Raw genomic sequence first — 57,671 nt, 5'->3', positions numbered from 1 at the left:
GAACTCCTGGATGAACTGCTACAAGATCACTTACGCCCGACCCGCTTTCATTCTGGTCGCCTGCCCGCCGGGGACACCGGAGAAGGTCCGCGCCGCAGCCACAGCCGCCGCCGAGATCGCCTGGGCAGACCCGTCCAGCGCCGCTGGCCGGCTCCGCGTCGCCGTGGAGGAACTGCTTACCTGCCACCGCATACCGCGCTCCACGATTAACCGGAACCACAAGCGGGTCCGACTCGACACCCACCAGCGCATCGAGAAGTTCGCCCAGATGAAACCGGACGTCGCCCGGGTCCTGATGGCGGTCAAGTGGATCGGCAACTCCGGCAGCCACGAGGGCGGCCTCGGCATCGACGACGTTCTGGAGGGCGCGCAGATGCTCTCCCACGCCCTCGGCCTGCTCTACGACACCAGCGTGCCCGTGCTGATGCGCCGGGTGAACGAGGTCAACCGCCGCGGCAAGCGCGGCCCGCGGTCTCGGCCCCGAACCGGCCAGTGACCACGCACCCGCCGCGATCGGGGCCACCTCGGGCACCGGGATGTCAGCGCCAGCCGCGCGGGTTCGGTCTGACGTCATCCATCAGCGGTGCCACGTGCGTTCTCTCCCGGTCATGGACTTTCTTGCGGCTGGTCTTTGTCCAGCCAGGTGCCGGTGGCGAGGAGGTCCCAGCCCCGTTGGTGGGGATCCTGGTCGGTGAGCCACGTCGGCGGCGCCAGGTGAGAGTCCGCCTCAGCCAGCCGGAGGGCCAGAGTGATCACGAACTGGAGGCAGAACTCGAAGTCAGCGTTCGTGGGGGCGTAGCCCTTCGGCGCGTAATACTCGCGTCGACCCTCGAACATGTCGTCCACTGCGGGAGTGAGGCTGCGGAAGCGCAGGTAGGCGGCGTAATTGATCCCGAGGCTGGTGATCCGAGTGGCGGCCTGCAGCCGGGTGACGATCTCGGTGAGCGCGGTGATGTGCTCGGCGAGCTCGCTGCGCTCGCCGCTGTATCGGTCGACGCCGCCACGGCCGTCGGCTGAAGGCGTCAACGCCTTCCGAATCTTCGCCGTCCGGGGAGTGTGGTGGATGGTCTCGCCGAACAGCAGCGGCGATCGTTCCTCCACAGGGCGTCGTGGTGACAGCAGCGATTCGACGGCGTCAGCGAGCGACATCATCGCCGACAGGTAGTCGTCGTCCGCGGCGGCGGACTCGGCTAACCGGACCAGCGTGCGTGCTGATCCTTGCGTGATCACGTCGGCCATCGACACCTGGTCGTAGGCGACACCGAACACGAGCGGGGTGTTGGCCGCGAAGAAGGTGGCCGTGTCACCGACGATCTGCGCGATGGCTTCCCGGCCGGGCAGCACTCCGTGGTGTTTCAGCGCCACTCGAACCTTGTTGAGCCGGACCATGCCCTGTTTGACGGTAAGTTCCACCCCGGAGCCTGCGGGCTTGGCCAGAGCGTCCCAGTAGTTCGCGAACTGCGAGGGCGCTGCCACCCCTCGATACTCGGCAGCCAGTAGAAGGAAAGCCTCGACGGCGTCATGCAGTGCGAGGACGGCGGTTGAGGACCTCGGCTCCGGAAGCAGGGACTGCTCGACGCCGAGGTGATGTAGGTAGCGGATGAACGCCAGCCTGCTGGCGACCTCCCGCGGAATCGCCGCGTCCGCCCGAGAGGGAGCGGATGGCTCGCCGGGAGCGGTGTCGTCAGGATCGGTCACAAGCCTTCACGGTTCCTTTGCTGACCAGGGCCACGATCCCATGACCATAGTCAAAATCTCGGGCCCGCTGTCCTCGTACACGCGTGCGATCGTGGCGCGTCTCAGGCCGAGGCAGATGCGGCACCGAACCGTCGCGGCGGTCTCGTTGAGGAACAACAGCGACATGGCCGGCGAACGGCAGTGTTGGTGATGAAGCGCCACACCCCCCCCGGATTACAGGGCAACTGCCTACCGCAGATCCTGCTTGAGATAGACGATCGCCCGGACGAGCCTGCCGTGTCCGGGCGATCGTCGGCGTGGCTGGCTGCGCGAGCAAGGACTCGCCAGACGGTCAATCCTTGAGCAGGTCGGCGTACCGGTCGGCGGTGACACCGAGACCGCGGAGGAGGCGGCGTACCAGCCGGTGAGTGACAGTTCCTGGCCTGTCGCGAAGTTCGGCCGTGACCGCCTCGGTGGACTCCTGGTACTGGTCCGTGGTGAACGGTTGGGTGCCGACCGACCCAAGTGCCTCCATGGCGGCCGTGGAGTAGCGGCCTTGGAGTCCTGTGACGCCCACTGCCAGCAGCCAGCGCCCGCCGTAGCCGAAGGTGAACCCGAGGTTGGCGGCGATATTGACGGCCCCTCGCACATGGTGCGCGATGCCCATGTCGAGAATGAATTGCTGGTCGCCGCCGCGGGGAAAGTCGGTGGCCCGGCCGCAGAAGATCGCGATCCGGCCGTCGTCACCTACTTCAATGTCCACCGTGCCGGCCTCCCGGTTCCGGTCCTGGTGCGGTGAGACGGTGAGTTGCCGGGCAGTCAGACCGTACGAGGAGAAGGCGACGCCTTCCGCGCGGTGTGACTCGTTGCTGGCATGCCGCAGCCCGGGGCTGAACTCATTGGTGATCCCGTTGACAGTGCTGCGCAGAAGGGAACTGACCTCCCGCTCCTCGATCTGTTCGGTCAGCCAGTCCCGCGGCGTGGCCAGTGGCTGAGCCACCACGTAGAGGTGGCCCCGCTCGCGATGGGCCGGGGGTACCGGGTCACGGGCGATCTCGCGGGCGATGATTTGCCCGGCGCCGAGGTGCCGCATCGAGCGTGCCGCTTGGAGCCGTTCGACTTCCGGGTCGGTCAAGGTGCGCTTGGTCGTGTCGCCCCGGCCGTAGTAGCGGCCGTCGACCATGTGCGGGGCCATCGCGCTGGGCGGGATCTCGATCAGCAGGAGCCCGTGGTGAGGGTCGGCGGCGTCGACGGGGATGGGGTGGCAGCGTACGTACAGCGGGCGGTCACAGCGGGACCGGGCGATCTCGTCGATCCGCTCCGGCAGGCCGCGCAGGTCGACCGGCTCGACGGTCATAGTCCCCGCCTGCTTGTCCTCGCGGATTCCGACGAGGATGCCACCGCCGTCGATGGCGAACGAGGCCATGTCGCGCGCGGTCTCCTTGTTGGCACCGCTGCCGGCGCTGATCTCCAACTTCACATCGAGCCAGTGAGTTTCCCGCAGGAGACCGTCGGCGATCGCCCGCTCGACGTCCGTAGCGGTCCGTGGTGTCCAGCGCGGAAGGTCGGGTCCGAGGTGAACCGGCAGTGGGTGTGTCATGACGTTGATTGGACAGCAGAACTCCTGACTCGCGTCACCAGGGATGCCAGTGATGCGACGAGTTCCTCAGCAAGGGCGATGCCGTCGCCGGCATGTCCACAGGTGTGCACAGCCGTTGCGGCCCACGGTTCGTCGACCCAAGCGTGATCCAGAACCATGATCGACAAGGTGATGGCCCTCCGCAATTCGAGATGCGCTGGTGGCAGCGAGGCGGGCACCATAATCGGGTCTGCCGCGCTGTTCGAGATGAGGCCGTTGTGACCCGAAGTGATGCCGCCTTGGACTTCCTTACCCAGGCGGGCCGCTACTGCCGGGAGCAGGCCGACGAACTGCAGGACCTGCTCAGCATCGTGGTGCAGAGGACCGCGCCGCCGGGTGCGCCGGCGACCCAGGACCACCGGGCGCTGCTGGCTTCGGTGCGTAGCGACGACCGGCACAGCCTGGGAAGTCAGGCAGTGGTCGCCGGCCTGAGCCTGGCGGTGTCCGTCGCCGATCAGGTGCGGTGGCTCGGAGTGCTGCTTGCGCGACCTGACGACGCGGTGCCGCTGTACGCGCACGCAAGCCTGGCCCGGTCGGCGCTGGAGGCCGCAGCCCTCGTGGCGCACCTGTTCGCTGACGGGCAGCCCTTCCCCATCCGACTAGGGCGTGGCGTGGCGTTCCTGCTTGCGGACGCCGACGCTGCGGCCAATGGCGCTGCCGGAATTCCGGGTAACCCGTACATGCCGACGCCGGGACCAGGAGTCCAGGCAGAACGGGATCGACTCTTCGCCCTGGTACGCCAGGCGAAGATCGAGATGGTTCCGAACAGGACCGGCAACCGGATCAAGGGCATTCGGGTACGTGCCGACGGCCCTGAGTTTCCACTGGTCACCAGGTCATCGGATCTGGTCGAGGAAGCCTTCCCGGACATGCCCAAGGTGTACGCGATGCTCTCAGCGGTCGTGCACGGGATGCCGTGGGGACTGGCCGACAGCATGCGACTCGGGCACCGCGAGATCACCTGGGAGCCGGATCCGATCAACGTGGCCGGGTCCGTGCTTCCTGCGCTCACCGCCGCAGCAATAACCGGACGGACGGTGGCCAGGTACCGCGGTGCAGGAGACACACCCGCCGTCGCTGGCCTGCTGCGTCGCCAGCAGACGTTTGACAAGGCAATGCAGCAATTCGGGCGCGAGCACGGCGTACTCGCCGGTGCCCGTCCTACCATCGCCAGGTTTTTGACACCGACGTGATCCAGACGGCAGAACCCCGACTCGAACGGGTGTTGGAATGCGCGGCGCGGTGGACCGTCCGGTGCCCGGCCCACTACGGTCGGGCACCGTGACGGTTCCTACTCACCCGGTCGATGTGCTGCTCCTGCTCGCTGATGGCGACCGGGTGCTGCTGGGGCTCCGGGACGGCACGGGGTATGCCGACGGGTGCTGGGTCCTGCCCAGCGGAAAACTGGAAATCGGCGAGGACGTGGTCACGGCGGTCGTCCGTGAGACCGCCGAAGAGGTCGGAATCCGCCTGACCGTCGAAGAGGTCCGACTGGCCGCAACGGTGCATCATCGCAGCGTGGCGGGCCAGGGCCGGATCGGTCTAGTCTTCGCCGTCGAGTACGAGCCCGCACTCCACGGTGAGCCGGTCAATGCCGAGCCGCACAAGTGCGCCCAGATCGCCTGGTTCCCCGCGGATCGACTGCCCGCCAGCACGTATCCGTCCACGGCTGCCGGCGTTGCCGCCTGGCGTGACGGTGAGCCGCTCCGCCTCAGCGGTTGGCAGCAGCATCCTCGTCCGGCATCAGGGCGTGGACCGGAGCCCCTCGTGTAGCGGGGTCGCTGCCGCGATGAGTAGATCCGCCAGACCGTCGGCGTTGCTCGGGCTCGGGGCCTCGATGTGCGAGGGCAGGCCCGCCGTCGTGGCGTGCTCCGCGATGGCTTCCATCAACTTCTCCTGCGTCACTGCGCCGTGGCGAATTTGAGCGGCCAGTCGTCGTAGCAGGAAGTCGGCGAACCGCACCGACCATGCCGGCGCGGTCACCGGTCGCTCGGCGTCGTAGTCCGCGGTGAGATCGTCGACGTCAACGTTGAGCGAGCGGTCACCGTCAGTGGTCACGTACCGAGCGTAACGACGTTCGAGGTCACTATGGGGCCTTTCCCGCTGAGCCGCGCACTTCGAGTCGAGGCAGACGACTGTGAACGGGTGCCCGGGTCGACATAGTCAGGTTCCTGGCTCTGGTGGGTAGGCAGGCCGTATGGGAACGACGGCAAGCCCTGTCGTGTCGGTGCGGTCACTCGATCAGGTGCGAGAGCGAGCCACTGTCCCGGCTCGCCCGTCAGTACGCCAGGGAATCGGTATTGTCCGGGTCGTCAGCTCGTTGAAGCCGACTCGGCTCGCGGAGGGCTGAAGCGCGTTTGGCAAACGGGGACCCGGGGACCTGTCAACGTCACGCCGAGGGTGTAGTGCACCCACTCCGCTCGCAGCACCACCACACCATCAAGTCGCCTGAACAGGAATGTGACCGAACCGCGGCCCCGGACGCCGGAGGATCACGCATGCCCAATTCCGTACAGCACCGCCTGGGTGCACAGCGCGCCGCCATCACCGACGAGCCGGCGAGCGCGAGCCGCGCAGGAATCGGCCGCGACGGACGCCTCGGTTTCGACGATTGTTCGGAGGCTCAACGCCGATTCCGGGCGCTGCTCGCCCTGCACGTGTTCAACACCAGCAACATGCCGGAGCCGTTCGGCTCGGGTAGCGCTGCAGCATTTCTGACCTACACCGTTGCGATGTCGCCGCGCCATGACCAACTCGTTGTGATCAGGCCCAACGCCATCGAGAACCTCACGGGAAGGCTAGTGCCGGACCGCGACGGCGAGTTCGGAGTGGCCGGCTTACGCGTCGCGGCGATCGTCCCGTACCGCACGCATCATCTGGTGCACGTCCCGACCGGCGCCCGGCTGGTGATCACCCACCGGCCGCTCTTCCCGTCAGCGGAAGCCGTGGCTGCCCGCCGCGGGGCGCCCCGCGGGTGGGGGCCAACTCCCGACGTGCCCTTGAGCGCCTCCGAACAGGCAGCCATCGCCATCGCCGACTCGTTCTCAGTGCCGATGCAACGGCTGCTCGCGGGGCTGATGGTCCGGGTCAACGCCAACGACCCGGGCGGCAAGTGGACCCTCTGGCACTGGTCGACGTCGGTCTCCCAGCTCGACGGCACCGGCGATCAGTGCGAGTTGCGGTGGACGCGCAGCCCAGAGCCACACCACATCGCTGCCGCCCTGACCGATCCGGTCGCCGGCATCCCCGGCGCTACATCGATGCTGGGCGGCTACGGCGCGTACACCGACATCATGTTGGACGGGGCCCGGCTGCGGTTGAGGCACAACGGATGACGGTGCAGCGTCGCAGGGCGCACCGGTAGGCCGTTGCGTTCCCGGTTCACTGAGCGTCGCGGTACCGCAGGTTGTTGCGGTACCGCGACGGCGGGTTCGCGTCGTCGCCGGTTCCTCTCGACCCGGCGGCGGCACGGACGGCCTGTCCGGTGGCTTCGTTCGCCAGGTTTCGGCGCCAGATGTTCGCCACTTCGGCACGGACGTGATGAGAGGGAATTCGCTCATAATTGTCGGAGGGTCCGTGCACAATGCCCGCTATGCCTTCTTCGCGTAACCGGGTGCGGCGTCCGTTCCCCGTGCAGCGCTCAGCGCTGCCGTTCGTCTCCGACCGGTCCACCGGCGTGCGGTATGACGAGTTCGTCCGGGCGGTCCGCCGGTACAAGGAGATGGATCTGCTCCGCCTGCTCGCCCAGGCATCGATCAGGCAATGGCGCCGTCACCCGCTTCAGCTCGTCGATGAACGCGACCTGATCAAGCCGTGGGCCATCAGCCTCGTGGCCCGCGAGGCCCTGGCGGGTGGGCTTCACGCACCTGGAGGCGAGCGACCGACGTCCTCGGTACTGCGCCGGCTGGACGAGATGGTCATTAGCCTGCAGGACCCGCTCCTGCTCGGTAGTCAGGAGAGTGTGGGGCATGATGCTCTTGCTGGCTACATGCTGCGCAGCAGCTACCAGCAGTTTCCCTACCAGCAGCCGATCTTCGGCGACACCGCGCGGATGCGCCCGATGCTGAAGCGGCCCTTCCCGCGACCGAAGTACCAAGTCTTGAGCGACGCGGCGATAGAAGAACTCCTCGGCGCCGACATCGACACGTACACCGACCTGGCACCGTTCTTCCTCGCTGCCGTGATGAGCAACAACGGCTCTTTCCACCGATCCTGGTTTGACCAGCCGAACTTCACGAAAATCTGCGAAGGGGTACCCAAGGAGCAGATCCTCAAGGTGTACGACACCCGTCTCAGCGCGCCGCTTGCGGCGGTGCGCCGAGCCGCCCGAAGTGGCCGGCACGCACGACCGGAGCTGCGCCAGCACGACTTCAATCCCCTCATCGACAGCCCGTTCATCATCCTGCCGGACGGCACGGGCCTGGCCCCGCTGCCGACTTTCGTCACCGGCCGGTTCTCCATGGCCGCCCTCTACTACGCCGGCCAGAACCGGTACGGCACCCAGTTCACCATCGAACTCGGATACGTGAACGAGGCGTACACCGTCGAGCAGCTCATGCAGCTCAACGAGGCGGGCGCCGATGTCCACGGCGAGATCATGTACCGCGAGAAGAAGCAAGAGAAGTCCAGCGTGGACGGGTTCGTCGTCTACCCGGACCAGGTCGTCCTCGTCGAGGTAAAAAGCCTTCGCCCGGCAATGGACCAGCGGCTCGACCCGGTCAGCTACGCCGAGCGGCTGCGCCGCGACATCGGCAAGGCCAAGGACCAGCTCGTCAAGACGTACAACCTATGGCACAACAGGCACGCGGCCTTCGCCGCCCTGCCGACAGACGGCCGAGCCGTCCGCGGCCTGATCGTCGTCCCGGAGCCCTTGTACCTGGCCAACCACACCATGTTCGGCCAGGATCTCGGGTCGATGCCGTTCCCGACGGCGGTGGTCTCGCTCACCCAGCTGGAGCAGCTCGTTGCCGTCGCCGCTGCCGAGCGATCCGGACGCATCTTCGAGGACCTCACCGCAGGGTCGCAGTACCTGGTCGCCGATCCCACGGCGGCACTGGCCGCCGCGCGGGAACGCTCTGGCGTGGCAGTCCACCGCAACGACATCCTCGACGCCTCGTTCGATGCCATGCGCTGGCAGAGGTACTGGAACCAGCTCGACCAGTAGCGGTTCTCCGGCCTGCTCCCGTACGGGGGCAGGCGGTACACCAGCGAATCCCGACGGCAACATCCTGATTGAGGACGCCTACCCGTACCTCGCGGGGGCGGTGGTGTCACTTAAGCCCTGGCGGTGACGTCGTCGCACACCGTCGACCCGACGGAGAAGGCGAAGAAGTCATCACCCCGCCGTAAAGCCATCCTCTCCACCCATCACGGCAAGGAAGTTGCAGTGACAACAAACTCCGGACGGCGCATGCGGTGGGACGAACTCCCCGGACGTGTCCGGGTGGGCGTGGAGGACATCCTCGGAGCGCCGGTGGACACCGCGGTCTCCCAGCCCGGCGGTTTTTCCAACGGCACGGCGGACCGGGTACGCACGTCCACGGGAGCAACCGCGTTCATCAAGGCGATCAGCATGTTCCGTGATCCGCTCTGCGGGTCGCAGACCGCAGGGCAGGGGGTCGCCGACCCTACTGCCCTTGCATCGGCTTGGCCACGCTGGCGGGACCGTCATTGTGACCGTGCCGCCTCCGGAACGCTGGACTGTCGGCGACTCCGGAGGCGGCAGCCATGGGACCTAGATCAATCGGAGTGTCGGTTCTGGATGCGCAAGGCGTCGTCGCCGAGTGTGATCGTGAAGTGGCGGTCACCCGGATGGACCGCCACGTCCGGCAGGCCGAAGCGCGGTTCGGTGAGCATGGCGGCGATATCTGCGGCGAACGGGTAACCGCACCATTCCAGCAGCCAGTGACGCCCGCCGGGCATCAGACGCCGGCTCGACCGAAGGCAATCGCATGGCCGCTCCGCGCGTCGGAGCGGATCGTTCCACCAGTTGCCCATCGCCCATCGGTGGTGCGGGTCGCGAGCGCGCATGCGGACCACGAGCGCGTTGACGATCGCGGCGATGCCAGCTGGAGGTGTGACGAGGTCCAGGAGCTGGTCCTGTTCTTCGGCGCTGACGGGGACGTTGCTGGTCCACCATTCGTACCCGGAAGGGCAACGCGTCCCGTTGGAAGCCCTGTTGTCGAAGTGGGTGCGTCGCTGTTGGGTGACGATCATGCGAGCACCGGTCGGCAGGTGGATGAGGTGGTAGTCCGGGCCGTCGGTGTGGCGGGCGCCGGTGACCTGGTCTACCCGGAGCCCCGGGATTGATGACGAGGGGCCGGGACGTCTGGCCTGCCCGATGGGGACGAGGTACCCGACCACGTTGGCGGGGGCGTCGGTGATGACGACCAGGTTGTCGTATCGAGGGGACATCAGCAGCGTGTAGTTCGTGAGCACGTGCACCATCGACGGGTACGGCAGCGCGCTCTTCTCTCCGCCGTTGAACAGGTGCAACCCGAGCAGGGTGCGGAAGCGGTGCTGGGCTGGTGTGCACTCGTCGAGGCCGAGTCCACGTCTGTGGACACCCTGCCGTGCCGTCACCGGGTCCTCCCCGGTCCGGTCGGCGCGGAAACGAGTGACTGATCCACGGTTGACCATGCGTGACCTTTCGGGCCGCCCGGTCGGCGCTGTCACACGAGAACCATCAGATCAGATCAGAGCGTGCGGAAGTGGTGGATAGGTGCGCCACACCTTCACAGCGCCGCCGCTGGTACCGGGCCAGAGGAACGACAAGCAACCGGCCCTCCACCAGACCGACCTGCAGCCCGGAATCTAGCACCCGAATTCCGGTGCGTCGGCAACCCGTCCCGCCTCGGTACGGCACTCACCCCTTCGTGTCGTTGCCGCCCCGGCTACCGGTATATCGCCGGCTGGCGGCGCCGCGGGGCGGGCCCAGGTGATCGCGGCAAGATCTTCGACAGTAGATCGAGTGTCGTGAATCCCGAGCCATCCGGCGCCGCCGGGCCGGCTGGCCAGGCTCTGCATAGGCAGACTGAGCCGCGACGGCGCCGTGCCGACCAGGTGCGTCGAAACGATCAGGCGAACCTGGTCATCGTCGGCCGGGCGGCTGCCGATGCCGCTGCCATGACAACAACGCTCTCGCTCTCCCGCACCGTCCGCAGGGTCAATGGCCTGCGTCATGCTCGACCTGCGGAGGCTGCCGTCCTGATCGCCGCGCTGCTCGATGATCTTGCTCGTATCGTCGCCGACGAACAGGTCGCCGATGACTGCGCTGCGGAACTAGTCATGCGGGCGCATCTGGTTCTTCATCCCCGTATAGCCCGGATCGCCGACCGCCGCGGTGCTTTGGCAGGGCTCCGCGCAGCGGTCGAAGCGGCTGAGGATCCGACGCTGCGAACCCGGGCGTCGCAGCGTGCGTGTCTCTGTGGTTTGCCCGAGTTGCCGCGAGCCCGGTGGCGCTGACCGCTCCCGATCTACGGACGCCAGCACTGCCTGTCGGCGGTTTGGGGTGGTCGGCCTGGACCAGATGGAGAGCCAGCCTGTCGATCGGCCGTTTCACCGCATCCCCGGGGAGCCGGTGGCCTGCCTACGCCAGTGTGCGTCCGACACCGGTCATCAGGTCGACCACGGCGTGCGGCCCGTGCGACATCAGCGCGTGCGCGGCGCTCAGGCGGTATCCGCTGTCCCACGGCTCCGACGTTGGCAACCGAAGAGGCAGGACATCGACACCGGCGGCCTGGAATCCGGCCGGTTCGAGGTACGTCATCCCGCCTCGGCCGCAAAGATAGGTCGTTGCCTGGGTGGCGAGGGCCAGATCGACGAGCCGCTGGGACCGATCGGTTCGGCAGTCGGTGTCGCTGCTGCGGGTCACCGTTCCGGGCCAGCCGAGCATGCGCAGCAGCCCGAGCGTTGACGCCTCGGCGATCACCGAGAGCCGGTCGGTGGTCTGCATGGCCGCGAGCACGGTGTCGATGACCTCCGACAGGCCCGACCAGTGAGGGCTGGCCCGGTAGCGCTCGCGCAGCATCATCGCGACGCGGCGACGGCACTTGACTGGATCGACGACGGCCGCGTCGCTGATGCGGGTGGCGCGGCCGTCGGGTAGGTGCACGGCGAGGGACAGCCATCGCGGCCGGGGCGGGTAGTCGAGCGGTGCGACGCGGGCGCGGTGCTGGTAGTCGCGGCGGGTGAACTGAACGTCGTCGAGGACGACCCAGTGATCGGCGAGGAACAGTTTGGTGAGGGTGCTCAGCCGCGGGAAAAAGTTGGGCTGGTGGATGGCGCAGACCCGTTCACCAAGGTTGAGGTCAGGGGGCGAGAAGCCTCCTGGTGAATCCGTCATCGATGAGCCGGTGGTAGGCATGTTGGACGTCCTCGGGTACGTGCTGGTCGACGGCGAACCCGTGGCGCGGGTACTCGATGACGCGCTGCAGGTCACCGACGAGCATGTCGACGACCATCCGGTCGTCGCCGATGGTCTTGAGGTAGTCGTCGAACTCCAACGGCTGCGAGGCGCAGGTGATCTCGACCTCCGGCCACAGTTTCCGGCAGGTGGCGTAGGCACGGCGCTGCATGTACGGCATCGCGATCACCATGACGGTGCGCGGGTGGATGCCGGCGTCGGCGAGAACCTGGCGCGACAGGGCGAAGTTCGCGCCCGTGTTGGTCGCGTTCGGCTCGGTCAGGATCGCGCTGTCGGGGACGCCGAGTGCCAGGGCTTGTTCACGGAAGTGGACGGCTTCACCGCGGGGGAACCGGTCGGGGTGCGTCGGGTTGACGGCACCGGTGAAGACGACCAGCGGGAACCAGCCTTCGTGGTACAGCTCGGCGGTGTAGACCGGCACGCCCGGATCGTGGCTGCCCAGACCGATCGCGACGTCGCACTGCCGTAGGGGGTGACCGAGTTGGTGGTAGTCCCAGAGCAGGTGCGCGGCACGCCAGTGGTCGTCGCTGAGGGGCTGGTGGTGCTCGCTCACGCGGGTTCTCCCTGCTCGCCTGAGTGCGGTGGACGGTCGGCTGCCGGCGGATCGTTTCGATGCTGCGGGCCTGGTGGTTCATACCGTACGTGGTGGCGGTCGCAGCGGTCTGATCCAAGATGGCAAATCCCTCGTTCCGGGTGGCCGTGTCGCTGAGCAGGATGTGGCCGTAGGCGGTGTCCAGGCGTACGCGTTGCAGCGGTGAGGGGGTGGTGGAACTGGACCGGGCCAGTTCGATGTGCTGCAACGCGACGTCGAGCCGGCCGGCGCCGCGGTGGGCGAGTGCGATCTTCTGCTGGGTGACCGACCAGTCCTCGGGCTCGGTGAGGTCGTCGAAGGTCTGGCCGGCGGCCGTCATGATCCGGCTGGCCTGGTCGTGGTCGCCCTGCTTGTCTAGCGTGGTGCCGACCCATAGCAGCGCCCGGGTGCGGTCGCGGTGGTCCAGGCGCTGGTCGTCGGCGAGGAGTTGATAGCGGCGGACGGCGGTGTCGAGGCGGCCGGACATCTCGTCGATGACCGCGAGCGACAGATCCAGTTGTGCGGCCCGGCGGGTGGCGTGCAGTTGCTGGTAGAGCGACTGGGCCCGGGTGTAGGTGTGGCCGGCGGACAGCGGCCCGGCGATGATGCCCTGATCGCGCAGCAGGTCGCCGCGCAGCGTGGTGCCCCGGGCGTACAGGTGCAGGCCGCGCTGGTCGAGGGTGTGCGGGTCGAAGCGGCCCAGCCAGCGGTCGAGAAGGTGTGCGGCGAACGAGAAGTTCTGGGCGTTGAGCGCGCCGGCGGCCCGGTCGAGGTCGTCACTCCACGACTCGTGGTCGCTGGACCCCGGCACCGGACCGTCTGGCGAGACCGGATCGGGTGCCGGTGGGCAGGTCATCTCGAACCGGAGCCGGGTGGCAGGGTCGCAGCGCTGCAGGGTGGTGTCGAGGACCGCCTGCATGTCCGGCCGCGGTGAGATCCCGGCACCGTGCTGCTCCCACTTGGAGATCGTTCGCACGGCGATGCCGAGATGCGCGGCGAAGGCGCGGACGCTCATGCGCATCGCCCGGCGCAGAGCCCGGGTGTGCAATCCGGTCCACTGGTCCACCGTCGTCACAGCGCCCCCTCCCGTAGTCATAGCACCACGCCGTGTGTCCTCAGTGCGGCGCAAGTGCCACAGGAGTGCCACGCCCGTTCATATTCATCGATCGCTTCCGAGTGTGATGCTCGTGTCACGGATCCGCACCGCAAGCGAGCCCCGCGAACAGGGCCTCGCCTCCGCCCAGCGCAGGCGGCAGGCACCTCAACACCAGGCGGCCCTCAGCGGCAAGCACAACCGTCGCACTCCTCGGGCCGCCGGCCAGCCCAGTTCCCCGTACCGGCCATGACCGTGCCGCGCCTGCGGCCGTCCACAGGTGTGGCCGTCGGGATGGCACCGCTGCACCATCCGACGCTGACGAAGGAGTTGTCCGATGCCGGTAGCAACCGCCGACCGCATCACCGTCATCCTGCCCGTGCCGTTCACCAAGACCTGGGAACGCATCCCCGGGATCACCATCGATGGCACCATCCTGACGATCGACCCGGACACGTTTTTCTTCCGGTACGAGAACCCGTCCTGGCTGATCTGCGACTGGCAGCGCGTCCACGACGAGCTGCTGCCGGCGGCGGAAAGCGAAGACCTGACCATCGAGCAGCTCGTCCTGGACTTCGTGCGGGCCAACGCCCGGCCGACCCGCGACCCGGCCGAGGTGCTCTCCACCGCCCACCAGGTGTACGCCCACATGTACCGCGACGAACACCTTCAGGATCCGGGCTTGGACTTCGTGCCCGACGGCACCCTGCTGATGCTGCGCGAGTGCGCCACGCTGATGGCCCTCAACCGGGTCGAACTCGACGGCCACATCAGCAACGTGTCACCCGCCTGGATGCTGTGCGCCGCCGCCCGGGTCGTCTACGATCTGGACAAGGCGACCGCTGAAGTGCTCGACGAGCTATATCACGGCACCTGGTTCAACGAGTCACGGCGGCGCGAGAGCATCCTCGCGCACGCGGCTCTCGGCGGCAGGCTGGTTCACGCCTGCCAGGGCGCACCCAACCAGTCCGGTGGCTGCATCGTGCCCTTCGGCACCGACGTCGAAGCGATGCGCCGCGAGCTGGCCGACATGAGGCTGCCCTGGATCGAGCAGACCCTGGCCCCGCTGACCTGACCGCATGAACCGGTGGCCACGCGGCGTCCAGCCGCACGTCGCACTCCGCGTGGCCACCCCTGCATCCAGGGAGACCAGGTGTCCCACACCAGCAGCGGCGGTGGAACCGTCGCCACCGTCCGCGACGCCCCCGACGGCATCAGCACCACGCTCAAGCACGCCAACTACCAACTCGACACAGCTGGCCCCGGCTACGAACCCCACCCGTCCCAGTGGGCGACCTCCGCCGGCCATTTCCGGGCAGTGTGCACCGGTGCCTCCGAACTGGCCGGCCACCTCGCCGGAGCCATCGACCGGTGGATCACCGATCACCCCGAAGAAGCCGCCGACAACCTCGCGGTGATGGGCACCGCCGCCACCGACCTGAAGGAGACCAGCAGAACGCTGGTCGCCCTGGCCCGGCAGTTCGGCGGCGTCCGGTCGGGCCTCGACGGCACCGGTGATTGACCATGGACCGCTCCGCCGTCTTGAACCGGGCCGCCTGGGACCGGCAAGCCACCCTTCTGCTCCCCGCCGACCGGCCCTCACGGCCGGGCCGGTTGGAATGGACCCAATATCCCGGCCACGGGCCCGGCATCGACCTGCTCGGCGACGTGTCCGGGCGCACGGTCGTCGAAGTCGGCTGCGGCAGCGCCGACAACCTCGCCGCCCTTGCCGCCGCCGGCGGGCACTGCACCGGCATCGACCTGTCCCCGGCCCAACTCGAACGCGCCGCCGTGCGCTGGGGACAACAAACAATGAGCCTGCTCTGCGGCGACGCCCGTACCCTCCTGGCCGAGCAGCCCACAGCATTCGACATCTGCGTGTCGATCTTCGGGGCGATCGGACACTGCCCACCCGAACAGCTCCTGCCGGTCATCACCGACGCCCTACGTCCCGGAGGGCTGCTCGCCTTCAGCGTCGCGCACCCACGCTGGCTCGACGCCGGCCACTCCCACCTGCTGCTCGCCGACGGCACCCGAGTCCCCGTCACCCGCTGGACCGCAACCCCGACGGGCTGGATAGCAGCCGCCCAGGCCGCCGGCCTGCACGTACGCACCGCGATCGAAATCGAGACGCCGGACGGTTCCGGGCCGTGCTGCCTCATCGTGCTCGCCGAACGTCCCGGCAGCACCACGCTCGCGTCAGCCCCGTCGTCCACGGCCGGGCGACCCGCTGTAGTTTCGCCGGTTCCCGCCGCCGGGCGAACCGGATGCCCGAACCGGCGGACACTCCCGCGCGCCCGGCAACCCTGGCCCGGCCCATCCCGCTACCCCTATGACGTGACCCGCCGACAACCCACCACCCCACGCACGCCGCTGTCCCAGATCGTTCGGCCGGAAGGACCAACCTGGTGAGTGCCACCACCGACAACCGCCGCGCGAACACCCCGATCCCCGAACAACCCGGCACCTCACCAGCCGCGCCGCTGGTGCTGCCCGAGTTCCGGCCGAGCTGGTGGGAGACCGGCGTCCGGGCCCGCGCCGACACCGGCATCATCGGCGTCTTCACCGAGGCTCCCGGCCTGATCCGCAAAGCGATCCGCGTCGCCTGGCGCGCGGACCGGCTACGCACCACCCTGGTCGCAATCACCACCGTGGGCTCCGGCGCGATGGCCGCGTTCGGCCTACTCGCCACCCAACGGGTACTGATCGAACTGTTCGCCGGCGGCCCCACCCCGGACCGGGTCCGCGCCGCGCTCCCCGCGCTCCTCCTGCTGGCGGCGGCCACCGGAGTCCGCGGCCTGTTCACCATGGCCACCGGGTACGCCCTCAACGGCCTGACCCCACGGGTGCACCTGGCCGTCGAACGGGAACTATTCGAGCAGACCACCGCCGTCGAACTGCGCGCCTTCGACGACGACTCATTCGCCGAAGGCATGGAACGCGCGACCCGCGGCACCGAAGCCGCGATCGAACTGGTCCAGAACACGATGAACCTGCTCGCCGGCCTGGTCAGCCTGCTCGCCGTCACCATCGCCATCATCACCATCCACCCGCTGCTACTGCTGGCGCTGCTGGTCGCGACCCTCCCGACCGGCTACGCCGCGCTGCGGGCAGGGCACGTCAAATTCCAGAGCTACCTGGCGAGCTCCACCCGACGCCGCCGGCAATGGGTGCTGCAACGCCTGATGGCCGACCGCACCTCAGCCGCCGAACTGCGCTCCTACGGGCTGCGCGGCTTCCTGCTGCGCCTCTACGACCAGGTGATGGGTGCCCAGATCCGCGAAGAACTCACCGTCGCTCAACGGGTCACCACGACCACCAGCGTCGGCGCGGTGATCGGCGGTATCGCCCTGGCTGGCGTCTACACCCTGCTCGGTCTGCTACTGGTCAGCGGCAAGATCCCCCTCGCGGCGGCAGCGACCTGCGTGATCGCGGTGCAGGCCGCCCAGCGTGCCCTGGCTCTGGTCACCTTCCAGGTCGACCGCGTGTACGCCTCCGGCCAGTTCTTCAACGAGTACGTCAGGTTCCTCGCCGCCTCCAACGAATACCGCCCGGCGGCGCTCGACGACGGCGACACCCGGCCCCACCCCGATGAACTGCGCGCCCTCACCGTCCGCGGCGTCACCTTCCGATACCCCGACCGGGACCGGCCAGCAGTCAACGACGTGACCCTGACCATCCGCGCCGGGGAAACGATCGCCTTGGTCGGCGAGAACGGCTCCGGTAAGTCCACTCTCGCCGCGATCATCGCCGGCCTCCGTGAACCGACCTCCGGCACGGTCACCTGGAACGGACAGTCGTACTCCGCGTGGCACCGAGACGGCCTGCGAGCGCAGATTGCGGTCGCCCTACAAGATCATCACAAGTGGCCATTCAGCGCGGCCACGAACATCGCGATGGGCGACATCGACGCGACCCTTGACCAGAACCGCATCGAAGCCGCTGCCATTCAAGCCGCTGCCCACGACATGATCAGCGAACTCCCGAACGGATACGACACCCTGCTCGACCGCACCTTCAAGGAAGGCCAGGACCTGTCCGGAGGGCAGTGGCAGCGGGTCACCGCGGCACGCGCTTTCCTCCGAGACGCGCCTCTGCTCATCATGGACGAGCCGTCGTCCGCGCTCGACCCCCGCGCCGAAGATGCCCTCTTCCAGGCACTCAAGAACCGGCAAGGGACGCAAACCACGATCCTGATCACTCACCGGCTCGCGAACATCACCCACGCCAACCGGATCTTCGTCCTCGACAAGGGCGTGCTCCTCGCCGCCGGCACGCATCAAGAACTGATGGCCGCCGGCGGCTTGTATGAACAGTTGTTCACTCTGCAGGCCGCCGGGTACGCCGAGACCGCCTCGTGACCGACAAGCACAGGGGTTCGCAGCCGACCGAGATTCCTGGGACGGTAGTCCGGACCTGCACAGTACGACCGTCCGAGACTCCTTCGTCCGGGCGTACATCAGCGTGGTGACCGGGTAGCCGGATCACCAGACAGCCAAGCGGTACCGGCCAGCGTTCCCGGCCGGTACCGCTCCGGACGAGATCAAGCCGCGGCGTCTGCGACATCGTCAGGCCAGTCGCCGACACCGACGACCCGATCGCCGCCCTCGGGAGCCTCGGCGATGCGCGGGTCGGTGGTGCTCTGATGGGAGGCGCCCTGCTGTTTGCTGGTGTCTGCCTTCTTGCGGTCGGCAGCGCGGCGTGCGGCGTCGAGACGGCGCTGCTTGGCGATCTGGCGACGTACCGGGTCGCTGTCGAAGTGCTCCTGGTGCCTGATGGTGATCTGACTGATGCCCGACGGGCTCACACCAGCCTCCGCCGCAACCTGCTCAATCGTGAGACCGAGGCGCAGGCCGGCGGCGACGGCGTGGTAGCGGTGGCGGGCCACCGTCTCGACAAATGGCTCCTTCGCGGCGAACCGGTGGCTGTTCGACGAGAACGTCAAATGTCCCGACAGCCAGGTGAGGACCCGCCTTCGATCCGCGGCGCTGAGTTCGACATCCAAGTCGCCGGTGCCGGTGGCGAGGCGGATGATCTCGGCCAGCAGAGTATGGATGGCGACCTTCGTCCTCCGTGCATCCTCAGAGTCGGGAATCGGTTCGAGGGGCTTCTTCTTGCGCGGCACCGAGGACTCCCTGGACTTAGTTCGGGCGGGGATGATGGACCATCTCTGCCTTCTGTATCGGCGGTCGTCAGCGATGCCTATACACCCCTGGCGAGAGAAGTGAGAGGCACGCAGGGCATCCCGTGGCCCGGATCGGAACGGGAAGTCGCCGATGGGCGCCGGGACCTCGGTGAGCCCCAAGCCGGTCACATCGGTGGACGGTGGCCAGCAGGCACGCCGTCGGAATGCCGTCCGGTTCACGCCGGCAACCAGGTCGCGGCGCACATCGTCGCCCTATCAGTGGGTTCGACGTCGTACAGAGTCCGACCTGGTCTGGCCGTCTTATGGACCGTAGGGGCAGCCTCCTCGCCGCCGCACCAAGCCGCCCCGACACCGCACGACGCCGCAGCCCGACCCTCTGTCGCTCGCTTCGCTTCCACCGCCGATCCCAGGCGACCGGACGTCGAACCCCGTCGCCAGCCAGACGTCGCATCGCTGACCGTCCGCCCGGTGGGCTACCGCGCTCCTCATCAGGGCTACGGACTGCCTCGGGCTCTTGACCTGCTGGTGCCTCGGCCTCAGGGCGACGACCTCGCCGCCTGCCCATCCGTCTGAATCTGGTGCCGTAACGAGAGGAAGCCCCACCCGGCTTTCGTCAGCTGGGTGGGGCTTCCGTGCGAGCGCTTGTCCAAGGCCCTCGCGGTGCAGCAGGAGACCCCGTGCTGCCGACCTTCTACCTCCAGGAGGTGTCCCACCGTTTTTATCGGCACGATGACCTCGGCTCTTGAACGGTCAGGCGTTGAGGCCCTGCGCCTTGCGCCAGGTGGCTATCCGGCCACTGATCTGCCTCCGGGGCCGCCGGTACCCGGCCAGCAGCGGCTGGTGTTCGAGTACGGACCTCCACTCGTCTTCGCGGCCGGTGAGGCGGCCCTGGTCGGCCAGGTCTTGGATCGCCTGGTGAGCCAGGGCGGCAAGGTCGAGGGCCGGCGCGGTCGGCTCCGCGGTGTTCTGGGGCTGTGGACCAGCGAGGATCTCAGTTATCGCGTCCCCGGCGGACTTCGACTCGACGTCTCCGGGTTCCTCGTCCGGCTGGGGTTCGTCGTCGACCGGGACGGCCTCGGATGACTTGTCGGCGGTCGTCCCCGGCTCGGCACCGTCGGGCTCGTCCTCGATCGGTGCCGTCTCCTTGACTGGTGCCGGGATGACCGGCCGCTGCGTGGGCAGCAACCTTGGTTCAGGGACCGGCTTCGGCCGGACGCTCACCGGTGCCGGCACGGTCATCTGATGTGCCGGTGTGCTGGCTGTCCGGTCGGCCCGGTGCAGTCGGGTCTCGACGAGGACCAGGAGCAGGTGCAGCGCCAGTGCCAATGCCAAAGGGAGGGCAGCGAGGATGGTCTGCCCGAACACGTTGGCGCCCGGCGCGGACAGCGCATTCGCTGCCGAACTCACCACCGCTGACCCGATGACCACACACCAGGGGTAGAAGGTCGGGCCGCCGGTGCGGGTCATGACGAGCGTCACCATGCTGGCGACCGCGGATAATCCGTCGAACGCGGCCGGGACAGTCCAACTTAGATTGGGTGGGAGGTGCGCCATCGTCTCGCCCACGTGTCGTAAGCCGTGGAAACTCGCGGCGGCGGCAGCCGCGGAGACGGCGAGAGTGCCGATGACGGCGACCACCTCGAACACGGCATCGGCGCGGCTCGGACGGCGCAGAGGCTGGAATGGGCCAGCGGACTTCTGGGACACCTGGTGCTCCTTGGACAGCCGGGGGACTGCGGGCTGCATCTTCCCGTCCATGCATGAGCGGCATGCAGTCGGGGGGTGCTCTACCTGCATCGACACCCGCAACCGCGGGACTTTAGGGCCGATGCCGAGATTCAGGGGGCACGTTGGACGGGTCGCCGCCGGTAACCCTCAGCAGGGCCCTGAACTGGGAAAACGCTGTCGAAGACGGCTGATGCGAACCGTTGGTGGCGGACAAACGGCTGAGCAACGGGCAACCAACGGCTGACCAAGGGTCCTGCGCTACAGATTGCTGAGGGTGGACGCCGATGACCTCAGGGAAAAGCATTCGACGTCAAGGAGTTCTCCGCGATGACCAAGCCCAAGGCCCCGGCCCCGAAGTTCACGCTGTCCCCTGATGATCTCGTCCTCCTGCACTGGCTCGACGAGTGGCGGCTGGCGAGCGTGCCACTGATCGCGGCGCTTCGCGACACCACCATGCAGGCGGTCTACTACCGGCTCAAGCGGCTCGGAACCGGCCCTGGCGGTCTTGGGTTGATCGAGGGGGCAGACGTCGTCGCCGGCTGGTATCGCGTCTTCTACCTGACCCGCAAGGGGCAGGCGCGGATCGAGTCCCCGTACGCCACGACGACACCGCAACTCTCCCGGATCGCGCACGACCTGGCGGTCGCTGAGGTCTGCGGGGTCCGAGGCACCTTGGCGGGCTGGGGTGCGATCACCAGCGAGCGGGCGATCGCGCGAGAGGTGTACCTGTGGCGCACCGACTTGCAGGCCCAGCAGCGGGAGTGGGAGAAGCGGCAAAGGCGGCGGGAATCTGGCCCTGCCGTCCCGCCCAAGCCGGGAACGGTAGGGCCCTGGGTCGGCCTACCCGGCGGTCGAACACACACCCCGGACTCGGTCATCCGGCGCGATGAGGACGGCAGCCTCATCGCGCTCGAAGTTGAATTGTCCATGAAGGATGATCGTCGTATTCGCGAGATATTGACCGCCTTCGCCAATGATGACCGTTTCGTGAAAGTCCTCTACTACACCAGCTCGGAGGCCATCGCGAAGAAGATCAAGGCGATCACGGCGGACATCAACGCCACCGCTATCAATACCGGTGAGGGTGGCACCGTGCAGGTCCGTACACATCTGTACACGCCAGCACACAGCACCAAGTACACACCGCCGCCGAAGAAGGAGACGGCAGGCGATGCGGCCTGAACCCGTCGCACAGACAGCCCGGCGGCCTCCCGGTGCCGGGGCTGTTCCGTGTCTCGGGCATGACAGGCCGGCCCTGCTGATGGCCCGGTCCGTGCAGTTGCAGGGGCCCATGGGCCAACGGGCCAATGGCTCAGCCGGCACCGCCCGGAACCATGTGGCCGAAGGGTTGGACCGATGAACCCATCGCGGTCCGGGACCGGTCCGGGGGACCATGCGGCCTGCCTATGTTCTCGCAGGTCACGGACTTGGTCCCTGGGGCAACTGAGGAGGTCCGGGCGCTCCCTGCGGTCGATGTGGTCCGGCGTGGCCCGCGGCCAATACCTGAGCCAGCGCTGGCCGGGACCATCGGGGTTGGTCCGAGGTTCCGAGGAAACGGCCGGCCTTTGCGCGACGGAACCAGCGGGTGAACCGGTCCGCCTCGCCGGGTGAGGCGGACCGGTTCGGTACCAACGGCGGTGCTTGGGCCGCCGGTACGGAACCACCGGAGCCGCCGAACGTAATCGATGGAACCGGCGGCAGATGAGGGCCGGACCGCCCCCGCGCGGTGTTGGGCCCGGCTCGGTACCGGCGGCTGATCAGGCGGCGATCGGCAGTGCCGCGGTGGCCCGGCCAACGTTGACGCGGATGGCCTCCCAGCACAAGTGGGCGTTCTTAGGCATCCCGGTGCCGGTGAGCCGACCGTGGTCCACGAAGCCGCCCGCGACCGTCGCGATCAGCGTCGCGATCCACTCGGTGCTCCCGGAAGCGGTGTACCGGCCTTCGGCGGCGAGCATGGCAGCGACGTCGATGTGATGCTGTGAGGTCAGGGCGTTGAGCACGGGCACGGCGACGTCGGCGGTGCCTTGAGCCAAGACGTGCTCAGTGATCGTCGCGATGGCCTGCTCCCCGGCGAAGGTGCCGTTGGCGGCATACGCGGCGATCGCGTTCGTCACCTCTCGTGTGATGGGCGGGGCCAGGTTGGGGCGGGGTTGGCCGGCCGCGCGGCGGCGAAGTTCCGTAGCGGCCTGGGTGGCGATCGCGGTCTGGGTGTCGTCGAGCGGATTGCCGGCCATCGTGTCGAGGATCATCTGCACGTCCCACACCTGTACGACCCATTGCTCCCAGTCGGCGTCGGTGGACAGCGGCAGCATCGCGGCGATGTCCGAGGCCAGGACATCCCGGTCGTTCTCGTGCAGGTCGCGGCCGGCTCCACGGGTGATCGCGAAAGCGTATTTCCGGGCGTCCTCGGCGCGGGGTTCGGTGCCGAGGAATGTCCTGAGGCGAGCGGTGCGCTCGAACTCCAGTTCGGTGTCGCCGAGGGCGCCGGGCAGGCCGTGCGGCAGGCCGGGAATGAACACGGGCCCGGTAGTCACCTCAACCCGGTTCGCAGGCGGTTGCTCACGAGTGATGATCGGCGCGGGGCGCTCGGCCTCGACGGCAGCCTTAGCGGCGGCGAGTTCTGCCGTCGCGGCGTCATCCACAGCCGGAGCCGTGTCGGCGGGCCGGATGTCAAGGGGGCCGGCGGCGGGCTGGGCGTTGAGAGCATGCTCGGGTTTCCACCACGGCTCGTTGGCGTAGGCGTCGGCCATCTCGGCTTCCTGCCGGGCGCGGTGGTGCGTGATGTACTCCTTCACAAACGCTTGCGCTTCTGCTTGGCCCGCGTCGCCGGCGTGGTAGGCGCTCCACTTGGCCCGCGACTGGGTCTTGACGGCAGTGTTGGCGAGCATGCCGGTGTGCTTCCTGTAGCCCGCGGCGGCCTTCTTTACCTCGCCCTCGATGCTCTTCTTGATGTACTCCTTCACGAGTTTCGGCTCCGCGGCGGCCCAAGCGGTGTTGATGTCCCAGCCGATCCGCGCGGCCTCGACGGCGCTGCTGGGTACCGGCATGAGGACGCTGAGGGTGACCTCGATGGGCACCTTGTAGACGTTTGAACGGTTGCGGAGGTCGCCGCGCTTGTTCTGGTAAGCGCCGGAGGCCACGCACCACAGCGCGGCCGGGAAGTTCGCCTTCTCCGACTCGTTGGGCATGCCCATCATCTGGCCGGTGTACTTGCTGACGCGATTGCGGGCGGTGCCGGGCGAGTCGTTGGGCCACGCTTCGGCGGCAAGATCGGTGCCGGAGTACCAGGACCCGCCGTTGTCCATCGCGGCGGTCTTCTGGTGTTCGGGGCCGATGTAGTGGCCTTCGTGGATGACTCGCGCGTAGTAGTCGGCCTTGGACTCGCCTTCGGACGGGCCGGGCAGCGCGATCGCGATTTTGTCGCAGATCGTGTCGAGCAGCCAACGCGCGGCGTGGTCTTTGACAGGGGAGTGCAACTTCGATCGCTTCTTCAGCATTTCGGACATAGCGGCCTCGCGGGAACCAGGGGACGTGGTCCCTGAAGTCATCGGCATGGGCGAAACAGCACTGGACCGTCTGCTGAGGGGTTAGGGGCCATCAACTTCATGCAGAGGATCACACTCGTGGCTCCGCTGCTCTTCCCGGCCCAAGCGCATCGCCGCCTCAACGGCCTGCCATCCTCCCGGAAACGCCCTTCTCGCGGCCCTCGACCGACACGGATGGAGCCGTGCACCATCCAGCCGGTGAGAGGCCCGTGAAGCGGCCGAGAGCCGCGCCGGTGCGCCACGTTCAGAGGAGGACTCAGCCCCATCGACTGCCGATGTACAGGGTGTACGAGACGTTGGGTTCGGAAGGAGCAGTGCCGTGGACACCACCCGGGACGACGAGCAGGTCACCCTCACGATCACCATGACCGCCGCCACCGCCGGTTGGGCTGTCGAAGCACTACGCCGCCAGGCCCTGCACGTCATCGACGCTGCCGCCGGCTGGCAGACCCGGGCCATCTTCGCCGACAACCCCGCTGTCGCAGCCCTGTACGAACGCGAAGCCGAAGTTCGAGGCCGCGCCCACGACGAACTACGAGCCGCAGCCGACGCGCTCGCCCCGCGCGGCGTCTTCGCTCCGACGCCGGCCCTGACGACCTGACATCCGGCCGCTCACCTCAGCCCCGCACCGGCTTCACCGTCGACGCGGGGTTTCCTTTGGCCGCAACCTGTTACGACATGGGCGGGCGGTGATCTGGGTCGCGAACGGCCCGTTCAGCCGCTGAGAATTCGATGATGCTGGCGCGAAGCGCCTGAGCGAGCGCAGCGAGAAGGTGACCCGGCTACGGCCGGCGAGAGGCCGAGGCGTCCTGCGGAGGGGGTTTTCCGAGCACCAACTCCCGAAGATCAAACCCTCCAGGCCAAACCCTGGAATCATCGTGTGGCTACGAGCAGACAGCCGCGTATGGCCGGAGCACGACGCCCGTGTATGGCTGGAATGAGATGGCCGTGTATGGCCAGTCCGATACTGGGATGTATGGCTGGCCCTGTTCCGTGAACCCTCACGTACGGCTCCGTGAGTCCGCAGGGATGCGGTCGGGCTTACTCGGCCTCGAACTGGGTGACGTGCCGCGGTGAATTCCTCCGGGCACGTCCCTGCTGGGTGCCGGTCCTCGCCCGAGGTTCGCTGCGCTGGCCAGGCTCCGGCATCAGCGGCCCCGGAGGGTCGTCCGGACTGCGGCGGGTCGTTGACGCCAGGCCGGGGATGCTGCCGTGGTAGAGCGCCTGTACCCGTTGGTGCGAGAGCCCGCCGAGTGCTTCACCGATCGCCGCCCACGTCTGTCGTTGCTCGTCGCGAAGCCGGATCACCGTCCGCTGCCGCAGTTTGCGAAGCACGACGTTCGCCTGCGGGATCAGCCGTTGGACCTCACCCCCGAGTCGTGCCCGCTCGACGTCGTCGGTCGTGTCGAGGTACGCCAGGCACGCCACGGCGAGCGCCGCGACCGGGTCGCCGGCCTCAGCGGCGACCACGACGCGCGACTTACGGGGAGACATTCGCCAGATCGTAGACGCCGTCGCGTGCACGGGACCTCACGATGGTCACCTGACCTCGCGCATCTGCGGCCCCTTCGTCGTCATCGGAGAGCGTCGCGAGACCCCGCCAGTGTCCTCGCCGCGAGACGCGGCCAGCCCTCACCGGGCGGGGGCGCGTCGTGAACTGTTGTTGTCGGACGGGCCGGTCCTCGGTTCGGCGCCAGCCTCATACTCGTGCAGGTAGCACCAGCCGATCTCGAACGACACCCGGGCTTGGTCGTCCCTCCCGTCGGCCAATGTCGAGACGCCGGCATCGGTGGAATGCCGGCGGTGCGCTGCTGTGTCCGTCGAGGGCGGTCGGTCGCTGTGCCGCGAGGCGCAAGGGAATCCCTTCCCTTCCCTTCCGGTTCCCTTCCACTTCCTTTCCCCCGGTGAGCCTTCCGGTGCAAGTCACGGAGGGCTCACTGAGGAATCCCGGAGATTACCCAGCATCTGTCGGCATCTGGTCGGCTCGCGACCACTAAACCGGACACCCTTGCGAAAAAAGGGCGCCCTGGTGCGTCCCGGAGCATTCACTGCTGACTCCGTGAAGGCTCCCGGACGGAAGGGAAAGGAAGGGAACGGGAAGGGAAGGGATTCCCTTGCGCCTCCGGCGCAAGACCGGCCGCCACAGCGATGACAAGTCCGGCGGGAGTTGGTGGCCGCTGGTGTGGTAGGCCGCCAACCCTGCCGATGACGAACCCATGGATGACGAAGCAGGACCGGGCATGAAGTTCACGGTCACCAGAACCCAGAACGGTCTCCAATTGGCCTCGACGTGGCAATCCGACGGCATCGGATTGCCCGCTGTGCTGCCCCTAGGTACGAAACACGTCCTCACCGCGGACCTGACCACCGTCGACGCACATGGGCTCCTGGCCTTCACGGAACAGCACAGCCAAGCCCCGCTACTCGGCAGCGAGACGGCGTTCAGCGCCGCCGGCAGATACACCATCACCGCCCTCGCCGGGGACAGCGTCTTCACCACCGAAATCACCCACCTCAGAATCTGCGTGGACATCCCCGAACGCTCGCACCGCCACCACCCCGGCGAATTCCTGATCGGCGCCACTCCGGCCGAGCCCTTCCCACGCACTATCCGCGTCGGGCCGACCGCAGCCGACGTCAAAACTGACTTCAATGACTACGTCAGCCTCGGCGTCGCGTTCACGGACGGGCCTTTCGCCGGCATCCTCAGAACAGCGCTCGCCGGCGAGCACGAGCAGGTGTGGTCCATGCGATGGCAAGGACTTCCCAAGCGGTAGAGCCGGCTCCAGCACGTGGCGCCAGAGGTACGGCGTGGTGATCAACCCGTGTATAGCGTGGCCGGATCAGGGGTGTGCCGATGCTCATTGCCGGCCCGGGAACCGCATCGCGCTGTTCGGGCTCCGTCGAACTGGCCCCCGTGTGTTGGCGGCGCTGGCGATCTGGACTGCTCCGATGCGACGATCCGGAACAAGGCGCAGGAGGAGGCCCGTCCGGTCCTGTTGAGTCCTCGGCTGAGTCCGGGGGACCGTGTGCGCCTGGTCTCTCCGGCCAGCCCGCCCGACCCGGACTACGTCGCCGCCGGCGCGGAGATCTTCGCCTCGTGGTGGGCGAAATTGTCATGGAAGACAATGGCTGGCCGCAGTCGCTGCCGGTCGGCCGGCGGCGCTCTTGGGTCAGGGTTGAAGCAACTTGCCGGTCTGCACATTGAACGCCGTCATTCCGGCACGCAGGGCTGCCTCGACACCGTGCACTGCGTCCTCGTACACAAGGCATCGCCGTGGATCTATGCCGAGGCGTTCTGCTGCCAGTAGGAAGATGTCTGGTGCCGGTTTTCCGCGCCCCGGTGGAACATCGCTCCACGTCACGGCCGTGTCGAAAATCGTGTCAAGTCCAGTCTCCCTGAGGCCAGCGGCAACGGTCACGTCTGCGCTGTTGGAGCCGATCGCGAGGGACTGTCCGCGGGCATGTGCCTTCCGTGCGATCTGCGCATAGGTGTCGAACACAACTAGATCGGGTGAGGCTTCGATGACGTACCGGCGGCATCGATCAATGACTTCGCTGATCGGTTCCGGCAGCCTTCCGAACTCCTGCTCCCAGATGATCAACATGTCCGGCGACGCAATCGCTTGCTTCGGCCAGTACCACTGAGGGTCCAGGAGCACGCCGACGTCTCGGAGCGCACGAGCCAAGGCGACATAGCAGACCTGAGTGCTATCGACGAGCGTGCCATCCCAGTCGAAGATCAGGGCGTCATAGCCGATGCCGTCGGGCGCGCTGATCGGGCGGACGTCGGTGGTCACACGCCAACCCTACCGCGCGTCGTGACTCCTCCATTTGCCCTCGGCTCAACGGCGCAGGCTCTCCGCGCCCGCTGCAATGGGCGCGCGACCAATCCGACGGCCGTCGGACAGGGGCGCTGTGGCGGTGCTCCCGCGTTCAGCGGCCGCAACCCCAAGGTGCCTGTGGCAGGCTGACGGCGTGGATCGAAGTGAATACGTGATCAGCTCAAGCGGGGATGATCTTCGGCAGGCCGAGAAGCGCATTCTCGCGGACAAACCGACGGGCTTTCTGATGGACCGGGCGGCGGCACGTCTGGCGGTCGTGTGCGCTGATCTCCTTCAGGAGGCGACCGGACGAATCTACGGTTCCCGCGTCGTCATGCTGATCGGTCCGGGCCACAACGGCGGAGATGCGTTGCTTGCCGGCGCAATTCTCCGGCGTCGGGGAGTGGCCGTGGATGCCCTTGCCGTCGGGGACGGCGTTCACGCTCGGGGGCTGAGGAAATTCCAGGAGTCGAACGGGCGCCTGGTCGAGGTCCGGGACGGGGAGTCGAGCCGCGCTGCGAAACAGCTTCTGCAGCGAGCCGACCTGGTACTGGACGGCATCGTCGGGCTCAGCGGCCACCCGGGCCTGGAGGATCACGCATTGGCCCTGGTTGAGGCGATTCCATCACGTGCGCTGGTGGTCGCAGTGGACCTACCCAGCGGTGTGGATCCGCAGACCGGCGAGACCCCCGCTGCGCACGTAGTCGCTGATGTCACGGTGGCGTTCGGGACCATTCATCCTTGCCTCCTGCTGCCGCCGGCCTCGCACGCCGCCGGGCGGGTCATCTTCGCGGATGTGGGAATGCAGTCGAAGATCGATGCTGAGCCGGTGGTTCGGCGGCTGACGGAACGCGGTGCCGCACTGCGATGGCCGGTGCCCGCTCATACCGCCCACAAATACTCCAGGGGTCTGCTCGGGGTAGTCGCCGGGTCGGATCGGTACCCCGGCGCGGCGGTATTGGCTGTTGCCGGCGCGATACGAGCCGGTGTCGGGGTCGTGCGCTACGTCGGCCCATCGCATGTCACGGCACAAGTGCTATCCGCGCGCCCTGAGGCCGTTCCCGGCATGGGCCGTGTCCAGGCGTGGCTTCTCGGCTCGGGTGTCGAGGACGACCCCGTGCAGGACAAAGCGATCGCGACCGCCCTGGCGTCCGGCCTACCCTGCGTCGTTGACGCCGGTGCTCTCGACGCCTGCGTTCGAGAACGCGCGTCCGGATCACGGGCCGCGCCCGCCACTTCAATCCTGCTCACTCCCCATGCCGGTGAACTGGCGCGGATGCTGGTGTTGCTCGGCCACGAGGTCACCCGGGAGGCTGTCGAGGCTCAGCCCTTGCGGCACGTTCGGTGGCTGGCCATCGAGGCGGACGCGACTGTGCTGCTGAAAGGTCCCACAACACTGGTCGCCGGTCCGGCTGGGCCCGTCTTCAGCCAGGCCGACGGCGTCTCCTGGATGGCTACGGCGGGATCAGGAGACGTTCTCGCGGGTATCGCCGGGGCGCTGATGGCCACGGGTGTCGACGCACCGCATGCTGGCGCTATGGCCGCGCTCGTCCACGGCAGGGCCGGAGCGGCTGGCAGTAACGGTGGACCGCTCGCCGCCATGGAGATGGCCGACGCCACTCCCGCGGTCGTGGCGGCGCTCCTCGACCTCCTTCAGGAGCCGAAACGCCATAGGCGCCGGTGATACCTCACAGCGCCGGGAGACTCGCGCCCTTCCTTATCCGCCGATGAGGCCACAGCGGCGCGCCAGCTCCAGCACGTGAGTCCGTGCCCGTGCCCGGTCGCGGTGCAGCAGTTCCCGAAGGAGTTCGCGGACAAGGGTTGAGTCGTGAACTTCCTCCTGGGAGACCTTTTCGGCGTCCAGGAGGACAAGCGCCGCGGCTTCGTCCTCGCCCCGCCTGACGTAGCCGCGCGCCGTGTTGATGAGGGCTGCGGCTCGGCGTTCGACGCTCGGGACGCCGTCGATGGTCAGCCGTGACGAGTATTCGATGACGTCGTCGGCGCGGCCGAGTTCGGCGCTCAACGCCAGCCCGTGGATGTCCACGTTGCCGCGGCCGAAGGCCGTCCATGGGTCGTAGCTGGTGCCGATTGCACGGGCGGCTTCGTCTGCTACCCGATGCAACGCCCACGCGCGGTTGTCGTCGTCCGACTGGGCCGAGCTGACGGCGGCGGCGAGATGCAGCATGCCGAAGTCAGCGAGCAGGCGAGGATCAGGGTTGGAGCCGTCTTCGGTACCCGCGGTATCCATACAGACTTTCAGCTCGTCGGCCGCGGCCAGACACAGCCTGGTCGCTTCATCCTGCTGGCCAGCACGCCGGTACGACGCCGACAACGCCCAGGCCCCCAGGGCGATGAGGTGCGGATCATCGGCTTCCCTGGCCGCTGACATCGCGCGATCAGCCGCCACCCACGCGAGGTCCCCATCAGGCACATGATGAAGCCACTGGCGGGTGATCTGGTATGCGCCGGCAAGCGGCCGGGCGGCATCTCGACGGCGCTCCGGTGCGCTGTGATAGGCGGCGATGGCGTCGTCGAGAAGCGATGGCAGTAGACGGCCCAGCGTGGAGTGCGCGACCGGTGATCCGTGCCAGATGGACCAGGCATCGGCGACCCGGGCTCCGATGGCCTCCAGCTCGGATACTTCTCTAACCTGACTGGCCGGCACGGCAGCCCTCATGATCACTGCCCGTACTGCTGCGATCGCCTCAGCCTGCGGCACTCGACGGGCTCCGGACGTCAGGGAGTCGACCGGCCGACCAAGAAGATCGTCAAGCGTGCATGCGAGCACCGTCGCGATACTGACCAAGTCCGTCAGCCGTTCAGCATGCTTTCGCCCCTGCTCGACAGCGGAGATCCACTGCACTGACTTGCCGATTCGTGTAGCCAGTTCCGCCTGCGTGAGACCGGATGCTCGCCGGTGCGTGGCGATGGCAGCGCCGATGCCGGGGGTGGGTGAGGTCGCGGCTGGGGTCACCAATTCACAGTAGACGCGCGAGACCGCCGTTCTACTACTTCTGTAGCAGTCTCAAAACGGACAGCTACCTAGTGTGATTTCCGTACGGCGACGAGATCCACTCAAGAAATCGAAGTTCTTGAAAATCTCCTGGCTGCCCGCCTTGGCCTCCGCCTGCCCGGCATCGTCCGGGCGTCAGGCAAATCGAAGGTCTTACGCATCGCCAGGTCCAGGGATCCGGCGCGAGGCGACCATCCGGGAGGTGAACGACGGTGGGGGAAACGTACTACGCGAAGTCAGCTGATCGATTGGCGGAGGCTCAGACAACTCTCGACGTGCACGTGACGTCGAGTGCGACCGGGCGCTGCCTGGCCTGCGGCGTAACGGGGCCGTGCTCGGAGCGTGAGGGCGCGGCCACGGTGTTCGCGCGGAGCCTGCGGCTACCGGTGCGGCAGCCGGGAGCCAGCCGTCCGGAGCTGATCAACGCGTTGCGCGTCGACATTCCGCGTTTCTCCCTGGCGGGATCGCGGTGACGTCACGTGATGCCGTACCCCGGAGCCGTGATCCACGTCGGGGCTGCTGCCAGCGTCCAGTTCGCCGGCGACCGTGCACTGACAGCGCGGGTCATCCGAGTGGATCACCGCGCGACGTACGACGGCTGGATATGGCTCGACGTCTACGTTCTCGGGCTCAGCGGAGAAGCAGTCGAGCGTCGATCGATCTTCGTGAAGGTGGTCGGCGTGATGCGGATCGGGTCCGCGCCGAGACCCTCGCGGGTTCGGCCGACCAATGCCGGGCCAGCGCGACGATCACCGACCCCGGCAAGGAAGGAGTCGCGGGAATGACGTTCACACCGAGCGACTTTCCGGGTGCTGGCCCTGGAACCGACCAAGGCGTCGTCCCGCTGCGGACACACACAGCGGGACGACCACGTTGGTCATGTGTCGCCTGCGGTGAACCGTGGCCGTGTCGGGAAAGCAGGACAGTGCTGCTGGCCGAGCATAAAGGCTCGACGATGTCGCTCTTCTGGTTCCTGGGCCCCTGCCTCATCGACGCGATCAACGACTTCTTCCAGCACAGCAAGCAGCCTGCGCCTGATCTCTACGACCGTTTCCTCGGCTGGGTCCGTGATACCGACCCCGGCGCGTCCTCCGCGGCCCTGTGCGCACAAACTGCCCCGGTCCCGGGGCAGGAACCTGACTCCCGTCACGAGGTGAACCTCCGATGACGGTGATCCGGCGGACGCGGCCTGAGGCCCCCGTACTGGCCGCGTCCGCCCCCGGATCGGCCCTGATCGGCTCGACCCTGCCCGGCGGATCGGTGGACATCGACTCGAACCGGCTCGGCCGTGCCAACGGCGAGCAGGCCGCACAGCCATCGGCACCGAAACATTCGACCAGCGAAGGACGGTTTCCGATGGCGACGAGCGGTGGCAGGTCCAAGGTCGTAGTCACAGGCGCTGCCGGGTTCATCGGCTCCCATCTCGTGGAGGCGCTCCTCGACCGAGGGCACCGGGTGATCGGCCTCGACAGACGCACTCCCGACGACAATCCCACCGCGCGGCTCAACCTTCAGCAAGCCCTGTCTCATCCGCAGTTCTCCCTGGTAGGCGGAGATCTGATGGACGTGCGATTGGACAACATCGTGGCCGATGCGAGCTGCGTCTACCACTTGGCGGCCGTCCCGGGGGTGCGGACGTCCTGGACCGGATTCTTCGCCTATGTGACGGCGAACATCTTGGCGACCGAACGGCTGCTCGACTCCTGCCGGGCCTCCAAGGTGCCAAAGGTGGTCTACGCCTCGTCATCCAGTGTCTACGGCGAAGCCGGCGGCGCGAGCCGGGAGGTCGACGCGACCCAGCCGATCTCTCCGTACGGCGTCACCAAACTCGCCGGCGAGCAGCTCTGCCTTGCCTACGCCAAGCGGCCCGGCAGCACACTGTCGGTCACGGCGTTGCGGTACTTCACGGTGTACGGGCCCCGTCAACGGCCGGACATGGCGATCGGGCGGATGCTGACCGCGGCGTTGACGGGCGAGCAGTACACGCTGTTCGGCGACGGGACACAACGACGCGAGTTCACATTTGTGGACGACGTGGTGTCCGCGACCATGGCCGCCGCGGACGTGCAGGTGCCCGCAGCGGTGGTCAACGTTGGAGGCGGATCCAGCGTCTCCATGATCGACGTGATCAGGGCTGTTCGCGACGTAACAGGCAATCCGGTTCCGCTGACCGCGTCCGGCGCGCAGCCGGGCGACGTCCCGGCAACCTCCGCTGATCTCGCCTTGGCCCACATCCTGCTGGGCTACCGCCCGCAGGTCGACCTGCACACCGGGATGAGCCGGCACGCCACCTGGCTGCGCGGCCTGTCGCCCGAATCGCTGCGAATGTACATCCCCCAGCCCGTCACGATCTAGGAAGAGGTATCGGCATGTTCCTGACCTCAGCGTCTGCGAACGGGCTGTACGCGGCCGTATGCCACGAAGTCCTTCAGCAAGGTCACTTCGCCGCGCCGCGAGGGATGGCGACAACCGAGGTGCTCGGCGCGCACCTGTGCCTGACGCAGCCACGCCGGCGGTTCATCGACGTGCCGCCGGCCCGGCTGCTCAACCCGGCGTTCGCGGTCGCCGAGGCGCTGTGGATTCTGTCCGGCTCCGACGACCCGTGGATCTTCACCTACAACCGGTCCCTGGCCCAGTACGCCGATGACGGCCGGTTGCAAGGTGCATACGGGCCGCGGATGCGACGCTGGCAAGGCGAGGTCGACCAGCTCGACTACGTCCGTCGGCTTCTGACCCGTGATCCGGACAGCCGGCAAGCCGTCATCCAGCTCTACGATCCGCAGCGCGACACGACTGGCACCCGCGATGTGCCCTGCACCCTGAACTACCGATTCTTCGTCCGCCGGGGCCGGCTGGACATGCACACCACGATGCGCAGCAACGACGTGTGGCTCGGCTTGCCTTACGACCTGTTCACCGCCACGCTCATCCAGGAGCTGATGGCCGGCTGGCTGGGTGTCGAGCTGGGCAGCTACCACCATCACGTGGACTCCCTGCACCTCTACGCCCAGCATGACCAGCAGGCCGCCGAGTTGAGCGCCACCACGGTCACCCCGTCCCCGCTCATGCCGGCGCTCGCGGCCCCTGCCGAAGGATTCACCGAATTCCTCGACACCGTGATCACCGGCGCCGTCAGCACCGAGGCCGCGGAGCCCTGGCACGAGATGGCTGGGATGCTGGCCAGCTACCGGCTCTGGAGCGCCGGCGACCGTGTTGCCGCACGCGCCGCCGCCGACAGCATCAGCGGGGACGGCGGGAAAGCGCTGCGTGCCTGGTACAGCCACCTCAGCGCGCCCGCCGAACTGGCCGGCGCGCAGGCAGGCGGCGTGCAGTGAAATCCCGGAACGTCGTGCTCGGGCTCTGCTCCTACACCCACGATTCCGCCGCAGCCCTGCTGGTCAACGGACGCCTAATCGGGTTCGCCGAGGAAGAACGTCTCACCGGGGTGAAGCACACCGCCGCCTACCCCGAGCTGTCGGTGAACTGGCTGCTCGCCACCGCTGGCCTGGAATCGGCGGACATCGACACGGTGGCCTACAACTTTGACGGCAACCGCTACCTGGACGCACTCCCGGCCATCAACCTCTACGCACAGATGCCCGAGACCCGCGACCGGGCACAACCCCGCGCTGACAGCTTCCGCAAGATCCACAGCCGGTTCGGGCAGCGCATGACCCACCTGAAAGACCTGTTTACGAAAGCCAGCATCCAGCCGGTCCTGCATCACCGCGCTCACGCCCTTTACGCCTTCGGGTCCAGCGCGTACGAAGCCGCAGCGATCCTGGTGGTCGACAGCCTGGGCGAGGTACAGACCACCACGATCGGCAGCGGACTGCGACTCTCGGACGGCGGCTGCCGCACCACGATCGTCCAGGACATCACGGATCCCGCCTCGCTCGGCTACGCCTACGGCGCCGTGACCGAACATCTCGGCTGGCGTCGCGGCGACGAGGAGGGCACCGTCATGGCGTTGGCGGCGCTCGGTGATCCGCGCCGGTTTCGGGCCCTAATGCACGATGCCATCGCGATCACCGAGCGCGGCTTCGCCCTGAATCCGCGCTGGTTCCCGCTGAGGGTGCTGACCACCGGCTATCCGCGGGTCAGCCCGGCTTTCACAGCGGCGACGTGTCCGCCCAGGGCTCCGGCAGCCCCGGTCGACACCGTTCACGCGGACCTGGCCGCGGCACTGCAGGAACGCACCGAAGACGTGATGCTGCACCTGGCCCGGCAGGCCAAGGCGGTCACCGGGATGCGGCTGCTGTGCGTGGGCGGCGGCGTCGCCGCGAACTGCGTCGCGGTCGGCAAGATCGTCGCTGAGGGCATCTTCGACGAGGTGCACGTTCCCCCCTCCCCGGGCGATTCCGGTACCGCGATCGGAGCGGCACTCGCCGTGCACCTCGACGCAAGCCGGCGGCTCGGGGTCGGGGTCAGCGGACGCTGCTACCTCGGCCCCGCCTACACCGGGCTGCGCCTTGCCGAGACGCCTCGGGCCGGCCTGACCGCGTCGAGGCCCGCCGAGCCGGCCAAACACCTGGCGCTCAAACTCGCCGAGGGATACGTCGTAGGGCTGTTCCAGGGTGCGCTGGAAGCCGGCCCGCGCGCTCTCGGGAACAGATCGATCCTCGCGTCCCCGCTACTGCCAGACGTCGTGGATCGCCTGAACGCGACGGTCAAGTTCCGGGAGCCGTTCCGCCCGTTCGCGCCGGTCGTGCTGCAAACGGCGGCAAACGACTATTTCACTCTGCCGCAGCCGGCCCCGTACATGTCGATCGCCTCCGGCGTCACCGCCCTGACCCTCGATCACCTTCCAGCAGTGGTGCACGCCAACGGCCTCGCCCGGGTCCAAACCGTCACCCCATTGGCGAACCCGTTCCTCGCCGACGTGCTCACCGAGTTCGCCGCCATCACCGGACATCCCGTCCTGATCAACACGTCGCTCAACGTCAAGGGCAAGCCGATCTGCGGCACACCCGACATGGCTCTCGACTGCCTGACCGATAGCGGCCTCGACGCCCTGATGATCGAAGGCTGGTGGGTCACCAAATGCTGATCGGCTACAGCTGTTGGGGATTTCTCGGCCCCGGCATCACCGATACGCCGGACGGAGGCCGCAGCCACCGCCGTGTCCTCGTGGACGGGCTCCGCGCGCGCGGCAACGACATCGTGTTCCTCCAGGCCAACCGAGATCTCCTCGAAGCCGGCGACGACCTGACCGCCACCTACCAGTGGGATGCTGGACTGCCGGACATCGACGCTCTCTTCCTGGAGTGGCGGTGGCCGATCGGCGGCCGGAACACCACCCCGTGCGACAGGCCCGGCCACACCTGTGACCTGCACCGACAACAGCAGCTCCTCGCCCACTACACGACCGCGGGCACGCCGACGCTGCTGTGGGACAAGGACCGTCGCCTCAACGAGCACGATCCGCTGCGCCGTGCAAGCAACGTCACCGTATGCGAACCCGCATTGCATCCTTCGCCCGGCGCGACAAGCCTGTTGTTCCCGATCGTGGACGCCGCCCTCGACAGCGCTGACCCGGCGGCCCTGACCGCAGCACGCCGAGATCTTCCGCTGCTCTACATCGGCAATCAGTACGACCGGGACGACGCTTTCGACAGGTTCTTCGCCCCAGCTGCCCGCGCCCACACGCACCTGATTGCCGGAAAGTGGCCGCACACCCAAGGCTGGCCCGGCCTGAACTTCACCGGGCGCATCCCGTTCGCCGGCACGCAGGCCCTCTACCAGCGGTCGCTTGCCACCATCGTGCTCCTGCCGGACCGGTACGCCGCCGTCGGGCACATGACCCAACGGCTCTTCGAGGCAGTCCTCGCCGGATGTCTTCCCCTGACCCCGGCCGACATCCGGGACGCCGCTCGCTTTACCCCACCGGAGCTGCACATCGGCGATGGAACTCAGGCGGCGCGCCTGCTCAACATCCTGGCCGAGCGAGCCGGAACACCCTGGCATGCCGATCTCCTTGCCGGCTGCCTCGAACGGCTGAACCTGTTCCGCCTCTCCCGGCAGCTCGACGTCATCGCCGGCGTCCTGGCCGGTCATGCCGTTGTCGAGGTGAGGTGATGACCGGCTGGCCTCCACCCAGCGCACCCGGGCCGCGACTACCGTCGCGGGCCATGGACAGAATCGCCATCATCGGCTGCGGCGGCTCCGGCAAAACAGTCCTTGCCAACCGGCTCGCCGACCACCTCGGCCTGACCGTCACCAGCCTCGACGCGCTGTACTACGACGACCAATGGAACCCCACCCCGATGGACAAGTTCGCCGCCATCCAGCGCGAGCTCGTCGCCGCCGACCGATGGATCATCGAGGGCAATTACGCCTCCACCCTGCCGATCCGGCTGGAGCGTGCCGACACCGTCGTCTTCCTGGACCTGCCGGCCCGGACCTGCCTATGGGGCATCGCCCAGCGCCGCCGGCGCTACCGCGGCGGTCAGCACAACGACGGCGTCTACGACCGCATCACGTGGTCATTCATCAAATACGTCATCGGCTACCGGCGCAGCATGCGCCCCCGCGTCAACGCCCTGGTCGCCGAGCATGGCCAGCAGGCCCGCTACGTGCAGCTGACCAGCCGCCGCCAGGCCAACCGATTCCTTGACCAGATCGGCACCCCGCCGACCTGACATCCCCGTGGAGGCGACCGTGCCCACCCCACGTGCACCGTTCACCGACCCCGCCACCGTCCGTGACGTCCTGTACGACTCCCCAGACCGGCTCGCACGCCGCACCGCCGCCTTGCACCGCGCCAAGGTGAGCGGTGCGGATGCCGCCGCGACCATCACCACGCTGGCCGCCACCATCAACCCGATGCCCCGCCGCATCGTCGACATCGGCTGCGGTCGGGGCACGACCTCCCTTAGCCTTGCCGGCCGATTCCCGGACGCTACTTTGATCGCCGTCGATCAGTCACCAGCGCTGCTCGACACCGCACGCGACCGCCTGGCCGCCACAGGCCGGCACATCGAAACCGTCACCGCCGACTTCCACCACCTGCGCGACCTCCTCGGGCCCGCGGACCTGGCGGTAGCAGCGTTCTGCCTGTACCACTCGCCCCAGCCGGTCGACGCGCTCGCCGAGATCGGTGCGGCCCTCACCCTGGACGGGCACCTCATCGCCGCGACGAAGTCGACCGACAGCTACCAGGAGATCGACGACATCATCGCCAACAGCGGCCTCGACGGCGACGCGCGACGATGGCCAAGCCTCTACCAGGCGTTCCACACCGATAACGCCCAGGACCTGATGACCCGCGCCGGGTTCGTAATACGTCGGCGCATTGATCAGCGGCACACCTTCCGCTTCGACGGACTTGCTCATCTCGCCGAATACGCGGCAACGATCCCGAAGTACCAGCTCCCACCCGAGGTCGCTGTCCGCCCCGACGCCTTTGCCGAAGCGCTGCTAAACCGGCTTCCGGACAGCCCGCTCACGACGTTTTCCACCGTGACGTACCTGGTAGCCCAACTCCCGTGAGCTCGACCGCCTTCGTCAAGCGGTACCGCGATCCGGCCTGCGGCCTGGCAGCCCAGGCTCACCTGCGCTGGTGGGATGACCTCGGTGCCGGCATCCGACTGCCTCACCGCTTCCCCGGCACTGCCACTCACCTGATCCTGGAACGGATCTCCGGACACACACCCGAACTCGGCGATCTCCCACAAGTGGCCGCAGCGTTGGGCCGGCTACACGGCATCGCCTACGCCCGGCACCTGCACCAGGCACACCTGGATCGCCCCTTCGACACCGGAGCCGGCCTGACCATCGCCGACTTCTACACCGGCCGGCACCGTGTGCTCGCCGACAGCGGGCTCGACACTGCCGGTCTTCCTGCGGCTGTCTACAAGGACGCCAACATCCGCAACTTCCTGATCACGAAGAGTGGCCCAGCGCTCCTCGACTTCGATGACCTGACCCTCGCTCCGTTCGGCTACGACCTGGCCAAACTGGTCGTCTCAGCCGTCATGACCACCGGCAGCTCAGCCCTCTCCTACACCACCGCCCTGCTCGCGATCTACAACGACCACGTCACTGCTGCGGGCGGACCCGCGGCCCCTTGCACGCTATGGCAATTCGCGAGCTACGCGGACATCCACGGCCTGCTCACAGCCCGCTACCTGCACACCAACGGCTACCGGCACCCCTGGCCAGCCGGCCGACTGCATGCCGACACCAGCACCGAGCCCTCCCCATAGAGAGGAAATCATCGTGGCTGTCACCACCGAACTCGTCCTCGTCCGCCACGGCGAGGCCAACAACAACCGCACCGGCACCGTCGGCGGGGAGCACGGCTGCACCGGCCTCACCTTCCACGGCCGTAACCAGGTAGAACCACTGGCCAAGCGCCTGGCCACCGAACACCACGACCGCCCGTACACCGCCTTCTACGGCTCACCTCGCCGGCGTGTCCTGGAGACCATCGAGGTTCTCACCGCAACCCTGCCCCTGAAAGCGACCATCCTTGACGACCTCCGCGGCCCGGACCACGGAGACGCCGACGGACTCCAATGGCGCGACGTGAAAAGCGCGTTCGGCGGCCCGCCGCAGCACAACCCCGACGAGCCCTACGCCACAGGCTCAGAAACCTGGAACGCGTACCTTGCCCGAGCGACCACAACGCTCCAGCAGATCATCGACAAGCACCTCGGCGAGCGGATCCTCATCGCCGGCCACGGCGAAACCATCGAAGCAGTCCACGTCCTACTCATGCAGCTCCCGGCGCCCGTCCGCCTCAACCTGGGCTTCGTCACCGACCACGCCTCCCTCACCCGGTGGCAACAACACGTCAACCGCTTCGACCGAAGGACCTGGATGCTCGCCGCCCACAACGACACCCGGCACCTGGCCGGAGCAAAACCGTGACTTCTGCCGAAGTGGCCCTGCTCCTCCGCCTGTGCCAGCGTGCAGTCGACCCGCGCGCGGAGATCGTCATGGTCCATGCCGGGCACAACGGCACCACGGTCTTGCGCGCCGCGACCAACGCCGGCCCGGTCATCGTCAAACGGCACCGCAGCCCGGACCGTCATAGCCAGGAGGTCCACGCCTATCGGCACTGGACCTCGGCGTTACGTGGACGGTCAGCCCGCCTGATTGCCGCGATCAACGATCCGCCAGCAATCATCACGAGCGCCCTTCCCGGGCGCCCTCTCGCCGAGGCCGACCTCGATCCTCGACAGGAAGCCGACCTTCACCGGCAAGCCGGATCCCTGCTCTCCTGGCTGCACCACGCCGAACCTCCGCGCCCTGACCCCAACATGACCGCCTGGCTGGCATCCCGCGGCGACTACTGGCTGTCAGTCGCCGGACCCGTCATACCGCGTCAGCGGCAGGCCGAAATTATCGTGCACCTACGAGAGCTGGCGCAGCTCGGACCCATCCCCGCCGTTCCGTGCCACCTCGACTACACCCCGAAGAACCTTGTCGTACAGCCGACCGGGGAACTTGCCGTCATCGACTTCGAGCACGCCCGATACGACCTTGCTGCGCGTGACCTCGTCCGCTTCGCCAATCGTGTGTGGCCCACCCGCCCTGACCTCAAAGAGACCTTCCTCCAGGGATACGGCTCCCTGGACGAGGTTGATCGGCAGGTCATCGAACACTGCACCCACCTCGACGTCCTCACAACAATCGCAAGATCGGCGGAACGCTCCAGGATCGCGGAGCAGTTCGGTCGTCGCTCAATCCGGCCAGTAGCGCCGCAAAACTAGAGGGGGTGCTGGCGTCAGCCTCGTCGCGGTTGACTGCAGCCGGGGTGCTCGATCGAGGAAAGCCAGCGCCGCGGCGCGCCCGGCCCGATCAGCGCGTCGCTTTGCCACCATGGTTCAAGCCACCCCCACGTCCCCCTCCTGCGGAGCGCAACCAATGACAGGCTGGCTCACCCCCACACCGGCGGGCGATCAAGTGCTCCTCCGGCCACCAACTGTCGGCGACGAGCCAGCCCTCATCGAGATGGCGACCGACCCGGAGGTGCGCCGTTACATCGGCGGGCCTGTAGACCGGGACATCGCTGCTGATAGAGCCGCCCGGAAGGTCACCGCCCCGGTCTGGGGGCAGTTCGTCATCGTCGATCGGGTCTCCGGCGAGGTGGTTGGCAGCGGCAGTCTGGCCCGTAAACGAGGCCCCTGGGAGATCTCTTACCAACTCCGCCGCGCCTACTGGGGTAGAGGTCTGGCCAACCGTCCGATATTGCATCAGGCGAGCTCTACGCTGGCAGATCAAGGCAGTGACCGGTGCAGTCACGGATGTGAAATTAAAGCTACCGTCTACGGCTTAACCTGCACACCTTTTCATGACCTCCCGTTTGATGCATGATTCCTGCATCAAACGGGAGGAGCGGCGGTGCGCTCAAAGGGTTCGGACCTGGCGGGGTCGGCTCATCTGGAACTGGTCGGCGGCGTGCGGCACCTTCATCCCGAGGACGCCATGGTCGCCGCCATGTTGAGCGGGTGGCGATCGCAGCAACTGGCCAGGAACCTCAATCATGCGACGATCCATGACCGCCTCCGGATCGTTCGTCATTTCCAGGCGTTCACCGCCGAATATCCCTGGCATTGGTCGGCAGGGCATATGGACGAGTGGTCGGCTGCGCTGACCAGTGAGCGGAGCCTCGCACCGTCGACCGTGCGCAGCTATCAGGGCACTATGAGACTCTTCACGGAGTTCCTGGTGGACCGCCGGTACGGATGGGCACCGGCGTGCGAGGAAGCGTTCGGCACGCACCCGGTCGCCATCTGCCACGAGTGGAACACGATTCCTCACCTGCAGGACTACGAAGGCCGTCCCGAAGCCCGCCCTTTCAGCCGCGAGGAACTCCAACGCTTCCTCGACTACGCCGACGACCAGGTAGAACGGGCGCTGCGCTCGGGACGCAAGGGTGCTCTCGCAGCGTATCGAGACGCCACCATCTTCAAGGTCATCTACGGCTGGGGTCTGCGACGGACTGAGACGGCCAAGCTCGACGTGCTGGACTTCGGACGTAACCCGAAGGCGCATCGCTTTGGCCGGTACGGCACGTTGCTGGTGCGCTTCGGTAAGGCGAAGCGAGGCCAGCAGCCGCGCCGACGCAACGTGTTGTCGGTGATGGGCTGGGCGGTCGAAGCCGTTCAGGACTATGCGGAGAACGTGCGACCGAGGTTCGGGTTTCCCGACCATCCTGCGTTGTGGGTGACCGAGCGCGGTGGCCGAGTCCGCGCCACGCAGATCAACGATCGCTTCGCGGAGTATCGCGACGCTCTCGGGCTGCCCAAGGCCCTCGTTCCGCGCTCGCTGCGGCACTCGTACGTGACCCACCTGACCGAAGACGGGGTGGACCGACGCTTCATCCAGCAACAGGTCGGCCATGACAACGACAGCTCGACGGCGGTCTACACCCATGTCAGCGACGACTTCATGAACTCCGCCCTACAGTCTGCTCTGGCGCCTGCCTTCAGGCGCCAGCGGCAGGGAGAGGACCGAACCGATGAACGCGAAGCTTGATTACCTGTGGAACCTGCGCACGGTGATGGCGGACCGGGGAATGTTCTCCACCAGCGACCTCATCCCGCTGCTCGCCGAACGGGGAATCGCGCTGTCCTCCAGCCAGGTCTACCGGCTGGTGACGGAACGGCCGGAGCGCCTGAGCCTGAAGATCCTCATGGCCTTGCTCGACATTCTGGACTGCCGGATGGATGACTTGATTGAGCCTGTCGCCGCCGCGACCGGCAGGACGGCGTCACGCAAGGCCGCGGTCGGGCAGAACGCACCCGAGACGGGGCTGGGCGATTTGCGGCCCAAGCGGGCTAGGATCACTCCGCCGTGATGCCGGCGGCGGGAGAGTCGGTCACTGACCCCTTGGACGCGATTGTCGAGCGGATCTGTGCGGTGGAGACCTTTCTCCCCGGCGATCAGGTCCGGCAGATCGTCGCGCGTACCGTCCGTGGACCGGTCATCCGGCGGCGTGTGGCGCAGGAGCTGAGAGGGAACCCGCAGGTCCTGACCAGTGGCGAGTCGCCGTCGGTGTTGGCGGTGGGCCGGCTGCTGGCCGCATTGAGAAAGGCCGGGGCGCGGGGTGTGTCGGCTCCCCGCTGCTGTGGCTGCGGGAAGGAACTGCGAACGTTGTGTAGCCGCCGCGGCGGCTTTTGGTGTTGTCGTAGCTGTCATCGGCCGCCGGAGGTCTGCGTGGGCTGTGGCCGCACCCGGGTGGTGAACAAGCGGGACCGGCAGGGCCAGCCGCTGTGTCAGAAGTGCCCCGACGACGGCTGCGATGAAGCCCAGCTGGTCGATCTGGTGGTCGAGTTGGAGCCGGCCATGACCGTCGAGGTGGTTGCGGGCATCCTGCAGCAGGTCGCTGTCCGGGCCGTGCTGCGGCGCCGGATGACCCGAGACGTGCTCGAGCGTCCTGGCCTGTTGACCGGCGACGGCGCTGAAGCACCGGAGCCGAGGCTCCTGCGTTTCATTGAACGGCTGACCGCCGCGGGGGCGACGACGGTGGCTTTGCCGCGGTGCCCCCGGTGCGGCGAGCAGCGGAAAGTTGATCTGAAAATCGACGGCAGGCGAGTCTGCCAGCCTTGCTTCAAGCAAGCAAAAGCTCAGCCGTGCAGCCGGTGCGGTATCCGCCGGCCCCGAACCTGGCGGGACGAGTCCGGTCTGCTGGTCTGTTCAAACTGTATGCGACGTGACCCGATGGTGCGCGAACGCTGCACGGTGTGCGGCAATCTCCGGCAAGCCTCCGTCCGCCACGAGGACGGCCGACCGGTGTGTGGGTCCTGCAGGCCACGACAGCACGGCACCTGCTCGATCTGCGGGCGCCACAAGGAGGTCGAGATCGGGCAGGTCAGCGGCCTGCCTTGGTGCAAGACGTGTGTTCGACTGTGGAAACGTTGCAGCCGCTGTCGAACGGTCGCGCCCGTGCGGGCCGGTACCCTCGCCCAGCCGTTGTGCGCCCGCTGCCTGGAGCCCGATCCCGCCCGCTGGAGGTCGTGCCATCGCTGCGGCACCGGTTGGCAACTCACCACGGTCGCCTGCCAGCGGTGTCAGCTCGCCCTCCACCTGGAGGAACTCCTTACTGTCGACGGCGCACGGCTGCGGCCGGAACTGCTTGTCCTGCAAACCGCGCTGACTAGCGTTGAACGCCCCGATACCGCGCTGCTCTGGCTCGGCAAGCGGCAGGTCCATGCGATCCTGGCCCGGCTGCGTGACCGGATCGGACCGCTCGGGCATGACGTCCTTGATGAGCTGCCGCCCAGCCCGACGCTCGCGCACATCCGCAGCGTCCTGGTGGCAGCGGGAACACTGCCGCACCGCGACGAGCGTTCGGTGGCCCTGGAACGGTTGGCCCGCGAGGCCGTCAACGCGCGGCCCGATCCCGCCGAGCGCCGGATCCTGCACGGCTACGCGCACTGGCGTCTGCTGCGACGGCTGCGCCAGCGACTCAGGCCGGACGAGGCCATCACTCACCAGCAGTATCTCAACGTTCGCCGGCTCATCGTCGCGGCCGTTGCCTTCCTCGACCGGCTACCACAACGGCAGCGCACGATGGCAACCTGCACCCAGGGCGACGTCGATGCCATCCTGCTGCTGCCGGGCATCCACGCCAAGAACGCGAGTGCCTTCATCCGCTGGGCGGTCGCCCAGCGCCATGCCTCGGGCATCGTCGTGCCGACGTTCGCCTGGACAGGCCCTAACGGGCCGTTCGACGAGAACCAACGGTGGGCCACCGCTCGCCGGCTCCTGCACGACGACAGTGTGTCCGATGCCGACCGCGTAGCCGGCCTGATCATCCTGCTCTACGCCCAGCAGATGACAGCGGTGATCCGGCTGCAGGCCAGCCAAGTCAGCGACGAAGACGGCAGGATCCTGCTACGCCTGGGCACCTCGCCGATCCAGCTAGCGCCTCCGCTCGACCAGATCATGAGGGACCTCCTGGCCGGCCGTCGAGGCCGTTCCGTGCTCGGCGCACCCGGGGAGTCCCCGTGGCTGTTCCCTGGAAACCGTCCTGGCCAGCACATCGGCGAATCCGGCATGCGCAAGCGCTTGACCAAGATCGGTGTTCAACCCCGAGCCGGTCGCAATGCCGCGTTGTTCGCGCTTGCCACCGAGCTTCCCGCGGCCGTTCTCTCCCGCAAGCTTGGGTTGTCGATCGATGTCTCCGCCTACTGGCAGCGGCTCTCAGCCGGCGACTGGATGGGCTACGCCGCTGACATCAGCGACAGGCCCAGCCCAACGACTACACGCTCGTAGCGCCTCGAAGCGAGATGCAATGTCCCAGCTGGTCCTACGGCAGGCCCGGTGCAGAGGTAAAGCACGGCCCGGGCAGTGACGGGGGATGCCGAGCCGGAGACGGAGGGCTTCTCCGTCAGGCAGGGCTGTATAGGCGGGCGCCGAGGCAGCCGCCGAGGAGCCCGCTGGCGCCGCAAAGTAGACGGAGTTATCAGTGCGGGGCGACGGCACGAGCGCCTGAGCGGAGGTGATGCTGCCGGGGTGTTCTTGCCTCTGTGGCGAGGAAGACTCCCGCCACCCTTGCGGTATACCCCTGGGGGGTATAGTTTCGGCGCTGGAGGTGGTCGACATGCCGACCCACAGTGACCACGGAAACGCCATCCACGACACTCGCGGCCACGGTCATGAACACCACGCGGCCGCGGCGACGTTGCACCACGCCCGCGCGCAGGGGCATTCCGGTCAGACGACACCGGCGCATGACCACCACGCTCGCGGGCCCAGCGCCGCACCCCACGGCGGTCACGGCCAGCAGGGTCACGACAAGCACGCCGGTCATGATCCGGAGGTGTTTCGCCGTAAGTTCTGGCTCAGCCTCGCGTTGACGATCCCGATCGTCGCGACCAGCCACATGATCATGGGCTGGTTCGGCTACACCCTCGACTTCCCCGGCATGTCCTGGATCGGCCCGATCCTGGGCACCGCGGTGTTCCTCTACGGCGGTTGGCCATTCCTGGCCGGCGCGGTCAGCGAGATCCGGGACCGGGCGCCCGGCATGATGCTGCTGATCTCGATGGCCATCACGGTGGCTTACACGGCGTCGCTGGCCACCAGCTTCGGGCTGTTCGATTTGGACTTCTGGTGGGAGCTGGCGGCGCTGGTGACCATCATGCTGCTCGGGCACTGGCAGGAGATGAAAGCGATCGGCCAGGCCCAGGGCGCGCTCGCAGCCTTGGCGGCGCTGCTGCCCGACGACGCCGCACGCCTCACCGGCACCGGCGGTGTCGAACGGGTGCCGGTCGCCGACCTGGCCGTCGGGGACACCGTGCTGGTGCGCTCCGGTGCCCGGGTGCCGGCTGACGGGCGGATCGTCGACGGTACGGCCGAACTCGACGAGTCCATGATCACCGGCGAGTCGCGGCCCGTGTCGCGTGGCGAAGGCGACCGGGTGGTGGCCGGAACGGTAGCGACCGACTCGGCGATCCGGGTCCGGGTGGAGGCGGTGGGTGACAACACCACCCTGGCCGGCATCAGCCGGCTGGTGGCGCAGGCCCAGGCAGCCGGCGGCCGAGCTCAGGTGCTGGCGGACCGGTTCGCGGCGATGTTGTTCTACATCGCCACCGCGGCCGCGGCGCTGACCTTCGCCGTCTGGTGGCTGCTCGGCGACCTGGACCAGGCCGTCGTCCGGACCGTGACGGTGCTGGTGATCGCCTGCCCTCACGCTCTTGGCCTGGCGATTCCGCTGGTGATCGCCCTGTCTACGGCGTTGTCGGCCAAGGCCGGCATCCTGGTCAAGGACCGGCTGGCGCTCGAGCGGATGCGCACCATCGACGCGGTGCTGTTCGACAAGACCGGCACGCTGACCAAGGGCGCCCACACCGTCACCGCCGTGGCAGCAGCCGACGGCTTCGCTGAGGAGAAGGTGCTGCGCGTTGCCGGTGCGGTCGAGGCCGACAGTGAGCACCCGCTGGCGCGGGCCCTCGCCGCCGTCGCCCACGACCGCGGGCTGCACGCCAACGCGACCGGCTTCCGGTCACTGACCGGCCGCGGCGTTCAGGCCGTCGTTGACGGCCGCACGTACGCCGTCGGCGGGCCCGCCCTGCTGCGTGAACTCGGCGCGAGCGTGCCGGGGGAACTCGCGCCGTGGGCGCAGCAGCAGTCCCAGCGGGGTGCGGCGGTGCTGCACCTGCTGCGCCTCGACACCGATGCCACCGCGCGGGTGATCGGCGGGTTCGCGTTGGAGGACGAAATCCGGCCCGAGGCCCGCCAGGCCATCCAGCAGCTCCGCGATGCCGGCATCAGCAAGATTGTCATGATCACCGGGGACGCCCGGCCGGTGGCGGAGGCGGTCGCCGCCGACCTCGGGTTCCGCGCCGGGGTGGACGAGGTGTTCGCCGAGGTGCTGCCCGCCGACAAGGACCGCGCGGTCGCCGATCTACAGGCCCGCGGCTTGCGGGTAGCGATGGTTGGTGACGGCGTCAACGACGCTCCGGCGCTGGCCCGCGCCGACGTCGGTCTGGCCATCGGCGCGGGCACCGACGTCGCGATCGAATCGGCCGGAGTGGTGCTGGCCTCGTCGGACCCGCGAGCGGTCACCGGCGTGATCCGGCTGTCGCGAGCCTCCTACCGCAAGATGATCCAGAACCTGGTCTGGGCAGCCGGGTACAACGTCATCGCGATCCCTCTCGCCGCCGGGATACTGGCGTGGGCCGGCATCACGTTGAGCCCCGCGATCGGAGCGGTCTTGATGAGCGTGTCGACGATCGTGGTCGCGGCGAATGCCCAGCTACTCCGCCGGGTTCGTCTGACCCCGGTCGAGTAATAGCTCGGCGCCGCTGATCGCGAGGCCCGGCCTGCCGCCCGAGCGCGGCGGGGTGTCGGGCCTCGCGGTCGCCCGAGGACCGGCGGGTGCTGTTGCAACGGCGGCGGTGGATCAGCTTCTGTGCCATGGCTGCCGACTGGGTGTACCTCATCACTGAGGGTGCCAAGGCGGTCCGGAGCCGTTCAGCCGGCTGGGGGCAGCAGACCGGTGAGGGTGACGTCGACGAGCCGGTCGCGGGCCGCGGGTGAGGGTGATGCGGCTGCCGCAGTGAGTGCGTGAAGGCAATAGCTGGCCAGTTCGGCGGGCGGTACGTCGGTGCGGGCCATCCCGGCGTCCGCCGCCACTGTGATGACCTCGGTGAGCAGGTCGTGCACATGACGCTGCGCGTGGTGCAGGTGCGGTGCCTGGTGCAACGCCAACGCGGTCTGCACGGCTGACGTACCCTCGACGCCGGTGTGCGGGGTGCTGTGGCCGGCGCTGGACAGGCCGGCGTAGGCGCTCAACGCCGTGCGGAGGCGTTCCGCCGGGTCGGTGCATTCGGCTATCGCGGCATTGAGCTGGCACAGGTGGTCGCTGACCTGGCGTTCATGCCAAGCGAGCACGATCGCCTCGACGTCTTTGAAGTATTTGTACAGCGTGGCGCGGCCGATGCCGGTGTGCTGGGCGATCTGGGACATCGTGACGGCCAGGCCGTGTTCGGCGATCAGCGCTGCCGTGCTGTCCAGGATGGCGGTGTGCACGGTGCGCCGGTGCTCTTCGACGGTGGTGTTCCACAACTTCGGCACTCTCCGATCATACGGATCGTCCGCACTTCGTCATAACGTCTTGCGTATAGACACCCTGTATCGCAAAATCGGGCTGTGGTCTTCTAACTGAGGAGGGTGCCGTGAGCGAGCAATTCGATGAGGGTGCGCGTGGACGGCAGGGTCCGGGCGGGCCGGGGGTACCGCGCTGGGTGAAGATCTTCGCGATCGCGGCAGCGGTCCTGGTGGCCCTTGTCGTGGTGCTGTTGTTGTCCGGGCACGGCCCCGGCCGTCACGCGCAGGCGGCGAGTTCCTTCAGCGTCCTATGGTGAAACCGGCGGTGCGCCGGGGGCTGCTGGTGGTGCACATCGCCGCGTCGGTGGGTTGGATCGGCGCGATCGCGGCCTCGCTCGCTCTGGCCGTGGTCGCGTTCGTCACCACCGACCCCGCGGTAGCGGGTGCGGTGTACCGGGTGCTGGAGCCGCTGGCCTGGGCGGCACTGGTGCCGTTCAGCTTCGCCGCCCTGGTCACCGGCGTGATCCAGTCATTGGTGTCACCGTGGGGACTGATCCGCCACTACTGGGTGCTGTTCAAGCTGGTCCTCAACGTGTTCGCTGTCGCGGTGCTGCTGCTCTACATGCAGACCCTCGCCGGGTTTGCGCGCGCGGCGGCCGGCGGTGGCGCTGCGGTGCCGTCGTTGTCGCCGGTCGTGCATGCCGCGGCGGCGATCGTGTTGCTGCTGATCGCGCTCGTGTTGTCGGTCTTCAAGCCGCGCGGCCTTACTACCTGGGGGTACCGGCGACAAGTCGAGCCGGCCCGCCGCTCGCGCTGACTCCTGCCCGCCCGTAGTGCACGCCCTGTGTCGACGCGGATCCGCCCGCGCGGCGGCCGGCGCTGCAGGTGCACCACGTTTGCTCCCGCCGATCGGCGCAACCGGGGGTCGAGGCGTCCGATCTGCTGAGGGTCGATGTTCGCTGACCGCAGGAGTTGTTGATGGCCGCAACCGGCGTCGTGGCAGTGCTTGCCAGCATGGCCGCGGTGGTGGGACTCGCGAGCGCGGCGGTCGCCGTCGATGCGGCCGGCATGCTCGGCAGCGCATCGCCGGCCGTCACGGCACCGTCGGCGAGCGCGTCGGCCACGGCGGGCACGCCGTTCATCAAGGTCGTCACCGGGCAGCCGACGCAGGCACCGGCACGGCAGGCAGCGCAGGCTTCCGACGCCACGAAGCCGGCGAAGGCCCCTGTCGCCCCGTGTGCGACCGGACGCTGGCAGCGCGACATCGAGGAGAACCTGGACATCCTCGACGGGTACGGAGCGGTGACCGTCGACGGCCGGCAAACACCGGGCGACTGCGCCACCATCAGCTCCTTCCAGCGGCGCTTCGGCATCGAACCCGCCCACGGACAGGCCGACGCCACGACCGCCGACGTGGCCGAGCGGATCGTCGCGAGCTCGACACCCGAACGGCGACGCGCATGCGGCGCCACGACGAAGGTCACCGCCTGCGTGGACCTGAGCCTGCAGACAGTGTGGGTCATGCGGGGCACCGAGATGGTGCTCGGCCCGACCGTCATCCGGTCCGGGTTCCGCGGTCACGCCACCCCGGCCGGCACCTACCGAATCAACAAACGGGCGACGCAGGAGTGGTCGGACCCGTACGAGGTGTGGCTGCCGTACTGGCAGCGGTTCGTCGGCGGGATCGGCTTCCACGAGACCACGACCTACCTGCACGACGCCCAGCGAGGCTCGCACGGCTGCATCAACCTGCTGCACCGCGACGCCGTCGACATGTTCGACCAACTGCACATGGGCGCCACGGTCCGGACCTTCGGCCGCCGGCCCGGCACCTGATCCTGTACTCGGCGAGGGCGGGGCAAGGGGCCTGGTCGTCGCCGGGCCGGGCCGGGCGCGCTAGCGTGGAGCGGTGAATGCCGCAGCCAGTGCTCGAGCCGGGTCGTTGACCCGGTGGGTGTTGCTGGTCTGCACGCTGGCCGGGCTCGCCGCGATGCACACCATCGGGCACACCGGCCCCGGCGGCGGCATGCATGCGGCTGCCGCCCCGAGCGCTGCCGTGGGCATGCTCGGCATGACCGAGGCGACCTCGGCGATCAGTGCGGCAGCGCCGTGCCTGGACGGTCACTGCGACGACCACGGCGCGATGGACTCCTTCAGCGTCTGCATGGCCGTGCTGCAGGGTTTGGCCGTCGCGGTGCTGCTGGCACTGCTGCTGCTGAGCGTGCTCGGTGGTCTGGGCCGGTTGTGGCCGCGGGAGCGGACGGCCACCGGGGTGCCACGGGCGCCGCCGGTCCGCAGGACGGGTTTGACGATCGCCGCGATTTCGGTGCTGCGCATATAGGCCACCGTGTCGCTCCGCGCGGCCGACCGGCCGGGCGGTACTGGTGCACGTCTTCGTCAATCCCGTACCCCTTTGTGAAAGGCCTTTCCGCGATGATGCGTTCTTCTTCGCTGCCCTCGTCCGGGCTGCGCCGTGGCCTGCTGGCCGGCGCAGCCGTCACCACCGCGCTGCTGCTTTCCGCCTGCGGCGGCGGTGACCACGAGACTGCCGCCGACACCGGCATGAACCACGGCGCCGCCCCCGCTGCCACTACTTCTGCCGTCGCGTCGGCGGGTGCGACGTTCAACGACGCCGACGTGATGTTCGCCCAGATGATGATCCCGCACCACCAGGAAGCGGTGGAGATGGCGGCCATGGCCGACGGCCGCGCCGCCAGCGCCCAGGTCAAGGACCTGGCCGGCAAGATCAAGGCCGCTCAGCAGCCGGAGATCGACACCATGACCGGGTGGCTGACCGCCTGGGGCAAGGCGCCGATGCCCGACATGAGCGGCGGCATGGACCACGGTGGTGGGATGCCGGGCGCCATGTCGGAGTCCGACATGGCCGCCCTGCACGACGCCAAGGGCGCAGCGTTCGACAAGCAGTTCCTCACCCTGATGGTCAAGCACCATGAGGGCGCTATCGAGATGGCCCAGGAACAGGTGGGCAAGGGCTCCAACCCGGAAGCCAAGGCCCTCGCCGCGAAGATCGTCACCGATCAGCAGACGGAGATCGCCACGATGAAGCAGATCCTGGCAGGTCTGTAAGCCGACAGGGTGCGGCCGGGCGCGCCATCGCGTCCGGCCGCACCCAGGGCTCGCCCCGGTTAGTCACCCGATGGCGTTGACATCGGAGCCCAATACTCGAGCCAGCGCGCTGAGCGCTGGACCGCACTGGCGTCGCCGACCGGGACAGCGGCGACGATGTTGGTTATCGCTGATGAGGACGTGTCCCGGCGACTACGCGTTCGCATGCCGGCGCGGCGAGCCATCCTCAGGCAGCCGGCGCGACCGGCCCGGCGACAGTGCCGCGCAAGCAGGGGCCGCCGCTGAGTGCGCGAGGTAGCGGCTGCGTCCCTCTATCCGGCTATCCGGACGCCGCGATGTCTGTTGCTGTGGCAGCCGCGTCGCCCGGGGGCCGCGGCTGACAATCGTGTCATCCTGGCGACGCCAGCGTTACTAATGCGAACAAATACGGGTGATTCTTTTAAAGCTGGGCGAGTCACCAGAAAAGCGCTACAGTCGGCGACGCTATCCGGATGAGGCCGTCGGACCGGAAGGTCACTGATGCATCGACCGTTCATGCGAGTCGCCGTAGTGCTGGCTCTGCTGGTCTGTGCCCTCACCGTGCATGGACATCACCGCGAGGGCTCCGGTCACGAGCCCGCTGCCGTGACGACCACCGTCGACGGCAGGCACGCCGGTGCCGTGTTCGACCTGACAGCCGTGTCCGAACTGACAGCCGTGTCGCCGGCAGCCGCTCACGGGCCGCACGAATCGCATGGTGACGCCTGCGGGGACGCATCGTCGGTGCACCGCCCGGCGGGCAGCGTGACCCCGCTGCTGGCCGCAGTGCCGGTCTCGCTTGCCGTCATTGCCGACGGCGATGCGGGCTGGATGGCACCACCGCCGGTTTGGCACGGACGAAGTTTGTTGCTTCTGGGATGTGTCAGCCGCACGTGACAGAGCCCGGTCCGCAGCCACAGCCCCCGCGTCTCTGACGCGGCCGGCCGGCGCTGACCGCCGCCTGCACCCTGTGAGTCTGCATCCGATCCGCGTCGGCCATAGCCGCGCGCCGCGGATGCGTCACCGGGAGCTGTCCCTGGCTGCTCGCTGCCGCCCCGGCCTGCTTCAGGCGCGGCCCGCGCGAGCGCCGTCACGTCGCGCAACAAGGGAAAACCCATCATGGCGAACATCGCTGTCACACGTCCTGCGCTGCCCACGCCCAGCCAGTTGATCTCCACCTCGACCTGTCACGAAGTCGACCAGCTCGTCGGCAACACCCCGGTGCTGTGGATCCCGGAGCTACGCCGCGGCTCCGGCCGCGGGTTCTGGGCGAAGCTGGAAGGCCACAACCCCGGCGGCATCAAGGACCGGCCGGGCCTGCACCTGGTCAGCCGGGCCCGAGAACGCGGCGACCTGGCCGACGGGGCACCCATCATCGAGTCCACCTCCGGCACCCTCGGGCTAGGGCTGGCACTGGCCGGGCAGGTGTACGGGCACCCGGTCACGCTGGTCACCGACACCGGCATGGAACCGCTCATGCGCAACCTGCTGGCCGCCTACGGGGCGATCGTCGACGTCGTCGAGCAGCCGCACCCCACCGGCGGCTGGCAGCAGGCCCGCCGCGACCGGGTGGCGCAGCTCGTGGCCGAGCATCCCGGCGCGTTCTGCCCGGACCAGTACCACAACCCCGACAACGTCGACGCCTACCAGGGCCTGGCCCTGGAGCTGGCCGCCCAGCTGGGCCGTATCGACGTGCTGGTGTGCAGCGTGGGAACCGGCGGCCACAGCGCCGGCGTGTCCCGGGTACTGCGCGAGTTCTTCCCGCACCTGCGCCTGGTCGGCGTCGACACGATCGGGTCCACGATCTTCGGCCAGCCCGCCCGCACGCGGGTGATGCGCGGGCTGGGCAGCAGCATCTACCCCAGCAACGTCGACTACACCGCGTTCGACGAGGTCCACTGGGTCGCCCCGAACGAGGCGGTCTGGGCGTGCCGCCGGCTGGCCGCCGACCGGTACGCCACCGGCGGCTGGAGCGTCGGCGCCGTCGCGCTGGTCTCCAGCTGGCTCGCCGACACCCTGCCCGATGACACCCGCATCGCCGCGGTCTTCCCCGACGGCCCGCACCGGTACGCCGAGACCGTGTACAGCGACGCCTACTGCCGCGAACGCGGCCTGCTGGACCGGCCGCCGACACAGCACCCGGACCGCATCGGCCACCCGCAGCAGGCCGAGGTGACCCGGTGGACCCGCTGCACCACGATCATCGACCCCACCACCGAGGTCCCGGCAAAGGGCAAGCCCGCATGAAAGCGACCCTCACCCAGATCGGCTCGTTCAACCGGCCGGTGCAGCTGCTGCTGGTCAACCAACTGACCATCAACATCGGCTTCTACATGCTGATGCCGTACTTGGCCGGCTACCTGAGCAACGAGCTGGCCTTGGCCGCGTGGACGGTCGGGCTGATCCTGGGCATGCGCAACCTGTCGCAGCAAGGCATGTTCCTGCTCGGCGGTAGCCTCGCCGACCGCATCGGCTACAAACCGATGATCCTGGCCGGGCTCGGCCTGCGGGTGATCGGGTTCGCCATGCTCGGCCTCGTCGAATCCCTGCCCGCCCTGCTGGTGGCCTCGGCCCTGACCGGACTGGCCGGGGCGTTGTTCAACCCGGCCGTGCGCGCCTACCTCGCCGCCGAGGCCGGCGAGCGCAAGGTCGAGGCGTTCGCCCTGTTAAACGTCTTCTACCAGGCCGGCATCCTGCTCGGGCCGCTGATCGGCCTGGCCCTGCTCGGGTTCGCGTTCCGCTGGGTGTGCCTGGTCGCCGCCGTCCTGTTCCTGTTCCTGCTCATCGCCCAGGCCCGGGCACTACCCGCTCGCCGCGGGGACCGCGACACCAGCCGGCCGCAGCAGAGCATGCTCGCCGACTGGCGCCAGATCGTGCGGCACCGGCCGTTCCTGCTGTTCTCCCTGGCCATGATCGGCTCATATGTGCTCAACTTCCAGGTCTACCTCGGCCTGCCCATCGAGGTACGCCGGGTCACCGGCGGCGAGACCGGCGTGGCGATCCTGTTCGCCGTCTCCGGGCTGCTCACCGTGGCCGGACAAGTACGCCTGACCGCCTGGGCCAAAACCCGCTGGACCTCCGCGCAGGCCATCAGCCGGGGCCTGCTGCTCATGGCCTGCGCGTTCGTGCCACTCGCGCTGGCCGCCGGCAGTGCATCATCCGAACCGCCACGAGGATGGTGGGCCTACACGCTCGCGCTGCTGCCGGTGCTGACCAGCACGGTCCTGCTGACGGTCGCCACCATGCTCGTCTACCCCTTCGAGATGGCCACCATCGTCGACCTCGCCGGCGAGCACACCGTCGGCACCTATTACGGCTTCTACAACACCCTCGCCGGCATCGGTATCGCCGCCGGCAACCTGCTCACCGGCCTGGCCCTCGACTTCGGGAACAGCCACAACATTCCCGCTCTGCCCTGGATCGCGCTCACCGTGACCGGCCTGTTCTGCGCCACGGCGATCACTGCACTCGACCGCCGTGGCCACCTGCACACCGGCAAGCACGCCGCTACCTCCAGCCGGGCGGCCACCGGCACCCGCCGCTGACCAGCCACTCAGCCCAGGCCGGTGCTCAGTCTGGTTGATCCCACCAGGGCATCCCTGAGGCCCTGGTGGGATCAGCGGGCCGTACCTGAGCGGTGACCGGTGCGACTTGCGTCACCGTGAACATCGCTATACCTGATCTTTGACATACCGAGAGACATGGTGTGTCACCCGTTGTTCTGACACGTACCCGCAATTGAAGGAGACCCACCTTGGCGACGTCCTCGACCGTCCTGTCGCACTCAGGGCAGGACCACGCCGAAGTCGCGCGCGGCGCGGGATCCGCTGGCAGCACCCAAGGGTCACCCGCGGTCCTCGGCCCATACCTGGGTTACATCGGATACTTCGTCGGTGCTGGCCTGATCAGCGGCTCCGTCGTCCACTACCCGCTGGACCCGGTCCGGTACGCCCTTATCGGCGCCGCCGGCGTGCTGCTCTTCCTGCTCGCCACCGTGCTCAACGAGTTTGTTCTGCCCCGCCAACTGCCCGCCGGCGGGCAGTTGGCGCGCATCGTGGGTGGTTCCCTGCTGCTGTCGATGGGCATCGGCATGCTCAGCGGCGGTATCCAGCACTTCACCGAGTTCCCGACCCGCAGCGCCGTCCTGGTCCCGGCCGGGCTGGTGGTGTCGTTCCTCGCCTACATCATGCGTAACGCCCCGCACCGCTGGAAGGCCATCGTCGGCCCCATCGGGCTCGGCATCGTGGTCACGGCCGTGCTGGCCTTCGCCGGCTTGAACTACCTCGCGACGCACAGCACCGCCGCCGAGCACGGCCACGGTGAAACTGCCACCACCACCGACGAGCACCACGACTAAACCCCTCGCCCCGGTGGCGGCAACACCCTGCTCCCGCTGATGCCGAACGCCGGTTCCATGCTCGGAATCTGCCGCCCGATGGTGCGACCCCCGGGGCCCGACCGGCCCCGGGCCGCCGGCCGCGGCTCAGTGGGGGCGCGATGCCTGCTGTGGTGAAGCAGGCCCGGCAGATGTCGACCTGAAGCACTCCGGGCCGCCCGTCACCTGACTTGACCTGGCGTCATGGGCATCGTTTACGGCGAACGGCATCCCCCTTGAGGGAAGGCCGTTCGCCGTAGACGAGCACATCAACAAAGGTGGGGGCTGTGTCGGGAACCGGCCCAGCCAGTGTGGCGACGAGGAGTCACGTCTTCGCCGAGGCCGGGCGGACCATGCTCGGTCAGCGGCGCAGGACGCCACAGGCGGCCGGGTTGGTGGCCTCGGCGGGCAGCTTGGGGTCGAGGTCGCTCTTGCCGGCGCTGAAGTCGTAGACGCCGTTGTGGTTGTGGTCGACGCCGTGCACCACGACGACGGCGTCGCCGTCGCGGATGCCCTGCGCGACGCTCTTGTCAGTCCGGATGTCGTGCCGGTGGTAGTGGATCTTGCCCTTGGGGGCGGTCTTGAACCGGTCGATGGCCAGCGCGCTCGCCGGGCTGGTGTCGCCCTTGGTGGTCAGCGACACCGCGACCGGGCCGTAGGCGGGAACGCCTTCCAGCGTGGTCAGGCGGCGGTCCTTGTTGGTGTCGTCGCGCAGCGTCGGGCATTCGTTGCGGGCCTGCTCGCCGTAGTGGATGTGCACGGCGTGCGGCGCCTTACGCAGCAGCCCGGACGCATCCATGGTCACGTTGAGTTTGTTGCCCTTAACCGTCACATGAGCCTTGCCCGAGACACCCGACTTGTTGAGCTGACGAAGCTTGGCGTGGGTGTGCACCGTCTTGGCGCCGTTGTAGGAAGCGCTCGCACCCGTGTCGGCACCGGCCGAGGCATTGGCGGGTGCGGCGCCGATGAGCGCGCTACCGAGCATGGCGGCGGCAGCGGTGGCGGCGAAAAGCCGACGACTGTTCATCGTTCTCTCCCTCGACGTGCGGTGGTGCTGACGAACAGGGATTCGACGCCGCGCCAGCCACGGATGGGCCCCTACTCGAATCTTTTTCCAGGTCAGCCACGAGGGCATGGGAAAACACGTGATCGGGTCGCGCCTTCAGCGGGCAGCGATCCTCGCCCTGATCGCCGTCGCGCGCATGACGAGGGCCTATCTGTGGCTGGCGACCCACAGCAGCCATCCGGGCACGTCGCCAACGCGGTGAACAACCTCGTGACGGCCGGCACCACCATCCGACTGGTACCCCAGGGGGGTATGGGTATAGTGTCTGGGTGAGGGCGGCACAGCGCCCCCCGCCTGTTCGTGAAGGAGATCGTCATGGCGACCGAGAAGATTTACACCGTGACCGGCATGACCTGCTCGCACTGCGTCAACTCCGTCGACGCCGAACTGCGGCAGCTCCCCGGTGTGACCGACGTGAAGGTCGACTTGGCCTCCGGCGCGGTCACCGTCATCAGCGACGCGCCCCTCGACGAGACCGCGGTGGCCGCGGCCGTCGACGAGGCCGGCTACGAACTCGCGAGGTAGTCATGAACACCCCTGTCAAGCTGGGTGCCTTCGGTGTAGGGCTGGCGGTCGTCTTCACCGCCGCCCTCGGCCTCGGCCGCATCGTCGGCCCCACCGCGGCGCCCGCCGCCACCACCGCCGCCCACAACCAGCATGGTGAGCCCACCGCCGCTGCCGCCGGTGCTGTCGCGGCAGCGGTGCCGGCCGGGCTGCAGGTCACCCAGGACGGTTACCGGCTCCAGCCGATCAGCCCCACCCTGGCCGTCGGCGACGCCACGCCGTTCACGTTCCGCATCCTCGGGCCCGACGACCGGCCGGTCACCGACTACACCACCAGCCACGACAAGGACCTGCACCTGATCGTGGTCCGCCGGGACCTGTCCGGTTTCCAGCACGTGCACCCCGAGCTGGCGGGCGACGGCACCTGGTCGATCCCGCTCGCCGTCGCCGCA

Annotated in this window: 55 protein-coding genes (2 of these 55 cut by a window edge); 40 read left to right on the top strand and 15 right to left on the bottom strand. The window is 68.1% G+C overall.

Translation table 11 applies throughout. The features are described 5' to 3' along the window. Positions 1–496: the 3' portion of a DUF4145 domain-containing protein gene (locus AB0I88_RS15565; protein WP_361023680.1), read on the top strand. Its footprint begins 275 nt before the window's first position; the window shows 496 of its 771 coding nt (coding positions 276–771); its start codon lies beyond the left edge, outside the window; its stop codon occupies positions 494–496. A 110-nt stretch (positions 497–606) separates the two neighbouring features. Here AB0I88_RS15565 and AB0I88_RS15560 read toward each other — a convergent pair whose 3' ends face one another. Next, a complete protein-coding gene (locus AB0I88_RS15560) occupies positions 607–1,698 on the bottom strand; it encodes a hypothetical protein (protein ID WP_361023677.1) in 1,092 nt (363 codons plus the stop codon). Between the two features lie 331 nt (positions 1,699–2,029). Continuing rightward, positions 2,030–3,277 carry an ATP-binding protein gene (locus AB0I88_RS15555; RefSeq protein WP_361023674.1) on the bottom strand — a complete coding sequence of 416 codons (1,248 nt, stop codon included), beginning with the start codon at positions 3,275–3,277 and terminating at the stop codon, positions 2,030–2,032. A 278-nt stretch (positions 3,278–3,555) separates the two neighbouring features. Between AB0I88_RS15555 and AB0I88_RS15550 the strand changes: the two genes are divergently transcribed. After that, positions 3,556–4,509, top strand: coding sequence for a hypothetical protein (locus AB0I88_RS15550; RefSeq protein ID WP_361023672.1), 954 nt, complete (start codon positions 3,556–3,558; stop codon positions 4,507–4,509). An 88-nt stretch (positions 4,510–4,597) separates the two neighbouring features. Beyond that, the gene (locus AB0I88_RS15545; RefSeq protein ID WP_361023669.1) at positions 4,598–5,089 is read left to right on the top strand and encodes an NUDIX domain-containing protein; all 492 of its coding nucleotides are present in this window, start codon (positions 4,598–4,600) and stop codon (positions 5,087–5,089) included. On the opposite strand, the gene AB0I88_RS15540 is transcribed toward AB0I88_RS15545, so the two are convergent. Beyond that, complete coding sequence (locus tag AB0I88_RS15540) at positions 5,060–5,374, bottom strand: hypothetical protein (protein WP_361023667.1); 315 nt, start codon at positions 5,372–5,374, stop codon at positions 5,060–5,062. The two genes, AB0I88_RS15545 and AB0I88_RS15540, sit on opposite strands and share 30 nt — an antisense overlap. 347 nt (positions 5,375–5,721) lie before the next feature. On the opposite strand from AB0I88_RS15540, the gene AB0I88_RS15535 reads away from it, so the two are divergent. Beyond that, positions 5,722–6,651 (top strand): hypothetical protein, encoded by a 930-nt coding sequence (locus tag AB0I88_RS15535; protein ID WP_361023664.1) that lies wholly within the window; start codon positions 5,722–5,724, stop codon positions 6,649–6,651. Between the two features lie 386 nt (positions 6,652–7,037). Further along, on the top strand, positions 7,038–8,480 hold the full coding sequence (locus tag AB0I88_RS15530; protein WP_361023661.1) for a hypothetical protein: 1,443 nt from the start codon (positions 7,038–7,040) through the stop codon (positions 8,478–8,480). A 575-nt stretch (positions 8,481–9,055) separates the two neighbouring features. Here the strand turns inward: AB0I88_RS15530 and AB0I88_RS15525 are convergent. Beyond that, entirely contained in the window at positions 9,056–9,811 is a 756-nt protein-coding gene (locus AB0I88_RS15525; protein WP_361023658.1) for a hypothetical protein, read from the bottom strand. 567 nt (positions 9,812–10,378) lie between these two features. Between AB0I88_RS15525 and AB0I88_RS15520 the strand changes: the two genes are divergently transcribed. After that, complete coding sequence (locus AB0I88_RS15520; RefSeq protein ID WP_361023655.1) at positions 10,379–10,780, top strand: hypothetical protein; 402 nt, start codon at positions 10,379–10,381, stop codon at positions 10,778–10,780. A 124-nt stretch (positions 10,781–10,904) separates the two neighbouring features. Here the strand turns inward: AB0I88_RS15520 and AB0I88_RS15515 are convergent, their stop codons facing one another. The 3 genes from AB0I88_RS15515 to AB0I88_RS15505 are packed head-to-tail and all read right to left on the bottom strand — an operon-like array spanning position 10,905 to position 13,387. Further along, complete coding sequence (locus AB0I88_RS15515; RefSeq protein WP_361023652.1) at positions 10,905–11,660, bottom strand: WbqC family protein; 756 nt, start codon at positions 11,658–11,660, stop codon at positions 10,905–10,907. Continuing rightward, the gene (locus AB0I88_RS15510; protein WP_361023649.1) at positions 11,626–12,162 is read right to left on the bottom strand and encodes a YdcF family protein; all 537 of its coding nucleotides are present in this window, start codon (positions 12,160–12,162) and stop codon (positions 11,626–11,628) included. The genes AB0I88_RS15515 and AB0I88_RS15510 overlap by 35 nt, the downstream gene beginning before the upstream one ends. Next, complete coding sequence (locus AB0I88_RS15505) at positions 12,059–13,387, bottom strand: helix-turn-helix transcriptional regulator (RefSeq protein ID WP_361023646.1); 1,329 nt, start codon at positions 13,385–13,387, stop codon at positions 12,059–12,061. The genes AB0I88_RS15510 and AB0I88_RS15505 overlap by 104 nt, the downstream gene beginning before the upstream one ends. Before the next feature lie 355 nt (positions 13,388–13,742). Between AB0I88_RS15505 and AB0I88_RS15500 the strand changes: the two genes are divergently transcribed. From AB0I88_RS15500 to AB0I88_RS15485, 4 genes are all read left to right on the top strand, one after another. Beyond that, complete coding sequence (locus AB0I88_RS15500; protein ID WP_361023643.1) at positions 13,743–14,480, top strand: hypothetical protein; 738 nt, start codon at positions 13,743–13,745, stop codon at positions 14,478–14,480. A gap of 78 nt (positions 14,481–14,558) precedes the next feature. Beyond that, positions 14,559–14,927 (top strand): hypothetical protein, encoded by a 369-nt coding sequence (locus tag AB0I88_RS15495; protein WP_361023640.1) that lies wholly within the window; start codon positions 14,559–14,561, stop codon positions 14,925–14,927. A gap of 2 nt (positions 14,928–14,929) precedes the next feature. Continuing rightward, complete coding sequence (locus AB0I88_RS15490) at positions 14,930–15,817, top strand: class I SAM-dependent methyltransferase (RefSeq protein WP_361023637.1); 888 nt, start codon at positions 14,930–14,932, stop codon at positions 15,815–15,817. Positions 15,818–15,891: 74 nt separating this feature from the next. Next, positions 15,892–17,766 (top strand): ABC transporter ATP-binding protein, encoded by a 1,875-nt coding sequence (locus tag AB0I88_RS15485; protein WP_361023709.1) that lies wholly within the window; start codon positions 15,892–15,894, stop codon positions 17,764–17,766. Positions 17,767–17,948: 182 nt separating this feature from the next. Here the strand turns inward: AB0I88_RS15485 and AB0I88_RS15480 are convergent, their stop codons facing one another. Together AB0I88_RS15480 and AB0I88_RS15475 are read right to left on the bottom strand one after the other, a co-directional pair. After that, positions 17,949–18,530 (bottom strand): helix-turn-helix transcriptional regulator, encoded by a 582-nt coding sequence (locus AB0I88_RS15480; RefSeq protein WP_361023634.1) that lies wholly within the window; start codon positions 18,528–18,530, stop codon positions 17,949–17,951. Positions 18,531–19,301: 771 nt separating this feature from the next. Next, positions 19,302–20,297, bottom strand: a complete 996-nt coding sequence (locus tag AB0I88_RS15475; RefSeq protein ID WP_361023631.1) for a DUF2637 domain-containing protein — start codon at positions 20,295–20,297, stop codon at positions 19,302–19,304. Positions 20,298–20,606: 309 nt separating this feature from the next. On the opposite strand from AB0I88_RS15475, the gene AB0I88_RS15470 reads away from it, so the two are divergent. After that, positions 20,607–21,461 carry a hypothetical protein gene (locus AB0I88_RS15470; RefSeq protein WP_361023628.1) on the top strand — a complete coding sequence of 285 codons (855 nt, stop codon included), beginning with the start codon at positions 20,607–20,609 and terminating at the stop codon, positions 21,459–21,461. Between the two features lie 575 nt (positions 21,462–22,036). Here AB0I88_RS15470 and AB0I88_RS15465 read toward each other — a convergent pair. Continuing rightward, positions 22,037–23,785 carry a hypothetical protein gene (locus AB0I88_RS15465; protein ID WP_361023626.1) on the bottom strand — a complete coding sequence of 583 codons (1,749 nt, stop codon included), beginning with the start codon at positions 23,783–23,785 and terminating at the stop codon, positions 22,037–22,039. 358 nt (positions 23,786–24,143) lie between these two features. On the opposite strand from AB0I88_RS15465, the gene AB0I88_RS15460 reads away from it, so the two are divergent. After that, entirely contained in the window at positions 24,144–24,425 is a 282-nt protein-coding gene (locus AB0I88_RS15460; protein WP_361023623.1) for a hypothetical protein, read from the top strand. Between the two features lie 440 nt (positions 24,426–24,865). Here AB0I88_RS15460 and AB0I88_RS15455 read toward each other — a convergent pair whose 3' ends face one another. Continuing rightward, positions 24,866–25,318, bottom strand: a complete 453-nt coding sequence (locus AB0I88_RS15455; RefSeq protein WP_361023620.1) for a hypothetical protein — start codon at positions 25,316–25,318, stop codon at positions 24,866–24,868. Between the two features lie 722 nt (positions 25,319–26,040). On the opposite strand from AB0I88_RS15455, the gene AB0I88_RS15450 reads away from it, so the two are divergent. Beyond that, positions 26,041–26,601 carry a hypothetical protein gene (locus AB0I88_RS15450; protein WP_361023617.1) on the top strand — a complete coding sequence of 187 codons (561 nt, stop codon included), beginning with the start codon at positions 26,041–26,043 and terminating at the stop codon, positions 26,599–26,601. A 396-nt stretch (positions 26,602–26,997) separates the two neighbouring features. On the opposite strand, the gene AB0I88_RS15445 is transcribed toward AB0I88_RS15450, so the two are convergent. Continuing rightward, positions 26,998–27,624: an HAD family phosphatase gene (locus AB0I88_RS15445; protein ID WP_361023614.1), complete on the bottom strand. Its 627-nt coding sequence runs from the start codon at positions 27,622–27,624 to the stop codon at positions 26,998–27,000. 178 nt (positions 27,625–27,802) lie between these two features. On the opposite strand from AB0I88_RS15445, the gene AB0I88_RS15440 reads away from it, so the two are divergent. Then, positions 27,803–29,332, top strand: coding sequence for an NAD(P)H-hydrate dehydratase (locus AB0I88_RS15440; protein WP_361023612.1), 1,530 nt, complete (start codon positions 27,803–27,805; stop codon positions 29,330–29,332). Positions 29,333–29,365: 33 nt separating this feature from the next. Here the strand turns inward: AB0I88_RS15440 and AB0I88_RS15435 are convergent, their stop codons facing one another. Next, positions 29,366–30,622, bottom strand: a complete 1,257-nt coding sequence (locus AB0I88_RS15435; RefSeq protein WP_361023610.1) for a helix-turn-helix transcriptional regulator — start codon at positions 30,620–30,622, stop codon at positions 29,366–29,368. Between the two features lie 964 nt (positions 30,623–31,586). Between AB0I88_RS15435 and AB0I88_RS15430 the strand changes: the two genes are divergently transcribed. The 15 genes from AB0I88_RS15430 (at position 31,587) to AB0I88_RS15360 (ending at position 47,411) form a co-directional block, all read left to right on the top strand. Next, positions 31,587–31,829 (top strand): hypothetical protein, encoded by a 243-nt coding sequence (locus AB0I88_RS15430; RefSeq protein ID WP_361023607.1) that lies wholly within the window; start codon positions 31,587–31,589, stop codon positions 31,827–31,829. Positions 31,830–31,921: 92 nt separating this feature from the next. Beyond that, entirely contained in the window at positions 31,922–33,016 is a 1,095-nt protein-coding gene (locus AB0I88_RS15425) for an NAD-dependent epimerase/dehydratase family protein (RefSeq protein WP_361023604.1), read from the top strand. A gap of 14 nt (positions 33,017–33,030) precedes the next feature. Then, the gene (locus AB0I88_RS15420; protein ID WP_361023601.1) at positions 33,031–33,996 is read left to right on the top strand and encodes a thymidylate synthase; all 966 of its coding nucleotides are present in this window, start codon (positions 33,031–33,033) and stop codon (positions 33,994–33,996) included. Then, entirely contained in the window at positions 33,993–35,711 is a 1,719-nt protein-coding gene (locus AB0I88_RS15415) for a carbamoyltransferase C-terminal domain-containing protein (RefSeq protein ID WP_361023599.1), read from the top strand. The genes AB0I88_RS15420 and AB0I88_RS15415 overlap by 4 nt, the downstream gene beginning before the upstream one ends. Continuing rightward, the gene (locus AB0I88_RS15410; protein WP_361023597.1) at positions 35,705–36,739 is read left to right on the top strand and encodes a hypothetical protein; all 1,035 of its coding nucleotides are present in this window, start codon (positions 35,705–35,707) and stop codon (positions 36,737–36,739) included. Before AB0I88_RS15415 ends, AB0I88_RS15410 begins: the two co-directional genes overlap by 7 nt. A gap of 53 nt (positions 36,740–36,792) precedes the next feature. Next, on the top strand, positions 36,793–37,302 hold the full coding sequence (locus AB0I88_RS15405) for a topology modulation protein (RefSeq protein WP_361023594.1): 510 nt from the start codon (positions 36,793–36,795) through the stop codon (positions 37,300–37,302). 19 nt (positions 37,303–37,321) lie between these two features. Continuing rightward, the gene (locus AB0I88_RS15400) at positions 37,322–38,152 is read left to right on the top strand and encodes a class I SAM-dependent methyltransferase (protein ID WP_361023591.1); all 831 of its coding nucleotides are present in this window, start codon (positions 37,322–37,324) and stop codon (positions 38,150–38,152) included. Further along, the gene (locus AB0I88_RS15395; RefSeq protein ID WP_361023588.1) at positions 38,149–38,868 is read left to right on the top strand and encodes a phosphotransferase; all 720 of its coding nucleotides are present in this window, start codon (positions 38,149–38,151) and stop codon (positions 38,866–38,868) included. Before AB0I88_RS15400 ends, AB0I88_RS15395 begins: the two co-directional genes overlap by 4 nt. Before the next feature lie 13 nt (positions 38,869–38,881). After that, positions 38,882–39,535 (top strand): histidine phosphatase family protein, encoded by a 654-nt coding sequence (locus AB0I88_RS15390; protein ID WP_361023585.1) that lies wholly within the window; start codon positions 38,882–38,884, stop codon positions 39,533–39,535. Further along, complete coding sequence (locus tag AB0I88_RS15385; protein WP_361023582.1) at positions 39,532–40,380, top strand: aminoglycoside phosphotransferase family protein; 849 nt, start codon at positions 39,532–39,534, stop codon at positions 40,378–40,380. The genes AB0I88_RS15390 and AB0I88_RS15385 overlap by 4 nt, the downstream gene beginning before the upstream one ends. Positions 40,381–40,489: 109 nt before the next feature. After that, positions 40,490–40,984 carry a GNAT family N-acetyltransferase gene (locus tag AB0I88_RS15380; RefSeq protein ID WP_361023579.1) on the top strand — a complete coding sequence of 165 codons (495 nt, stop codon included), beginning with the start codon at positions 40,490–40,492 and terminating at the stop codon, positions 40,982–40,984. A 27-nt stretch (positions 40,985–41,011) separates the two neighbouring features. Continuing rightward, positions 41,012–42,148: a tyrosine-type recombinase/integrase gene (locus AB0I88_RS15375; RefSeq protein WP_361023576.1), complete on the top strand. Its 1,137-nt coding sequence runs from the start codon at positions 41,012–41,014 to the stop codon at positions 42,146–42,148. Continuing rightward, on the top strand, positions 42,132–42,470 hold the full coding sequence (locus tag AB0I88_RS15370) for a helix-turn-helix transcriptional regulator (protein WP_361023573.1): 339 nt from the start codon (positions 42,132–42,134) through the stop codon (positions 42,468–42,470). Before AB0I88_RS15375 ends, AB0I88_RS15370 begins: the two co-directional genes overlap by 17 nt. Positions 42,471–42,502: 32 nt before the next feature. Further along, positions 42,503–44,890 carry a hypothetical protein gene (locus AB0I88_RS15365; protein ID WP_361023570.1) on the top strand — a complete coding sequence of 796 codons (2,388 nt, stop codon included), beginning with the start codon at positions 42,503–42,505 and terminating at the stop codon, positions 44,888–44,890. A 547-nt stretch (positions 44,891–45,437) separates the two neighbouring features. After that, on the top strand, positions 45,438–47,411 hold the full coding sequence (locus AB0I88_RS15360; protein WP_361023567.1) for a heavy metal translocating P-type ATPase: 1,974 nt from the start codon (positions 45,438–45,440) through the stop codon (positions 47,409–47,411). A 182-nt stretch (positions 47,412–47,593) separates the two neighbouring features. Here AB0I88_RS15360 and AB0I88_RS15355 read toward each other — a convergent pair whose 3' ends face one another. Next, a complete protein-coding gene (locus AB0I88_RS15355; RefSeq protein WP_361023564.1) occupies positions 47,594–48,196 on the bottom strand; it encodes a TetR/AcrR family transcriptional regulator in 603 nt (200 codons plus the stop codon). A 101-nt stretch (positions 48,197–48,297) separates the two neighbouring features. On the opposite strand from AB0I88_RS15355, the gene AB0I88_RS15350 reads away from it, so the two are divergent. From AB0I88_RS15350 to AB0I88_RS15310, 9 genes are all read left to right on the top strand, one after another. Then, on the top strand, positions 48,298–48,486 hold the full coding sequence (locus tag AB0I88_RS15350) for a hypothetical protein (protein ID WP_361023561.1): 189 nt from the start codon (positions 48,298–48,300) through the stop codon (positions 48,484–48,486). After that, complete coding sequence (locus AB0I88_RS15345; RefSeq protein WP_361023559.1) at positions 48,483–48,986, top strand: DUF2269 domain-containing protein; 504 nt, start codon at positions 48,483–48,485, stop codon at positions 48,984–48,986. Before AB0I88_RS15350 ends, AB0I88_RS15345 begins: the two co-directional genes overlap by 4 nt. Before the next feature lie 161 nt (positions 48,987–49,147). After that, positions 49,148–50,005: a L,D-transpeptidase gene (locus AB0I88_RS15340; protein WP_361023556.1), complete on the top strand. Its 858-nt coding sequence runs from the start codon at positions 49,148–49,150 to the stop codon at positions 50,003–50,005. 73 nt (positions 50,006–50,078) lie between these two features. Next, positions 50,079–50,510 carry a DUF6153 family protein gene (locus tag AB0I88_RS15335; RefSeq protein ID WP_361023553.1) on the top strand — a complete coding sequence of 144 codons (432 nt, stop codon included), beginning with the start codon at positions 50,079–50,081 and terminating at the stop codon, positions 50,508–50,510. Between the two features lie 92 nt (positions 50,511–50,602). Further along, positions 50,603–51,256, top strand: coding sequence for a DUF305 domain-containing protein (locus tag AB0I88_RS15330; RefSeq protein WP_361023550.1), 654 nt, complete (start codon positions 50,603–50,605; stop codon positions 51,254–51,256). 519 nt (positions 51,257–51,775) lie between these two features. Continuing rightward, positions 51,776–52,171: a hypothetical protein gene (locus AB0I88_RS15325; protein ID WP_361023547.1), complete on the top strand. Its 396-nt coding sequence runs from the start codon at positions 51,776–51,778 to the stop codon at positions 52,169–52,171. 222 nt (positions 52,172–52,393) lie between these two features. Next, complete coding sequence (locus AB0I88_RS15320; protein WP_361023544.1) at positions 52,394–53,521, top strand: PLP-dependent cysteine synthase family protein; 1,128 nt, start codon at positions 52,394–52,396, stop codon at positions 53,519–53,521. Continuing rightward, entirely contained in the window at positions 53,518–54,819 is a 1,302-nt protein-coding gene (locus AB0I88_RS15315) for an MFS transporter (RefSeq protein ID WP_361023541.1), read from the top strand. The genes AB0I88_RS15320 and AB0I88_RS15315 overlap by 4 nt, the downstream gene beginning before the upstream one ends. 209 nt (positions 54,820–55,028) lie before the next feature. Then, positions 55,029–55,631, top strand: a complete 603-nt coding sequence (locus AB0I88_RS15310) for a hypothetical protein (RefSeq protein WP_361023538.1) — start codon at positions 55,029–55,031, stop codon at positions 55,629–55,631. A gap of 379 nt (positions 55,632–56,010) precedes the next feature. On the opposite strand, the gene AB0I88_RS15305 is transcribed toward AB0I88_RS15310, so the two are convergent. Further along, positions 56,011–56,676 (bottom strand): hypothetical protein, encoded by a 666-nt coding sequence (locus AB0I88_RS15305; RefSeq protein WP_361023534.1) that lies wholly within the window; start codon positions 56,674–56,676, stop codon positions 56,011–56,013. Between the two features lie 354 nt (positions 56,677–57,030). Here AB0I88_RS15305 and AB0I88_RS15300 point away from each other — a divergent pair, with 354 nt between their 5' ends. Both AB0I88_RS15300 and AB0I88_RS15295 read left to right on the top strand, forming a co-directional pair. Continuing rightward, complete coding sequence (locus AB0I88_RS15300; protein WP_361023531.1) at positions 57,031–57,240, top strand: heavy metal-associated domain-containing protein; 210 nt, start codon at positions 57,031–57,033, stop codon at positions 57,238–57,240. A gap of 2 nt (positions 57,241–57,242) precedes the next feature. Beyond that, positions 57,243–57,671, top strand: partial view of a hypothetical protein gene (locus tag AB0I88_RS15295; RefSeq protein ID WP_361023528.1) — the start only. It continues 564 nt past the right edge of the window; 429 of the gene's 993 nt are visible here — the first part of the coding sequence; it begins with the start codon at positions 57,243–57,245; its stop codon lies beyond the right edge, outside the window.

Origin of the sequence: Actinoplanes sp. NPDC049802 (assembly GCF_040656595.1) — a bacterium.
Taxonomy (GTDB): Bacteria; Actinomycetota; Actinomycetes; order Mycobacteriales; family Micromonosporaceae; genus Actinoplanes.
Note: the sequence above shows the minus strand (reverse complement) of the source record. Positions and strands in the feature narration are given on the sequence as shown.

What these genes read in the sequence shown, in the direction of transcription:
- AB0I88_RS15490 (WP_361023637.1), top strand. Translation starts at nt 14,930, where the DNA reads ATGGACCGCTCCGCCGTCTTGAACCGGGCCGCCTGGGACCGGCAAGCC.
- AB0I88_RS15305 (WP_361023534.1), bottom strand. Translation starts at nt 56,676, where the DNA reads ATGAACAGTCGTCGGCTTTTCGCCGCCACCGCTGCCGCCGCCATGCTC.
- AB0I88_RS15450 (WP_361023617.1), top strand. Translation starts at nt 26,041, where the DNA reads ATGGATGACGAAGCAGGACCGGGCATGAAGTTCACGGTCACCAGAACC.
- AB0I88_RS15300 (WP_361023531.1), top strand. Translation starts at nt 57,031, where the DNA reads ATGGCGACCGAGAAGATTTACACCGTGACCGGCATGACCTGCTCGCAC.
- AB0I88_RS15515 (WP_361023652.1), bottom strand. Translation starts at nt 11,660, where the DNA reads ATGACGGATTCACCAGGAGGCTTCTCGCCCCCTGACCTCAACCTTGGT.
- AB0I88_RS15340 (WP_361023556.1), top strand. Translation starts at nt 49,148, where the DNA reads ATGGCCGCAACCGGCGTCGTGGCAGTGCTTGCCAGCATGGCCGCGGTG.
- AB0I88_RS15330 (WP_361023550.1), top strand. Translation starts at nt 50,603, where the DNA reads ATGATGCGTTCTTCTTCGCTGCCCTCGTCCGGGCTGCGCCGTGGCCTG.
- AB0I88_RS15380 (WP_361023579.1), top strand. Translation starts at nt 40,490, where the DNA reads ATGGTTCAAGCCACCCCCACGTCCCCCTCCTGCGGAGCGCAACCAATG.
- AB0I88_RS15530 (WP_361023661.1), top strand. Translation starts at nt 7,038, where the DNA reads ATGGATCTGCTCCGCCTGCTCGCCCAGGCATCGATCAGGCAATGGCGC.
- AB0I88_RS15370 (WP_361023573.1), top strand. Translation starts at nt 42,132, where the DNA reads ATGAACGCGAAGCTTGATTACCTGTGGAACCTGCGCACGGTGATGGCG.
- AB0I88_RS15315 (WP_361023541.1), top strand. Translation starts at nt 53,518, where the DNA reads ATGAAAGCGACCCTCACCCAGATCGGCTCGTTCAACCGGCCGGTGCAG.
- AB0I88_RS15455 (WP_361023620.1), bottom strand. Translation starts at nt 25,318, where the DNA reads ATGTCTCCCCGTAAGTCGCGCGTCGTGGTCGCCGCTGAGGCCGGCGAC.
- AB0I88_RS15320 (WP_361023544.1), top strand. Translation starts at nt 52,394, where the DNA reads ATGGCGAACATCGCTGTCACACGTCCTGCGCTGCCCACGCCCAGCCAG.
- AB0I88_RS15325 (WP_361023547.1), top strand. Translation starts at nt 51,776, where the DNA reads ATGCATCGACCGTTCATGCGAGTCGCCGTAGTGCTGGCTCTGCTGGTC.
- AB0I88_RS15405 (WP_361023594.1), top strand. Translation starts at nt 36,793, where the DNA reads ATGGACAGAATCGCCATCATCGGCTGCGGCGGCTCCGGCAAAACAGTC.
- AB0I88_RS15420 (WP_361023601.1), top strand. Translation starts at nt 33,031, where the DNA reads ATGTTCCTGACCTCAGCGTCTGCGAACGGGCTGTACGCGGCCGTATGC.
- AB0I88_RS15410 (WP_361023597.1), top strand. Translation starts at nt 35,705, where the DNA reads ATGCTGATCGGCTACAGCTGTTGGGGATTTCTCGGCCCCGGCATCACC.
- AB0I88_RS15500 (WP_361023643.1), top strand. Translation starts at nt 13,743, where the DNA reads ATGCCGGTAGCAACCGCCGACCGCATCACCGTCATCCTGCCCGTGCCG.
- AB0I88_RS15555 (WP_361023674.1), bottom strand. Translation starts at nt 3,277, where the DNA reads ATGACACACCCACTGCCGGTTCACCTCGGACCCGACCTTCCGCGCTGG.
- AB0I88_RS15465 (WP_361023626.1), bottom strand. Translation starts at nt 23,785, where the DNA reads ATGTCCGAAATGCTGAAGAAGCGATCGAAGTTGCACTCCCCTGTCAAA.
- AB0I88_RS15470 (WP_361023628.1), top strand. Translation starts at nt 20,607, where the DNA reads ATGACCAAGCCCAAGGCCCCGGCCCCGAAGTTCACGCTGTCCCCTGAT.
- AB0I88_RS15475 (WP_361023631.1), bottom strand. Translation starts at nt 20,297, where the DNA reads ATGCAGCCCGCAGTCCCCCGGCTGTCCAAGGAGCACCAGGTGTCCCAG.